The 55,895-nt window shown below is 70.1% G+C and carries 56 protein-coding genes and 1 pseudogene (2 of these 57 running past the window's edge); 47 read left to right on the top strand and 10 right to left on the bottom strand.

Features of this window, described 5'->3' with window-relative positions; genetic code table 11:
• The 14 genes from ACW14X_RS05435 to ACW14X_RS05370 form a co-directional block, all read left to right on the top strand.
• Positions 1 to 745, top strand: the 3' portion of a protein-coding gene (locus ACW14X_RS05435; protein WP_457164959.1) for an ABC transporter permease. It extends 305 nt beyond the left edge of the window; the window shows 745 of its 1,050 coding nt (coding positions 306–1,050); the start codon falls outside the window, past its left edge; its stop codon occupies positions 743 to 745.
• A gap of 80 nt (positions 746 to 825) precedes the next feature.
• Entirely contained in the window at positions 826 to 1,863 is a 1,038-nt protein-coding gene (locus ACW14X_RS05430) for a substrate-binding domain-containing protein (protein ID WP_350719034.1), read from the top strand.
• Between the two features lie 82 nt (positions 1,864 to 1,945).
• Complete coding sequence (locus ACW14X_RS05425; protein WP_160024500.1) at positions 1,946 to 3,121, top strand: Gfo/Idh/MocA family protein; 1,176 nt, start codon at positions 1,946 to 1,948, stop codon at positions 3,119 to 3,121.
• Positions 3,122 to 3,186: 65 nt separating this feature from the next.
• Entirely contained in the window at positions 3,187 to 4,005 is an 819-nt protein-coding gene (locus tag ACW14X_RS05420; protein ID WP_457164958.1) for a ThuA domain-containing protein, read from the top strand.
• Positions 4,005 to 5,156, top strand: coding sequence for an inositol-3-phosphate synthase (locus tag ACW14X_RS05415; protein WP_457164957.1), 1,152 nt, complete (start codon positions 4,005 to 4,007; stop codon positions 5,154 to 5,156). Before ACW14X_RS05420 ends, ACW14X_RS05415 begins: the two co-directional genes overlap by 1 nt.
• The gene (locus ACW14X_RS05410) at positions 5,153 to 6,001 is read left to right on the top strand and encodes an SCO3242 family prenyltransferase (protein ID WP_457164956.1); all 849 of its coding nucleotides are present in this window, start codon (positions 5,153 to 5,155) and stop codon (positions 5,999 to 6,001) included. Before ACW14X_RS05415 ends, ACW14X_RS05410 begins: the two co-directional genes overlap by 4 nt.
• Complete coding sequence (locus ACW14X_RS05405; RefSeq protein ID WP_457164955.1) at positions 5,998 to 6,876, top strand: sugar phosphate isomerase/epimerase family protein; 879 nt, start codon at positions 5,998 to 6,000, stop codon at positions 6,874 to 6,876. The genes ACW14X_RS05410 and ACW14X_RS05405 overlap by 4 nt, the downstream gene beginning before the upstream one ends.
• The gene (locus ACW14X_RS05400; RefSeq protein ID WP_457164954.1) at positions 6,873 to 7,478 is read left to right on the top strand and encodes an EboA domain-containing protein; all 606 of its coding nucleotides are present in this window, start codon (positions 6,873 to 6,875) and stop codon (positions 7,476 to 7,478) included. Before ACW14X_RS05405 ends, ACW14X_RS05400 begins: the two co-directional genes overlap by 4 nt.
• Complete coding sequence (locus ACW14X_RS05395; protein WP_457164953.1) at positions 7,478 to 8,335, top strand: TatD family hydrolase; 858 nt, start codon at positions 7,478 to 7,480, stop codon at positions 8,333 to 8,335. Before ACW14X_RS05400 ends, ACW14X_RS05395 begins: the two co-directional genes overlap by 1 nt.
• Positions 8,332 to 9,516, top strand: a complete 1,185-nt coding sequence (eboE, locus tag ACW14X_RS05390; RefSeq protein ID WP_457164952.1) for a metabolite traffic protein EboE — start codon at positions 8,332 to 8,334, stop codon at positions 9,514 to 9,516. The genes ACW14X_RS05395 and eboE overlap by 4 nt, the downstream gene beginning before the upstream one ends.
• Positions 9,517 to 9,592: 76 nt before the next feature.
• Positions 9,593 to 10,966 (top strand): alkaline phosphatase family protein, encoded by a 1,374-nt coding sequence (locus tag ACW14X_RS05385; RefSeq protein WP_457164951.1) that lies wholly within the window; start codon positions 9,593 to 9,595, stop codon positions 10,964 to 10,966.
• 28 nt (positions 10,967 to 10,994) lie between these two features.
• Complete coding sequence (locus tag ACW14X_RS05380; protein ID WP_457164950.1) at positions 10,995 to 12,002, top strand: sugar phosphate isomerase/epimerase family protein; 1,008 nt, start codon at positions 10,995 to 10,997, stop codon at positions 12,000 to 12,002.
• A 40-nt stretch (positions 12,003 to 12,042) separates the two neighbouring features.
• The gene (locus tag ACW14X_RS05375; RefSeq protein ID WP_457164949.1) at positions 12,043 to 13,008 is read left to right on the top strand and encodes a sugar phosphate isomerase/epimerase family protein; all 966 of its coding nucleotides are present in this window, start codon (positions 12,043 to 12,045) and stop codon (positions 13,006 to 13,008) included.
• 188 nt (positions 13,009 to 13,196) lie between these two features.
• Positions 13,197 to 14,765 (top strand): glycosyltransferase family 2 protein, encoded by a 1,569-nt coding sequence (locus ACW14X_RS05370; RefSeq protein WP_457164948.1) that lies wholly within the window; start codon positions 13,197 to 13,199, stop codon positions 14,763 to 14,765.
• An 8-nt stretch (positions 14,766 to 14,773) separates the two neighbouring features.
• On the opposite strand, the gene ACW14X_RS05365 is transcribed toward ACW14X_RS05370, so the two are convergent.
• Positions 14,774 to 15,820: a class I SAM-dependent methyltransferase gene (locus ACW14X_RS05365; protein WP_457164947.1), complete on the bottom strand. Its 1,047-nt coding sequence runs from the start codon at positions 15,818 to 15,820 to the stop codon at positions 14,774 to 14,776.
• A 196-nt stretch (positions 15,821 to 16,016) separates the two neighbouring features.
• Here ACW14X_RS05365 and ACW14X_RS05360 point away from each other — a divergent pair, with 196 nt between their 5' ends.
• The 14 genes and pseudogenes from ACW14X_RS05360 to ACW14X_RS05295 all read left to right on the top strand — a co-directional run bounded on the left by ACW14X_RS05360 (position 16,017) and on the right by ACW14X_RS05295 (position 30,242).
• Entirely contained in the window at positions 16,017 to 16,355 is a 339-nt protein-coding gene (locus tag ACW14X_RS05360) for a P-II family nitrogen regulator (protein WP_141803747.1), read from the top strand.
• 49 nt (positions 16,356 to 16,404) lie between these two features.
• Positions 16,405 to 16,743, top strand: a complete 339-nt coding sequence (locus ACW14X_RS05355) for a P-II family nitrogen regulator (protein WP_008363338.1) — start codon at positions 16,405 to 16,407, stop codon at positions 16,741 to 16,743.
• Between the two features lie 20 nt (positions 16,744 to 16,763).
• Positions 16,764 to 18,977: a [protein-PII] uridylyltransferase gene (locus ACW14X_RS05350; RefSeq protein ID WP_457164946.1), complete on the top strand. Its 2,214-nt coding sequence runs from the start codon at positions 16,764 to 16,766 to the stop codon at positions 18,975 to 18,977.
• Between the two features lie 103 nt (positions 18,978 to 19,080).
• Entirely contained in the window at positions 19,081 to 20,643 is a 1,563-nt protein-coding gene (ffh, locus tag ACW14X_RS05345) for a signal recognition particle protein (RefSeq protein ID WP_457164945.1), read from the top strand.
• A gap of 13 nt (positions 20,644 to 20,656) precedes the next feature.
• Positions 20,657 to 21,019, top strand: a complete 363-nt coding sequence (locus ACW14X_RS05340; protein ID WP_457164944.1) for a hypothetical protein — start codon at positions 20,657 to 20,659, stop codon at positions 21,017 to 21,019.
• Positions 21,020 to 21,150: 131 nt separating this feature from the next.
• On the top strand, positions 21,151 to 23,148 hold the full coding sequence (locus ACW14X_RS05335) for a glycoside hydrolase family 3 protein (RefSeq protein WP_457164943.1): 1,998 nt from the start codon (positions 21,151 to 21,153) through the stop codon (positions 23,146 to 23,148).
• A gap of 78 nt (positions 23,149 to 23,226) precedes the next feature.
• Entirely contained in the window at positions 23,227 to 24,936 is a 1,710-nt protein-coding gene (locus ACW14X_RS05330) for an FHA domain-containing protein (protein ID WP_457164942.1), read from the top strand.
• Between the two features lie 14 nt (positions 24,937 to 24,950).
• The gene (locus ACW14X_RS05325) at positions 24,951 to 26,024 is read left to right on the top strand and encodes an amidohydrolase family protein (protein ID WP_457164941.1); all 1,074 of its coding nucleotides are present in this window, start codon (positions 24,951 to 24,953) and stop codon (positions 26,022 to 26,024) included.
• A gap of 164 nt (positions 26,025 to 26,188) precedes the next feature.
• Positions 26,189 to 26,671 (top strand): 30S ribosomal protein S16, encoded by a 483-nt coding sequence (gene rpsP / locus ACW14X_RS05320; protein ID WP_160024482.1) that lies wholly within the window; start codon positions 26,189 to 26,191, stop codon positions 26,669 to 26,671.
• Positions 26,672 to 26,676: 5 nt separating this feature from the next.
• Positions 26,677 to 26,919 (top strand): RNA-binding protein, encoded by a 243-nt coding sequence (locus ACW14X_RS05315; protein ID WP_008363327.1) that lies wholly within the window; start codon positions 26,677 to 26,679, stop codon positions 26,917 to 26,919.
• A 215-nt stretch (positions 26,920 to 27,134) separates the two neighbouring features.
• Positions 27,135 to 27,695, top strand: a complete 561-nt coding sequence (gene rimM, locus ACW14X_RS05310) for a ribosome maturation factor RimM (protein ID WP_457164940.1) — start codon at positions 27,135 to 27,137, stop codon at positions 27,693 to 27,695.
• A pseudogene (trmD, locus tag ACW14X_RS05305) lies at positions 27,692 to 28,360 on the top strand (tRNA (guanosine(37)-N1)-methyltransferase TrmD); the annotation flags it as partial. The gene rimM and the pseudogene trmD, both read left to right, overlap by 4 nt.
• A 102-nt stretch (positions 28,361 to 28,462) precedes the next feature.
• Positions 28,463 to 28,849 (top strand): GNAT family N-acetyltransferase, encoded by a 387-nt coding sequence (locus tag ACW14X_RS05300; protein WP_457166050.1) that lies wholly within the window; start codon positions 28,463 to 28,465, stop codon positions 28,847 to 28,849.
• A gap of 133 nt (positions 28,850 to 28,982) precedes the next feature.
• Entirely contained in the window at positions 28,983 to 30,242 is a 1,260-nt protein-coding gene (locus ACW14X_RS05295; RefSeq protein WP_350719068.1) for an ammonium transporter, read from the top strand.
• A gap of 74 nt (positions 30,243 to 30,316) precedes the next feature.
• Here ACW14X_RS05295 and ACW14X_RS05290 read toward each other — a convergent pair whose 3' ends face one another.
• Positions 30,317 to 31,528 carry a Fic family protein gene (locus ACW14X_RS05290; RefSeq protein ID WP_160024479.1) on the bottom strand — a complete coding sequence of 404 codons (1,212 nt, stop codon included), beginning with the start codon at positions 31,526 to 31,528 and terminating at the stop codon, positions 30,317 to 30,319.
• Positions 31,529 to 31,806: 278 nt separating this feature from the next.
• On the opposite strand from ACW14X_RS05290, the gene rplS reads away from it, so the two are divergent.
• From rplS to ACW14X_RS05250, 8 genes are all read left to right on the top strand, one after another.
• The gene (rplS, locus tag ACW14X_RS05285) at positions 31,807 to 32,157 is read left to right on the top strand and encodes a 50S ribosomal protein L19 (protein ID WP_091050100.1); all 351 of its coding nucleotides are present in this window, start codon (positions 31,807 to 31,809) and stop codon (positions 32,155 to 32,157) included.
• Between the two features lie 139 nt (positions 32,158 to 32,296).
• Positions 32,297 to 33,199, top strand: a complete 903-nt coding sequence (gene lepB, locus ACW14X_RS05280; RefSeq protein WP_160024478.1) for a signal peptidase I — start codon at positions 32,297 to 32,299, stop codon at positions 33,197 to 33,199.
• A complete protein-coding gene (locus ACW14X_RS05275) occupies positions 33,196 to 33,888 on the top strand; it encodes a ribonuclease HII (RefSeq protein ID WP_400469840.1) in 693 nt (230 codons plus the stop codon). The genes lepB and ACW14X_RS05275 overlap by 4 nt, the downstream gene beginning before the upstream one ends.
• 3 nt (positions 33,889 to 33,891) lie before the next feature.
• Positions 33,892 to 34,200 carry a DUF2469 domain-containing protein gene (locus ACW14X_RS05270; protein ID WP_045550889.1) on the top strand — a complete coding sequence of 103 codons (309 nt, stop codon included), beginning with the start codon at positions 33,892 to 33,894 and terminating at the stop codon, positions 34,198 to 34,200.
• Between the two features lie 139 nt (positions 34,201 to 34,339).
• A complete protein-coding gene (locus ACW14X_RS05265) occupies positions 34,340 to 34,705 on the top strand; it encodes a YraN family protein (RefSeq protein ID WP_457164939.1) in 366 nt (121 codons plus the stop codon).
• Positions 34,705 to 36,288 carry a YifB family Mg chelatase-like AAA ATPase gene (locus ACW14X_RS05260; RefSeq protein WP_457164938.1) on the top strand — a complete coding sequence of 528 codons (1,584 nt, stop codon included), beginning with the start codon at positions 34,705 to 34,707 and terminating at the stop codon, positions 36,286 to 36,288. The genes ACW14X_RS05265 and ACW14X_RS05260 overlap by 1 nt, the downstream gene beginning before the upstream one ends.
• A complete protein-coding gene (dprA, locus tag ACW14X_RS05255; protein ID WP_160024475.1) occupies positions 36,285 to 37,457 on the top strand; it encodes a DNA-processing protein DprA in 1,173 nt (390 codons plus the stop codon). The genes ACW14X_RS05260 and dprA overlap by 4 nt, the downstream gene beginning before the upstream one ends.
• Positions 37,458 to 37,486: 29 nt before the next feature.
• Positions 37,487 to 38,449, top strand: coding sequence for a tyrosine recombinase XerC (locus tag ACW14X_RS05250; RefSeq protein ID WP_457164937.1), 963 nt, complete (start codon positions 37,487 to 37,489; stop codon positions 38,447 to 38,449).
• 130 nt (positions 38,450 to 38,579) lie between these two features.
• Here ACW14X_RS05250 and ACW14X_RS05245 read toward each other — a convergent pair whose 3' ends face one another.
• Positions 38,580 to 39,203: a M23 family metallopeptidase gene (locus ACW14X_RS05245; RefSeq protein WP_160024473.1), complete on the bottom strand. Its 624-nt coding sequence runs from the start codon at positions 39,201 to 39,203 to the stop codon at positions 38,580 to 38,582.
• A 422-nt stretch (positions 39,204 to 39,625) separates the two neighbouring features.
• On the opposite strand from ACW14X_RS05245, the gene rpsB reads away from it, so the two are divergent.
• The 8 genes from rpsB (at position 39,626) to rlmN (ending at position 46,173) form a co-directional block, all read left to right on the top strand.
• Positions 39,626 to 40,525: a 30S ribosomal protein S2 gene (rpsB, locus tag ACW14X_RS05240; protein ID WP_201451067.1), complete on the top strand. Its 900-nt coding sequence runs from the start codon at positions 39,626 to 39,628 to the stop codon at positions 40,523 to 40,525.
• 48 nt (positions 40,526 to 40,573) lie between these two features.
• Positions 40,574 to 41,383, top strand: coding sequence for a translation elongation factor Ts (gene tsf / locus ACW14X_RS05235; protein WP_160024472.1), 810 nt, complete (start codon positions 40,574 to 40,576; stop codon positions 41,381 to 41,383).
• A gap of 168 nt (positions 41,384 to 41,551) precedes the next feature.
• On the top strand, positions 41,552 to 42,265 hold the full coding sequence (gene pyrH, locus ACW14X_RS05230; protein WP_457164936.1) for a UMP kinase: 714 nt from the start codon (positions 41,552 to 41,554) through the stop codon (positions 42,263 to 42,265).
• Between the two features lie 62 nt (positions 42,266 to 42,327).
• Positions 42,328 to 42,882, top strand: a complete 555-nt coding sequence (frr, locus tag ACW14X_RS05225; protein WP_201451342.1) for a ribosome recycling factor — start codon at positions 42,328 to 42,330, stop codon at positions 42,880 to 42,882.
• 144 nt (positions 42,883 to 43,026) lie between these two features.
• Positions 43,027 to 43,935 carry a phosphatidate cytidylyltransferase gene (locus ACW14X_RS05220; RefSeq protein WP_160024469.1) on the top strand — a complete coding sequence of 303 codons (909 nt, stop codon included), beginning with the start codon at positions 43,027 to 43,029 and terminating at the stop codon, positions 43,933 to 43,935.
• Positions 43,936 to 44,454: a histidine phosphatase family protein gene (locus ACW14X_RS05215; RefSeq protein ID WP_457164935.1), complete on the top strand. Its 519-nt coding sequence runs from the start codon at positions 43,936 to 43,938 to the stop codon at positions 44,452 to 44,454.
• A gap of 80 nt (positions 44,455 to 44,534) precedes the next feature.
• Positions 44,535 to 44,933 carry a hypothetical protein gene (locus ACW14X_RS05210; RefSeq protein WP_457164934.1) on the top strand — a complete coding sequence of 133 codons (399 nt, stop codon included), beginning with the start codon at positions 44,535 to 44,537 and terminating at the stop codon, positions 44,931 to 44,933.
• A 121-nt stretch (positions 44,934 to 45,054) separates the two neighbouring features.
• Positions 45,055 to 46,173 carry a 23S rRNA (adenine(2503)-C(2))-methyltransferase RlmN gene (gene rlmN, locus ACW14X_RS05205; protein WP_457166049.1) on the top strand — a complete coding sequence of 373 codons (1,119 nt, stop codon included), beginning with the start codon at positions 45,055 to 45,057 and terminating at the stop codon, positions 46,171 to 46,173.
• 4 nt (positions 46,174 to 46,177) lie between these two features.
• Here rlmN and ACW14X_RS05200 read toward each other — a convergent pair whose 3' ends face one another.
• Positions 46,178 to 46,612, bottom strand: coding sequence for a hypothetical protein (locus ACW14X_RS05200; RefSeq protein ID WP_457164933.1), 435 nt, complete (start codon positions 46,610 to 46,612; stop codon positions 46,178 to 46,180).
• 187 nt (positions 46,613 to 46,799) lie between these two features.
• On the opposite strand from ACW14X_RS05200, the gene ACW14X_RS05195 reads away from it, so the two are divergent.
• A complete protein-coding gene (locus ACW14X_RS05195; RefSeq protein ID WP_350840709.1) occupies positions 46,800 to 47,960 on the top strand; it encodes a glycosyltransferase family 4 protein in 1,161 nt (386 codons plus the stop codon).
• Here the strand turns inward: ACW14X_RS05195 and ACW14X_RS05190 are convergent.
• Entirely contained in the window at positions 47,935 to 49,047 is a 1,113-nt protein-coding gene (locus ACW14X_RS05190; RefSeq protein ID WP_457164932.1) for an LOG family protein, read from the bottom strand. The two genes, ACW14X_RS05195 and ACW14X_RS05190, sit on opposite strands and share 26 nt — an antisense overlap.
• An 18-nt stretch (positions 49,048 to 49,065) precedes the next feature.
• Positions 49,066 to 49,944, bottom strand: coding sequence for an oxidoreductase (locus ACW14X_RS05185; RefSeq protein WP_457164931.1), 879 nt, complete (start codon positions 49,942 to 49,944; stop codon positions 49,066 to 49,068).
• A gap of 71 nt (positions 49,945 to 50,015) precedes the next feature.
• Between ACW14X_RS05185 and ACW14X_RS05180 the strand changes: the two genes are divergently transcribed.
• On the top strand, positions 50,016 to 50,609 hold the full coding sequence (locus ACW14X_RS05180; RefSeq protein ID WP_457164930.1) for a TetR/AcrR family transcriptional regulator: 594 nt from the start codon (positions 50,016 to 50,018) through the stop codon (positions 50,607 to 50,609).
• Between the two features lie 3 nt (positions 50,610 to 50,612).
• Here the strand turns inward: ACW14X_RS05180 and ACW14X_RS05175 are convergent, their stop codons facing one another.
• The 4 genes from ACW14X_RS05175 to ACW14X_RS05160 all read right to left on the bottom strand — a co-directional run bounded on the left by ACW14X_RS05175 (position 50,613) and on the right by ACW14X_RS05160 (position 54,943).
• On the bottom strand, positions 50,613 to 51,485 hold the full coding sequence (locus ACW14X_RS05175) for a serine protein kinase RIO (RefSeq protein WP_457164929.1): 873 nt from the start codon (positions 51,483 to 51,485) through the stop codon (positions 50,613 to 50,615).
• 159 nt (positions 51,486 to 51,644) lie between these two features.
• Entirely contained in the window at positions 51,645 to 52,955 is a 1,311-nt protein-coding gene (locus ACW14X_RS05170; protein ID WP_457164928.1) for a hypothetical protein, read from the bottom strand.
• Between the two features lie 58 nt (positions 52,956 to 53,013).
• Complete coding sequence (locus ACW14X_RS05165; protein WP_457164927.1) at positions 53,014 to 54,390, bottom strand: NAD(P)/FAD-dependent oxidoreductase; 1,377 nt, start codon at positions 54,388 to 54,390, stop codon at positions 53,014 to 53,016.
• Positions 54,391 to 54,469: 79 nt separating this feature from the next.
• A complete protein-coding gene (locus ACW14X_RS05160) occupies positions 54,470 to 54,943 on the bottom strand; it encodes an Lrp/AsnC family transcriptional regulator (RefSeq protein ID WP_008363265.1) in 474 nt (157 codons plus the stop codon).
• A gap of 124 nt (positions 54,944 to 55,067) precedes the next feature.
• Between ACW14X_RS05160 and ACW14X_RS05155 the strand changes: the two genes are divergently transcribed.
• On the top strand, positions 55,068 to 55,895 hold the 5' portion of the coding sequence (locus tag ACW14X_RS05155) for an NAD(P)/FAD-dependent oxidoreductase (RefSeq protein ID WP_457164926.1). It continues 561 nt past the right edge of the window; the window shows 828 of its 1,389 coding nt (coding positions 1–828); it begins with the start codon at positions 55,068 to 55,070; its stop codon lies off the right edge, out of view.

Here is a 55,895-nt window from a genome sequence, read left to right as displayed (position 1 = left end):
GGTCGCGCTCTCCTCGGTCTGGTGCACGACGCTGTCCACGCAGGCGATGGCCAACGACTACCACTGGATCTTCATCGTCACCACGGCGCTCCTGGTCGGCGCGGGCGCCGGTCTGATCAACGGCCTGCTGGTGGCGTACGGCGGAGTGGTGCCGTTCATCGCCACCCTCGCGATGATGGCCAGCGCCCGCGGTCTGGCCGAGATCATCTCGGCGCGCAAGACCCAGATCCTGAGCGTGCCCGGCTTCACCGACGCGTTCTCCCGCGACATCCTCGGGATCTCGGTCCTGGTCTGGATCTTCGTCATCGTGGCCGTGATCGGCTGGGTCGTGCTCAACCGCACCACCTTCGGTCGGCGCACCCTGGCCATCGGCGGCAACCCGGAGGCCTCGCGCCTGGCCGGCATCAACGTACGCCGCCACACCGTGCTCCTCTACGTCCTCGTCGGTGTCTGCTGCGGCATCGCCGCGATCATGCTGGTCAGCCGCACCACGACCGGCAGCGCCACCCACGGCCAGCTCTACGAGCTCGACGCCATCGCCGCGGTCGTCATCGGCGGCACCCTGCTCGCCGGCGGGCGCGGCACCATCGTCGGCACCGTCTTCGGGGTGCTGATCTTCACGACCCTCACCAACGTGTTCGTGATCAACAACCTCTCGATCTCCGCTCAGGCCTTCACCAAGGGCCTGATCATCATCGCCGCCGTGCTGCTGCAGAAGCGGTTCGCTCGACAGCCAGGCTCATGACCGCCCGACACCACCCAGCCAGCCGTCCACGGCTCTCGGACCAATCCCTTCTCCACCTCGCACGATCTAGGAGCACTTCCATGAAACTGAAGTCCACAGCAAGAATCGTCGTCGCCGGTCTCTCGGTGCTCGCCCTCTCGGCGTGCATCAGCAACACCCCCGAGAAGTCCGAGAACGTCGGTGGCACCTCCAACGCCAAGGCCGGCTCCAACGACGAGAAGGGCGACACGGTCGTCATCGGCTTCTCGGCGCCCGCCGCCGACCACGGCTGGATGGGTGCGATCAGCGAGCAGGCCAAGTCCGCCGCCGAGGCGTACGAGGACGTCGACCTGCGCCTGGCGGAGGGCACCAACGACGTCAGCCTGCAGATCAGCCAGGTCGAGACCTTCATCAACGACAAGGTCGACGCCATCGTGCTGCTGCCCTTCGACGGCGCCGCGATGACGCCGGTGGCCCTCAAGGCGATGGAGGCCGGCATCCCGGTCATCAACGTCGACCGTGAGTTCAACGACCCCAACGCCGCCCGGGTCACCGTGCTCGGTGACAACTACGGCATGGGTGTCTCGGCCGGTGAGTACGTCTGCGAGCAGGCCGGCGGCAAGACGGACGCCGTCGTCGCCGAGATCGCCGGCATCGACTCGCTGCCCCTGACCCAGGACCGCAGCAAGGGCTTCAAGGACGCGCTGGCCAAGTGCGACCTCGACGTCGACAACCGGGTCGCCGCCGACTTCACCGTCGAGGGCGGCGAGAAGGCGGCCTCCAACCTGCTCCAGGCCGCGCCGAAGATCGACTTCCTGTGGAACCACGACGACGACCAGGGCGTCGGCGTCCTCGCCGCGATCAACAACGCCGGTCGCGACGAGTTCACGATGGTCGGCGGCGCCGGCTCGGCCAACGCGATGCGCGAGATCGAGTCGGACAAGGGCGTCCTCAAGGCGACGGTCATCTACCCCTCCACCCAGGCCGCTGACGGCATCAAGCTCGCCCGGCTCCTGGCCCAGGACAAGGCCATGTCCGACCTGGTTGAGGTGACCGTGCCGCGCACCATCCAGCTGGACGCGCCGGTCGTCACCAAGGAGAACGTGGACGAGTTCCTGCCCACGGCCTTCGAGTCCTGATCGAGCCCGACCCAGTCAGACCGCAAGATCGCTCCGCGCTCGGGCGCGGAGCGACACCACCGAAACACAGGATCGAGTTCCGATGACCGAGCAGAACGCCACGCTCGGGGTGGGGATGATCGGCTATGCCTTCATGGGCGCCGTCCACTCCCACGCCTGGCGCAGTGCCCACCGCTTCTTCGACCTTCCCCTGACCCCGCGGATGCAGGTTCTCTGCGGCCGTGACGCGACTCGCGTGGCGGAGGCCGCCACCCGGTTCGGCTGGGAGGAGAGCGTCACCGACTGGCGTGACGTGATCGCCCGCGACGACGTCGACCTGGTCGACGTGTGCACGCCCGGCGACACCCACGCGGAGATAGCGATCGCCGCGCTCGAGGCCGGCAAGCACGTGCTCTGCGAGAAGCCGCTGGCCAACAGCGTGGCCGAGGCCGAGCGGATGGCCGCGGCCGCCGCGGTGGCCGCCGAACGTGGAGTGCGGGCGATGGTGGGGTTCACCTACCGCCGGGTGCCGGCCATCGCGCTGGCCCGGAAGCTGGTCGCCGACGGTCGTCTCGGGGAGCTCCACCACGTACGTGCGCAGTATCTCCAGGACTGGCTGGCCGACCCCGAGACCCCGCTGAGCTGGCGCCTCGACAAGACCAAGGCCGGCTCGGGTGCGCTCGGCGACATCGGCGCCCACGTCATCGACCTGACCCAGCACATCACCGGTGACCGGATCCTGGAGGTCTCCGGGATGCTGGAGACGTTCGTCAAGGAGCGCCCGGTGGCGGAGACCTCGTCCGGGCTCTCGGCCACTGCCGGCACCGAGCGCGGGCCGGTCACCGTCGACGACGCCGCGGTGTTCCTGGCGCGGTTCGCCGGGGGAGCGGTCGGCTCGTTCGAGGCCACCCGCTTCGCCACCGGCCGTAAGAACGCGATCCGGATCGAGATCAACGGGTCGAAGGGCAGCCTGGCCTTCGACTTCGAGGACATGAACGTCCTGCACTTCCACGACGCGACCCTGCCGGCCGCCGAGGGCGGCTTCCGCCGGATCGTCGTCACCGAGCCCGAGCACCCGTGGGTGGCCGGCTGGTGGCCCCCGGGCCACGGCCTCGGCTACGAGCACGGCTTCACCCACCAGGTCGTCGACCTCGTCCGGGCGCTCGGCGAGGGCGCCGAGCCGACGCCGACGTTCGCCGACGGACTCCAGGTGCAGCGCGTTCTCGCCGCGGTGGAGACCAGCTCCGACACCAGGACCTGGCAGGAGATCCCCACCTGATCCACCCGGGGCCGCTCGGCCGATTCCAGCCTGTTCAGACCGTTGAGCACAGAAGGGATACGCACATGAAGCACGGATCGAGAAGGTTCCGGACGCTGATCGCGGGAGTCGGGCTGGTGGCGGTGGCCGCCTTCGCCCCGGGCCTGTCACCGGCGCCGGCCGCGAGCGCGGACCGCTCCGAGGTGAGCGAGGGGGCCGGGACGTACGACGTCCTGGTGTTCTCCAAGACCGCCGGTTTCCGGCACGGCTCCATCCCTGACGGCATCGCGGCGATCGAGAAGCTGGGGGCCGAGAACGGCTTCACGGTGACCGCCACCGAGGACGCGGCGGTGTTCAACGACACCGACCTGGCGGCGTACGAGGCGGTGCTGTGGCTCTCCACGACCGGAGACGTGCTCGACGCCGGTCAGCAGGCCGCGTTCGAGCGCTACATCCAGGACGGTGGTGGCTATGTGGGCGTGCACGCTGCCTCCGACACCGAGTACGACTGGCCCTGGTACGGCGGCCTCGTCGGTGCCTACTTCGCCGGCCACCCCGCCCAGCAGACCGCGACGGTGAAGGTGCACGCGCACAACACCGCGGCGACGGCCGAGCTGCCGAAGCGGTGGACGCGCTGGGACGAGTGGTACAGCTTCCGCGACCGTCCGGCCGACTCGATCCGGGTCCTCGCCGACCTCGACGAGACCAGCTACAACCCGGGCCGCTTCGCCATGGGCGACCCGCACCCGATCGCCTGGTGCCACCGCTACGACGGCGGCCGGGCCTTCTACACCGGCATGGGCCACACCTCGGAGTCGTTCACCGAGCCGGAGTTCCTCTCCCACGTGCTCGGCGGCATCAAGATGGTCGCCGGTGTCGCGCCGTTCCGCTGCGAGGCGAACTGATGAGCAGAGTCGGTGTGTGGCTGGTCGGTGCCTGCGGCTCGGTGGGCGTCACGACGACCGTCGGCGCGCTGGCCGTCCGGGCCGGGCTCGCCGGGCGGGTCGGACTGGTCGCCGAGCAGCCGGAGATCGCCGCCGCCGGGCTGCCCTCCTTGGACGACCTGGTGATCGGTGGGCACGACCTGCGGGCGGACCCGTTGCTGAAGCGGGCCGAGCGGCTCGCCGCGGGCGGGGTCGTTCCCGCCGGGATCCTGCCGGCGATCGCCGGTGAGCTGGAGGAGGTCGAGAGGCGGCTGCGTACGGGCTACGACCCGGCGGGCGCCGAGCCGCAAGGTGTCGCGGTCGAGCGGCTGACCGCCGACCTCGTCGCCTTCCGCGAGGAGCACGGACTCGAGCGGGTGGTCGTGATCGACGTGGCGAGCACCGAGCCGCCGGCCGAGGTCGTGGACGGCGGACCGCTCGCCGACCCCGACGCCCTCGACGCGGCGCTGGCCGCGGGGGAGTCCCCGCTGCCGGCCAGCTCCGTCTACGTCCTGGCCGCCTACCGGGCGGGCTGCCCGGTGGTCTCGTTCACGCCCAGTCCCGGGCCGCGGCTGCCGGTGCTCGTCACCCTCGCCGAGCGGGCCGGGCTCCCGTGGGCGGGATCGGACGGGAAGACCGGGGAGACGCTGCTGAAGTCGGCGCTGGCACCGATGTTCTCGACGCGTGCGCTGCAGGTCAACGCCTGGGCCTCCTACAACATGCTCGGTGGCGGTGACGGCGCCACGCTCGCCGACCCCGCCAACGCGCAGAGCAAGCTCGTCACCAAGGCCCAGGGGCTGGAGGCGATGCTCGGTCACCCGGTGCAGGGGCCGATGCACATCGACTACGTCCCCGACCACGGCGACTGGAAGACCGCCATCGACCACGTCTCGTTCGAGGGGTTCCTCGGGGTGCGGATGTCGCTGCAGTTCACCTGGAGCGGCTGCGACTCCGCGCTGGCCGCGCCCCTGGTGCTCGACCTCGCCCGGCTCGTCCTGCGCGCGCAGGAGGCGGGGGAGAGCGGACCCCTTCCGTTCGGGTTCTTCTTCAAGGACCCGGCCGGCTCCACCGAGCATCGGCTCGGTGCGCAGTGGGAAGAGCTGGTCGCGTGGTGCGCTCGGCTGGGCGCATGACATCTCGCGCCCGAGCCTTCGCCGAGCTGGTCCGGCTGCCGGCGGCCCTCACCGTGCCGGGTGACACCCTGGCCGGTGCCGCCGCGGCCGGTCCGCTGCGGGCCCGGGCGGTCGCGATGCCGGCCGCCTCGGTGGCGCTCTACTGGGCCGGGATGGCGCTCAACGACTGGGCCGACCGGGACCTCGACGCCGTCGAGCGCCCCGAGCGGCCGATCCCGTCGGGCCGGGTCAGCCCGCGGCAGGCGCTCGGGGTGGCCGTCGGGCTGACCGCGGCGGGTGTCGGGCTGGCCGGGCTCGCCGGCGGGCGTCCGGCCGCGGTGACGGCGGCCGCCCTGGCCGGGACGGTGTGGGCCTACGACACCGTCCTCAAGGACACCTCGGCCGGACCGGTCTCGATGGCCGCGGCCCGTGGCCTCGACGTGCTCCTCGGCGCGAGCGCGAGCGGGCGTACGCGCGCCGGGCTGGTGCCGGCCGGCCTGCTCGCCGCCCACACCGCCGGGGTCACCCTGCTCAGCCGGGGCGAGGTCCACGGCAGCCGTCCCGTCACCGCGACCCTCGCCGGGGCGGTCACGGTCGCGACCGCGGCCGCGGCGGCCGGCCACGGGCGGGCGGCGCTGCCCGTCGCCCTCGCCGCGACGTACGCACGCAGCGTCGGCTCCGCGCAGCTGGCCGCGGTCTCCTCGCCGGATGCCGGTACGGTCCGGCGCGCCACGGGCGCCGGGATCCGCGGGATGATCCCGCTCCAGGCCGCGCTCATCGCCCGCCGCTCGCCGCTGGCCGCGGTCGCACTGCTGGCCGCCGGCCCGATCGTCAAGGCCGCCTCGAAGGTGGTGTCACCGACATGAGCACGACGGGCACGCTGCGGTTCGGCTACGGCACCAACGGCATGCACAGCCACCGGCTCGAGGACGCGCTGAGCCTCCTGGCCGCGCTGGGCTACGACGGGGTCGCGCTGACCCTCGACCACCTGCACCTGGACCCCTTCCGGCCGAACCTGGCGGGCCGGGTCGCCCAGGTCGGCCGTCGGCTGGACGAGCTCGGCCTGTCGGTCGTGATCGAGACCGGGGCTCGCTACATCCTCGACCCTCTTCGCAAGCACTACCCGACCCTGCTCCACCCAGGACCGGACGCGAGCCGTCGGGTCGACTATCTGCACCGGGCGGTCGAGGTGGCCGCCGACCTCGGCGCCGAGGCGGTGTCGTTCTGGTCGGGCACCTTGCCGGACGGCGTGGACGATGACCGGGCCTGGGGACGCCTGTGCGACGGGGTGTGGCGGGTCCTCGACCTCGCCACCCGTCGCGGCGTCGTGTGCGCCGTCGAGCCCGAGCCCGGGCACTTCGTCGACACCCTCGACTCCGTGATCGAGCTGCGCCGGCGGCTCGACGACCCGGAGCTGCTGCGGGTCACCCTCGACCTCGGTCATGTGGTGTGCAACGAGCCGCGGGGGATGGCCGAGACCATCCGCCTCGCCGGTCCGCTGCTGGCCAACGTGCAGGTCGACGACATGGTCGAGGGCGTCCACGAGCACCTGGAGCTGGGCACCGGCGAGGTCGACTTCGCCGTCGCGCTCGGCACCCTGGTCGAGATCGGCTACACCGGACTCGCCGCGCTCGAGCTGCCCCGCCAGTCCCACGCCGCCCCGGTCGTCGCCGAGCGCTCCCTCGCGTTCCTGCGGGAGACCCTCGAGGACCTGCCCCGATCCGAAGAGGTGGGCGCATGAACGAGAAGCTGCTCGCCGAGTGGTGCGCCGAGATCGAGACCGACCCCACCCGGATCAGGACCCGCTTCCCGGCCGCGGCCAGGGAGATCGGCCGCACTCCGGGCACCTCGCCCGAGCCGGGCGCGGAGCGGGTCGAGGACGACGTACGCCTGCGGCTGCTGCTGGCGCTCGGCCGTGGCCTGGCCGGTGACCCCGACGCGTTGAGCGCCGAGGTGCACGACCTCTACCGCTTCGGCGACGCCGACGAGCGGCGGGCGGTCCTGCTCGGCCTCGGCCACCTCGACGGGGCGATCGGCGACCGTGCCGTCGACCTGCTCCACGACGCGCTGCGCACCAACGACCCCCGCCTGGTGGCAGCCGCGCTGGGGACGTACGCCGCTCGTCTCGATCCCGCCGCGTGGCGCCAGGCCGTCCTCAAGTGCCTCTTCGTCGGCGTACCTCTTCGTCTGGTGGCCGGCATCGACGGACCCACAGGATCCGACGACGAGCTGCGCCGGATGGTCGCTGACTATGCCGCCGAGCGACGCGCGGCCGGCCGCGAGGTGCCAACCGATGCCCTCTCCTTCCTGCCCGCCCCCACCCAGACCGCTCGGGAGTCCTGATGCGCATCTTCGACCCGCACATCCACATGACCTCGCGTACGACCGACGACTACGAGGCGATGTACGCCGCCGGCGTCCGTGCCCTCGTGGAGCCGGCCTTCTGGCTCGGCCAGCCGCGGACCAGCGTCGACTCGTTCGTCGACTACTTCGACGCGCTGGTCGGCTGGGAGCGGTTCCGGGCCTCGCAGTTCGGCATCGCCCACCACTGCACGATCGCGCTCAACCCGAAGGAGGCCAACGACCCGCGCTGCACTCCGGTGCTCGACCTGCTGCCGCGCTACCTCGCCAAGGACGGGGTCGTCGCGGTCGGCGAGATCGGCTTCGACTCGATGACCGAGGACGAGGAGAAGGCGTTCAGCCGCCAGCTGGAGCTGGCCCGCGAGTTCGCGCTGCCCGCGATGGTGCACACGCCCCACCGCGACAAGTTGGCCGGGACCCGCCGCACCCTCGACCTCGTCGAGGCGGCCGGGATGGAGCCCGGGATGGTCGTCGTCGACCACCTCAACGAGATGACCGTCGACGTCGTCGACGAGGCGGGCGCCTGGATGGGCTTCTCGATCTATCCCGACACCAAGATGGACCCCGACCGGATGGTCGCGATCTTGCAGCGCCGTGGTCTCGACCGGGTGCTGGTCAACTCCGCCGCCGACTGGGGGAAGAGCGACCCGCTGCGCACCCGGGCGACCGGCGAGGCGATGCTGGCGGCCGGCTTCACCGAGGACGACGTCGACCGGGTGCTGTGGCGCAACCCGGTGGAGTTCTTCGGCCAGAGCGGACGGCTGCTCCTCGACGTACCTGCTGCTGACCAGGGCGCGACCTTCGCCGGCAACTCGCTGCTGCGAGGTGAGCGGGCATGAGGTTCCGGCACCGCGACGGCACAGTCGTCCACCTCGGCTACTGCAGCAACGTGCACCCCGCCGAGGACGTCGACGGCATCCTCGACCAGCTCCGCCGCTACGCCGGCGAGGTACGCGCCCGGCTCGGCGTGCAGCGGCTCGGCCTCGGCCTGTGGCTGCCCGCCGCGACCGCGCACGAGCTCGCTGGCGACCCGGCCACCCTCGACCGGTTGCGCGCCGGACTGGACCGCCACGGCCTGGAGGTCGTCACCCTCAACGCCTTCCCGTACGCCGGGTTCCATGCCCCGGTCGTGAAGCGCGACGTCTACTCCCCGGACTGGTCGACCCGGCGCCGCCTCGACTACACCCTCGACTGCGCCCGGGTGCTGGCGGCGCTGCTGCCCGACGATGCCGTACGCGGCAGCATCTCGACCCTCCCGCTCGGCTGGCGCACCCCGTGGTTCACCGACCGCGACCGGGCGGCGCGCGAGCTGATCGGCGAGCTCGCCGACGGCCTGGCGGGCATCGAGGCCGAGCACGGCCGGCTGATCCGGGTCGGGTTCGAGCCGGAGCCCGGCTGTGTCGTGGAGACGACCCGGGACGCGGTCACCCGGCTCGCCGGACTGGCCCCCGACCACCTCGGGATCTGCGTCGACACCTGCCACCTCGCCACCCAGTTCGAGGACGCCACCGAGGCGCTCGACCGGCTGCGGGTGGCCGGGCTGCCGGTCGTCAAGGTCCAGGTCTCCGCGGCCCTGCACGCCGACGACCCGAGCGACCCGGCGACCCGGGAGGCACTGGCCTCCTACGCCGAGGACCGCTTCCTGCACCAGACCCGAGAGCCGCGCGGGGCACGGGTGGACAGCCGCGACGACCTGCCCGAGGCGCTCGCCGGCCATCGTCCGCTGCCGGCCGAGCATCCGTGGCGGGTGCACTTCCACGTACCTCTCCACGCCGACCCGGCCCCGCCGCTGCGCAGCACCCGCGACCACCTCGCGGGCACGCTCGACGCGCTCCTCGGCGGCCCGGTGGCGCACACCGACCACCTCGAGGTCGAGACCTACACCTGGGGAGTCCTGCCTGAGCAGGTCCGCCCCGACGGCGACGCCGGCCTGGTCGCGGGCATCGCGGCCGAGCTCGCCTGGACACGCGACCGGCTCCTCGAGGCCGGACTGGAACAGCTGCAGGAGGCATCGGCATGAGCGAGCGCCAGCGAGCGACCATAGGCCTCAGGCCGCCGCGTCCGTACTCTTTGCCCTTTTCGACGGAGGCGGCGGCATGAGCGAGGGTACGAACGACAAGCTGCTGGTCATCGACGTGGTCGGGATGACCCCCGAGCTGCTCCGGCACATGCCGCGGGTGCGGCAGGTGGGGGAGTCGGGGTTCACCGCCGAGCTGGGCACGGTGCTACCCGCGGTCACCTGCTCGGTCCAGTCGACCTTCCTGACCGGCACGCTGCCGCGCGACCACGGCATCGTCGGCAACGGCTGGTACTTCCGCGACCTCGGCGAGGTGCTCCTGTGGCGCCAGCACAACGCGCTGGTGCAGGGCGAGAAGCTCTGGGACGTCGTACGCCGCCGGCGCCCCGGCGCGAAGGTCGCCAACATCTGCTGGTGGTACGCCATGGGCGCCGACGTCGACACGACCGTCACGCCGCGCCCGGCCTACCACGCCGACGGCAAGAAGTCGCCGGACTGCTGGACCTGGCCGCCCGAGCTCCACGACACTCTCACCTCGGAGCTGGGGCCGTTCCCGCTGTTCACCTACTGGGGTCCCACGGCCTCGATCAAGAGCTCGGCATGGATCGTCGCGGCCGCCCGCAAGGTCATGCCCGACCACGACCTCACCCTCGTCTACGTCCCGCATCTCGACTACGACCTGCAGCGCTTCGGCCCCGACAGCCCGCAGGCGGTCCAGGCAGCCCGCGACGTCGACGTCACCCTGGCGCCGCTGCTCGACGACGCCGAGGCCGCAGGCGTACGCGTCGTGCTGCTGAGCGAGTACGGCATCACCCGCGCCACCCGCCCGGTCGACGTCAACCGGCTGCTACGCCGCGAGGGCCTCCTGCACGTCCACCACAACGCCACCGGCGAGCTGCTCGACCCGTGGACGTCGCGTGCCTTCGCGGTCGCCGACCACCAGATCGCCCACGTCTACATCAAGGATCCCGCAGATCTGGACCGCGTGCGCGACCTGCTGCAGGGTCTCGACGGCGTGGCCGAGGTCCTCGACCGCGCCGGCCAGGCGGCGTACGGACTCGACCACGAGCGCGCCGGCGAGCTCGTCCTGGTTGCCGAGCCGGATGCCTGGTTCACCTACTACTACTGGCTCGACGACGCGAACGCGCCCGACTTCGCCCGCGGCGTCGAGATCCACAAGAAGCCCGGCTACGACCCCGCCGAGCTGTTCCTCGACCCCGAGGACCGCTGGGTCAAGCTGCGTGCCGCCACCACGCTGGCCCGCAAGACGGCCGGGCTGCGCTACGCCATGAGCGTGGTGCCGCTCGACCCCGCCCCGGTCTCCGGCAGCCACGGCCGGCTTCCCGACGACCCCGAGCACGGCCCGGTGCTCGTCTGCTCCGACGCCTCCGTCAAGCGCGATCGGTTCGAGGCCACCGAGGTCCGCGACCTGCTCGCATCCCTGCTCCCCTGAACCGCTCCCCTGAGGAAGGACAAACACCATGACCCGACCGATCACGCTCTTCACCGGCCAGTGGGCCGATCTGCCGTTCGAGGAGGTCTGCCGCCTCGCCTCCGAGTGGGGCTACGACGGCCTCGAGATCGCCTGCTGGGGCGACCACCTCGACGTCTGGCAGGCCGCCGAGGACGAGACGTACGTCCAGGCGAAGCTGGACCTGCTGGCCAAGCACAACCTCAAGGTCTTCACGATCTCCAACCACCTCAAGGGCCAGGCGGTCTGCGACGATCCGATCGACCAGCGCCACAAAGACATCCTGCCCGCGAAGATCTGGGGCGACGGCGACCCCGAGGGCGTACGTCAGCGGGCGGCCGAAGAGATGAAGATGACCGCCCGGGCGGCGAAGAACCTCGGGGTCAAGACGGTCGTCGGCTTCACCGGCTCCTCCATCTGGAAGTACGTCGCGATGTTCCCGCCCGTCTCCCAGGAGGCGATCGAGGCCGGTTATAAGGACTTCGCCGACCGATGGAACCCGATCCTCGACGTCTTCGACGAGTGCGGTGTGCGGTTCGCTCACGAGGTCCACCCCTCCGAGATCGCCTACGACTACTGGTCCACCGTCGCGACGCTGGAGGCGATCGGCCACCGGGAGGCCTTCGGGCTCAACTGGGACCCCAGCCACATGGTGTGGCAGCAGGTCGACCCGGTCGGGTTCCTGTGGGACTTCCGCGACCGGATCTACCACGTGGACTGCAAGGACACGAAGATGCAGACCGGCAACGGCCGCAACGCCCGGCTCGGGTCCCACCTCTCCTGGGCCGACCCGCGCCGCGGCTGGGACTTCGTCTCCACCGGCCACGGCGACGTCCCGTGGGAGCAGTGCTTCCGGATGCTCAACTCCATCGGCTACGACGGCCCCATCTCGGTCGAATGGGAGGACGCCGGCATGGACCGCCTCGTCGGTGCCCCCGAGGCGCTCGAGTTCGTCCGCCGGCTCGCCTTCGACGCCCCCGACGCCTCCTTCGATTCCGCCTTCAGCACCACCGACTGACTCGACCCCCGAGAGTTCGACAACCCGAGAGGAAACCCCCATGTGTTACGGATTCGATGGTGAGGGCGCGCTGCGCCGCTCGCTGGAGGAGCGCGGCCTGAGCCGTCGCTCCATGTTCAAGGGCGCCCTGGGCGCCGTCGCCGGCGGTGCCGCACTGGCGGCCGTGCCGGGTCTGCTCTCGCCGGCCGGCGCTGCCGTGGCGGCCAAACGCGGCGGGTGCCGGGTGCCTCCGGGCCGGATCAGCATCCAGCTGTGGACCGTCCGCGACGCGCTGTGGGGCGACCCGGGCTTCGACGCGACGCTGACCTCGATCGCCGAGATGGGCTACCCGCGGGTGGAGCAGGCGCTGGGCTACTTCGACAAGACCGCGGCCGAGCTGCGCGCCTTCTACGACGGCCTCGGCATCCGCGCCTCCTCGTCCCACGACGGCATCAGCGCGACCCCCGCCGAGCTGCAGACCAAGCTCGAGAACGCCGCGACCCTCGGCCAGCGCTACATGGTGGTGCCCTACCTCGCCTCCAACTCGCTCTCGGACTGGCAGACCTGGGCGGAGCAGATGAACGTCGAGGCCGCAGCCGCGAAGCGCTACGGGATCGCCTACGGCTACCACAACCACGCCCACGAGTTCACCACCGATCTCGGCGGCGGGGTGACCCCGTGGGACGTCCTCACCACCGAGCTCGACCCAGCTCTGGTGCACCTCGAGATCGACATCTACTGGGCCGTCACCGGCGGGGTCAACCAGGGCCTGTCCAACGACGACGCCGTCGACTTCGCGATCGACACCATCAAGTCGGGCCCGCAGCGGGTGCGGCAGTACCACGTCAAGGACCGCAACCCCACCACCGGCGACCACGTCGACCTCGGCACCGGCTTCATCGACTTCGCCAAGGTCTTCGCGGCCCACGAGGTCGAGGAGTACATCGTCGAGAACGACACTCCGGAGATCAGCCCGCTCCACACCGCGGAGGTCGGCTACTCCTACCTGCGTGGCCTGCGCTACTGACGTACGCCTCTGGAGTACGCCACACCTGGCTCGGCAGCCGCCCCCGACCCTCCCTGCGGGGCGGCTGCCGTCTCCTCCCGGACACTCGGTGAACCCTCCGAGAAGTCGGGATGACGACCGTCCTCAAACGGTCGGGTGCCCCGTGTCGGGTGCTGCGAACCCTCGGCGAGGGTCATAGGCTGAAGACCATGCCATCGCCCCGGGTATCGCTGATCACCGCTGTCTACAACCCGCCCGCCGATGCCTTCGAGGACACGATCGCGTCGGTCCTCGGCCAGACCCATGAGGACTGGGAGTGGGTTCTCAGCGACGACTGCTCACCCGCGCCCTGGGTGCTGCCGCGGCTGCGCGAGCTGGCCGCGAAGGAGCCGCGGGTGCGGATCGTGGAGCGTGCCGAGAACGGTGGCATCGTGGCCGCCTCGAACTCGTCGCTGGCCGAGGCGACCGGTGAGCTGATCGCCCTGCTCGACCACGACGACGTGCTCGAGCCGAACGCGCTGGAGAAGATGGTCCGCGCCTACGACCGGTTCGAGGACCTCGACTACGCCTACAGCGACCAGGACCTGATGAGCGACGCCGGCGAGCTCCGCGACGCCTACTACAAGCCCGACTGGTCCCCGGAGCGGCTGCGCCACCACAACTACTGCACCCACTTCTCGGTGTTCCGCCGCTCGGTCGTGGAGGAGGTCGGCGGCTTCCAGGAGGGCTTCGACGGCTCCCAGGACCACGACCTCGTCCTCCGGGTCAGCGAGCGCGCGCGGCGCATCGTCCACGTCCCCGGCGCGCTCTACCACTGGCGTATGGTGCCGGGCTCCGCCGCCGCGGACAACCAGGCCAAGCCGTACGCCTGGGACGCCGGCGTACGAGCCGTCCAGGCCCACCTCGACCGGCTCGGGATCCGGGCCACGGCCTCGCGGGGCGTCTCACCCGGGCTCTACCGCGTCGAGCGGGAGCCCGACCTGGACACCCCGGTCAGCGTCATCATCCCGACGATCGGCACCAGTGCGATCGTGTGGGGCGAGAAGCGCGCGATGGTCGTCGAGACCGTACGCTCCGTGGTCGCTTCCACCCAGCACCGCAACGTCGAGTTCGTGATCGTCTACGACACCCCGACCCCGGCCCCGGTGCTGGAGGCGCTGCGGGCGATCGAGGGTGCCGACATCAAGCTCGTCGAGTTCACCGAGAAGTTCAGCTTCAGCGCCAAGTGCAACGTCGGTGCCGCCCACGCCACCGGTGACGTCCTGATCTTCCTCAACGACGACATGGAGGCCTACTCCGAGGGCGTCATCGAGAACCTGATCGCGCCGCTGCGCGAGCCGGACGTCGGCATGACCGGCCCGAAGCTCCTCTTCGAGGACTACCGCATCCAGCACGCCGGCCTGGTCTACGGCAGCGGCACCATCACCCACGCCTACTACCGCGCGCGCCCCGAGGAACGCGGCAACCACGGCGAGCTGCACATCAACCGGGAGACCTCCGCGCTGACCGGCGCCTGCGTCGCGATGCGGCGCGAGGTCTTCTTCGACGCCGGTGGCTTCAGCGAACGGCTCCCGGTCAACTACAACGACGTCGACCTGTGCCTCAAGGTGCGTCGCTCACTGGGCCTGCGCCTGGTCTGGCTCCACGACGTCACCCTCTTCCACTTCGAGTCCGTCAGCCGCGACAACGCGGTCCACGACTGGGAGAAGGACTTCATCAACAACCGCTGGGGCAACTACGAGTACGTACGCGAGGCGTACTCCAACGGCGTCCGCTGACCTGGCGGTCAGCCCTGGGCTGCTCGGCGGAGGCGGCGTACGACTCGTCGGCCGAAGTTCCGCACCGGGTGGCGGGTGGCGTAGGTCAGGTCGGCCTCGAGGCCGGCTACCTTGCCGCGCAGCCGCTCGATGCGCTCGCGGCGGCGCCGGTTGACCTCGCGGGCCTCGCGCAGCTGCTTGGACAGGGTGCCGACCCGGGCCTGGGCCGAGTTGGCGGAGGCCTGGATGCCGAGGATGTGGTCGCGGGTGGCCAGCCGGGAGCGGGTGACCTCCTCGAACCTCTGGGTGTGTGCGTCGCGGAGCCGGACCTCGTCGGCCGGGGCGGCCTGGACGAGCTCGGGAGCGGCCGGTGCGACCTCGCCGTCGGCGAGCGGCCGGGCGGCGAGCTGGAACTGGTAGACCAGCGCGTCGGGCTGCAGGCGCACCCATTCCACGGCCACCTCGGGGAGCAGGCCGGGGTCGACGGAGACCTCGACGTTGAGCGGGTCGGCCGTGGTGCCGCGCAGGTCCTCGACCGCGTAGCCCGCCTCGGTGAAGAGCTGCAGCAGCCCCTCGCGTGAGTAGAACTTGATGTGGGTGCGGTCCAGGAGACCGGTGTCGGTGGTCTGCCAGCGGCCCTGGAGCAGGGCGAGACGGACCGAGCCGTGGGTGACGTTGGGGATCGAGATGACCACCTGGCCGCCGGGGGCGAGCAGGTCACGGGCCTGCTCGAGCGCCGCCCGCGGGTCGACGAGGTGCTCGAGGACGTCGGCGAAGATCACCACGTCGAAGGAGCCGGGCTCGACGATCTTGGTCAGCGGGGTCGCGTCGAGGTCGGCGACGACCACCCGCTCCAGGACCTTCTCGGCCAGGCTCGCCGCCTCTGGGTCGATCTCGATGCCGGTGACGGTGCAGCCGCGCTCGGTGAGGATCCGGCCGATCTCACCGGTCCAGCAGCCGACGTCGAGGACCCGCTTCCCACTGCCCGCCGAGACGGCGGACTCAGCCAGGTCGATGACCTGCACATGGCTGGTGTTGCGGTGATCGAGGTCGATCTCGACGGCGTAGTGCGACATGCGACGAGGGTAGCGACCTTTGGTGGCGCCGCGCGGGTCCGGCACGGGTGATTTACAGGCTGTTTCGACGCTTCGGCGACGTACGGCGAAATGGTCTGTTACACAGTGGAAACAGATGCTTCGGGGTGTCGAAACGTCCCCGGGCGAAGGTGGCGGCGAAGATGACAGGATCAAGGACCTCTGGAGGCGCCCTCTCGTGAAGCTCGTGACCGCAGTGATCAAGCCCCATAAGTGGGAGGACGTGCGCGAGGCCCTCGAGGCCTTCGGCGTGACCGGCATGACCGTCTCCGAAGTCTCCGGCTACGGCCGGCAGAAGGGTCACACCGAGGTCTACCGCGGCGCCGAGTACGACATCGCCCTGGTGCCGAAGATCCGCATCGAGATCGTCGTGGAGGACGAGGATGCCGCGGACGTCGTCGGGATCGTCGTGAAGACCGCACAGACCGGACGGATCGGCGACGGGAAGGTCTGGCTCAGCCCGATCGAGTCCGTCGTCCGTGTTCGGACCGGTGCACGTGATGCCGAGGCGCTCTGACTAGGCTTCGTCCGAGTGCCGGTCCATCGAATCCCACCGGAGGAGAGAAATGAAGCTCGTCACCGCAGTGATCAAACCCCACAAGTGGGAGGACGTTCGCGTCGCCCTCGAAGCTGTCGGTGTCACCGGCATGACTGTCTCCGAGGTCTCCGGCTACGGCCGGCAGAAGGGTCACACCGAGGTCTACCGCGGCGCTGAGTACGACGTGGCCCTGGTGCCGAAGATCCGCATCGAGATCGCCGTGCCCGACGAGGAGGTCGAGTCGGTGGTCAGCGCCATCGAGACCTCGGCGAAGACCGAGCGCATCGGTGACGGCAAGGTCTGGGTCTCCCCGCTGGAGACCATCGTGCGGGTCCGCACCGGCGACCGCGACGACGCCGCGATCTGAATCCATGAAGGAGGTTGCGCGTGACCGCTGAGGGCCGGGCGGCGCGCACAGCCGAGGCCGACGAGCAGTGCGCCAAGGCGTACGCCGCAGCGGGCGGCCCCGAGGTCGGGGTCGCCCTCGTCGCGGTCGGAGGATACGGGCGCGGGGAGCTCGCACCGTTCTCCGACTGGGACGTGGTCCTGGTGCACGACGACGCCGTCTCGCCGGGTTCGGTGGCCGAGCAGGTCTGGTATCCGCTCTGGGACACCGCGCCCAAGCTCGACCACTCGGTGCGGTCGTTCTCCGAGATGCTCTCGTCCTCGACGGGTGACCTCCGGGTCGCCCTCGGGCTGCTCGACATCCGGCACCTGGCCGGCGACCGCGGGCTGGTGCTGCGGCTGCGTACGACGATGCTGGCGCACTGGCGCAAGCACGCCCGGGCCCTGCTGCCCGAGCTGAGGACGATGAGCGTGGAGCGACACCGGCGTGCCGGTGAGCTCGCGCACGCCTCGGTGCCGGATCTCAAGGAGATGTACGGCGGGCTGCGGGACGCGGTCGTGATCAAGGCGATCGTGGCGACCTGGCTGGTCGACGTGCCCGCGGTCGACCTGGAGAAGTCGCGCCGCGCCCTGCTCGACGTCCGTGATCTCGTGCAGGAGATCGGCGGGCGGGCCACCGACAGGGTCGTGCCGGAGATGTGGGACCAGCTCGCCGAGCGGCTCGAGCTGGCCGACGCCCGCACGGCACAGGCCCACGTACGCACCATCGGCCGCCGCCTCACCCATCTCTCCCGTCTGGCCTGGCGGCGGGTCGACGGCGTCCTGGAACGCTCGCGGCCCGGAGCGCCGCGCCGCCCGCGGCTCGCGCCGCTGGGCAACGGACTGGCGCTCGCCTCGGGCGAGGTGGTGCTGGTACCGGGCGCCCGTCCGTCGCGCGATCCGCTGATGCTGCTGCGCGCCTCGGCACTCGCCGCCGAGCACGGGGTCGCGCTGGCGCCGCCGACCGCTGCGCGTCTGGCCCGGGACACCCCGGCGCTGGCCGAGCCGTGGCCGGAGGAGGCGCGGCATCTCTTCGTACGGCTCCTGGGTGCCGGACGCGGGCTGCTCGCGGTCTGGGAGACGCTGGAGGAGACCGGCGCGGTCTCCCGGATCCTGCCCGAGTGGGAGCGGATCCGGCTCCTCCCGCACGCCTCGATCATCCACCGTTTCACCGTCGACCGGCACACCATCGAGACCTGCATCGAGGCGGTCGCGCTGCTGCCGCGCGTGGCCAGACCCGATGTGCTGCTGGTCGCGGCGCTGCTCCACGACATCGGCAAGGGGTCGCTGACCGAGCACAGCGTCGCGGGGGAGCCGATCGCCCGCCGGATCGCCTCCCGGATGGGCTTTCCGGAGGAGGAGGTCGACCTGATCTCGCAGCTGGTGCGCTGGCACCTGCTGCTCTCCACGACCGCGACCACCCGTGACCCGGACGACCCGGCGACCGTCGACCTGGTGGTGGACACGATGGGCGATGCCGAGGCGCTCGCCCTGCTCACCGCGCTCACCGAGGCCGACGCCCGGGCGACCAGCACCCAGGCATGGAGCACCTGGCGGGCCCGCCTCATCCTCGACCTCGCCCGCCGGGCCGCGCGGGTCCTCGACACCGGCGTCGCCGCGGGGGAGCGGCCGCAGGCCGCGGTGGAGATCCCCGAGAGCGTACGTTCGGGCTCGACCTCCTTCCGCGCCGAGCCGCTCGCCGACGGCGCCCGGGTGTGGGTGATCGCGCCCGACCGGCTCGGCCTGCTCGCCGACGTGGCCGCGACCTTCGCGGTCGCGCGGCTGCCGGTCAGAGCGTGTCGTGCCTGGCAGCAGGGCGGTTTCGGGGTCAGCGTGTGGGACCTCGACGACTCCTATGTCGACGCCGCGGTGCTGCGCACACGCTTCTCCGCCATCACCGAGGGCCGCCTCGACCCGGCGACCCGGCTGGCCCCGAGCGCGGCCGCGCGGGGGAGCGAACCCTCGGTCGTCGTACGTCCCGAGGCATCCAGCAAGGCCACCGTCCTCGAGGTGCGCACCGTCGACCGTCCCGGGGTCGTCTACACCGTCGCCGTCGCGCTGGCGCGGATGGAGATCGCGGTCCGCTCCGCCCACATCTCCACCCTCGGCCCGCAGGCCGTCGACGTCTTCTACCTCCAGGAGGCCTCGGCTGGAGCCCTCGCCGAGCACCGGGCGGCCGAGGCGGCCCACGCGGTCCGCGCGGCCCTCGAATGCTGACCGAGGTATCTCGGTCAGCATCCCGTACGCGCCCGCCGGATATCACGCCACGTACAACAGTTCGTTAGGCTTGGCAGGACAACCACTCTGCTGAAGGACCGCCTTGTTCGCCACGCTCTCCGACCGGCTCGCCACGACGTTCAAGAACATTCGGGGCAAGGGCCGCCTCACCGATGCCGACATCGACGCCACCGCTCGCGAGATCCGCATCGCGCTGCTCGAGGCCGACGTCGCGCTGCCGGTGGTGCGCGAGTTCGTCGCCCGGGTCAAGGAGCGGGCCCGCGGCGAGGAGGTCAGCCAGGCGCTGAACCCCGCCCAGCAGATCGTCAAGATCGTCAACGACGAGCTGGTCACGATCCTGGGTGGCGAGACCCGCCGGCTCCGCTACGCCAAGACCGGCCCGACCGTCATCATGCTCGCGGGTCTGCAGGGTGCCGGTAAGACCACCCTGGCCGCGAAGCTCGCGCTGTGGCTGAAGGAGCAGGGCAAGGCCCCGCTGCTGGTGGCCGCCGACCTGCAGCGGCCCAACGCGGTCAACCAGCTCCAGGTCAACGGTGAGCGCGTCGGGGTCCCGGTCTACGCGCCCCAGCCCGGAAACGGTGTCGGCAACCCGGTCGACGTGGCCCGCGACGCCGTCGAGGAGGCCAAGCGCAAGCTCCACGACGTGGTCATCGTCGACACCGCCGGCCGCCTCGGCATCGACGAGGAGCTGATGAAGCAGGCCGCCGACATCAAGGCGGCGGTCAACCCCGACGAGGTCCTCTTCGTCGTCGACGCGATGATCGGTCAGGACGCGGTCAACACCGCGCAGGCCTTCCTCGACGGCGTCGGCTACGACGGCGTGGTCCTCACCAAGCTCGACGGTGACGCCCGCGGTGGTGCGGCGCTCTCCATCGTCCAGATCACCGGCAAGCCGGTCATGTTCGCCTCCAACGGCGAGAAGATGACCGACTTCGACCTGTTCCACCCCGACCGGATGGCCGGCCGCATCCTCGACATGGGCGACATGCTCACCCTGATCGAGCAGGCCGAGAAGACCTTCGACCAGGGGCAGGCCGAGAAGGACGCGGCCAAGCTCGCGACCGGCGAGTTCACGCTCGAGGACTTCCTCAAGCAGATGCAGCAGCTGCGCAAGCTCGGCTCGATGTCGAAGCTGATGGGCATGCTGCCGGGCATGGGCCAGTTCCGTGAGCAGCTCGACAACTTCGACGAGCGCGAGATCGACCGGATCCAGGCGATCATCCAGTCGATGACCCCGGCCGAGCGCGCCAACCCGAAGATCCTCGACGGCTCCCGCCGCGCCCGCATCGCGAAGGGATCGGGCCGCCAGGTCTCCGACGTCAACCAGCTCATCCAGCGCTTCACCGAGGCGTCGAAGATGATGAAGCAGCTCGCCTCCGGCGGCGGCATGCCCGGGATGCCCGGAGCGCCCGGTGCCGGCTTCGGCAAGCGCGCCGGCGCCAAGCAGGTGGCCCAGAAGAAGAAGGGCAAGGGCGCGCGCAAGTCCGGCAACCCGGCCAAGGCCGCCCAGCAGGCGAAGGCGGAGGCCGAGAAGAAGCCGGCCGCGGCCAACCCGTTCGGCACGCCGGGCGGCGAGGAGATCGACTACGAGAAGGCCGCCGCCGAGCTCAACCTGCCCTCGGACTTCTCCAAGTTCCTCAAGTAAGAGGCCCCTCCAGGTGAGCACGGTGCTCGTCGTCGACGGCGCCAACGTCGTCGGCGCCCGCCCGGACGGCTGGTGGAAGGACCGCGCCGGCGCGGCGCGCCGGCTGCACGAGGCGCTGCTCGTCGCCGATCTCCCGCAGGACCGGATCGTCCTGGTCCTGGAGGGACAGGCCAAGGGCGGCGTACGTCCGGGCAGGGACGCCCACGTGCACACGGTCCACGCGCCCAAGGACGGTGACGCCGCGATCGTCGGTGTCGTCCGGGAGGCGCTGGAGAAGGGTGACCGGGTGACGCTGGTGACCGCCGACCGGATGCTCCAGGCTCGTTGTGGCGGTGCCACGGCCCTGGGACCGTCCTGGTTGCTTGACCAGATCTGAGGAAATTCACGGGGTTACGCGTGCGTAGCCATTGACCGCTGTTGTGATCGCCGTCACGCTGGGAGCGCTCTCACGAGCCGCGGCACCCCAACGCCGAGGTGCCGACAGATCACTCTCAGGAGGCCTGTCCCGTGCGATCACACAGACAGCGCGGCGCGATCGGCGGAGCCTCGGCTCTCGCCGGCCTGCTCTGCGCCACGCTCCTCGTAGCCCCAGCGTCCACCGCAGCGTCACCCACCGTGTCCACCGATGCGCTCACGCGCTCGGACCACGCCCTGCCCTACAAGAACCCACGCCTCGCCACCAAGACCCGCGTCGCCGATCTGCTCGCCCGGATGACGCTGGCCGAGAAGGTCGGTCAGATGGCCCAGGCCGAGCGAGCCGACGTCGCCGCGAACCCCGGCCAGATCGCCGAGCTCGGGCTCGGCAGCGTACTCTCCGGCGGCGGCTCGACCCCTGCCGAGAACACCCCGGAGGCCTGGGCCGACACGGTCGACGCCTTCCAGGAGCAGGCGCTCTCGACGCGGCTGGGGATCCCGCTGCTCTACGGCGTCGATGCGGTCCACGGTCACGGCAACCTCAACGGCGCGACCGTGTTCCCGCACAACATCGGCCTCGGCGCGACCCGTGACCCGAAGCTCGCCGAGCGGATCGGGCACATCACCGCGGAGGAGACTCGCGCCTCCGGGCCGCAGTGGAACTTCGCCCCGTGCATCTGCGTCGCCCGCGACGACCGGTGGGGGAGGACGTACGAGTCCTTCGGGGAGAACCCGAAGCTCGCCGCCCAGATGGCGCAGATGATCGAGGGGCTCCAGGGCGACAAGGGTGAGCTCGACGACCCCGACCGCGTCCTGGCCACCGCCAAGCACTTCGCCGGCGACGGCTTCACGACCTTCGGCACCGGCGAGGGCGACTACACCATCGACCAGGGCATCACCCAGGCCTCGCGCGCCGAGTTCGAGAAGCTGGCGCTCTCGCCGTACGTCACCGCCGTCAAGAAGCACGACGTCGGCTCGGTGATGCCGTCCTTCTCCAGCGTCGACTGGACCGAGGACGGTCTCGGCAACCCGCTCAAGATGCACGCCCACGAGGAGCTCGTCACCGGCTGGCTCAAGGAGAAGCAGGGCTTCGACGGCCTGGTGATCTCCGACTGGAGGGCGATCCACCAGATCCCGGGGACGTACGCCGAGCAGGTCGCCATCTCCGTCAACGCCGGCGTCGACATGTTCATGGAACCGTTCTCCGGTGACACCGTCGGCTACCCGCAGTTCATCGAGACGCTGACCGCCGTGGTCGAGGACGGCACCGTCCCGATGGCCCGCATCGACGACGCGGTCTCCCGGATCCTCGCCGCCAAGTTCGACCTCGGCCTCTTCGAGAAGCCGTTCACCGACCGGCGCAACATCGACGAGATCGGCAGCGCCGCCCACCGTCGCGTGGCACGCGAGGCGGTCGCGAAGTCGCAGGTCCTGCTCCGGAACAGGCACACACTGCCGCTCTCCGGCAGGGACGACGTCTACGTCGCAGGCAGCAAGGCCGACAGCATCGGTGACCAGGCCGGCGGCTGGACGATCACCTGGCAGGGCAACTCGACCCACCAGATCCCCGGCGACACGATCCTCGACGGCATCGAGTCCGCGGCCCGCGGCGAGGTCACCCACTCGCCCGACGCCTCCGCACCGGTCCCGGCCGGGGCGCACGGTGTCGTGGTCGTCGGCGAGCACCCGTACGCCGAGGGCTTCGGTGACATCGGCGGCCCCCGCTGGGGCTACGACCCCGGCGAGGGCGGCGTGCAGCGGCCCGCGCTGACGATGCACCTCAGCGACGCGGACACCGCGGCGATCGAGACGGTCTGCGCGGCCGCCGCGACCTGCACGGTGCTCGTCGTCTCGGGGCGACCGATGATCATCCCGCCGGAGCTGCTCGGGCAGATCGACGCCCTGGTCGCCTCCTGGCTCCCGGGCAGCGAGGGCAAGGGCGTCGCCGACGTGCTCTTCGGCAAGCGTCCGTTCACCGGGAAGCTCCCGGTGACCTGGCCCCGCTCGATCGACCAGGAGCCGATCAACATCGGGGATTCCGACTATGACCCGCTGTTTGCCTACGGACACGGCCTGAAGACTCACCGATAGCGAAAAGGCCCGGTCCGAGTTCTGCGAATCCTCGATTCGCGACGCTTGGATCGGGCCATTTCGGTGCATGATTCGTGCATGCAGACGCTACGCGTAGACGTATCGGGACGTGCGCTCAGCTTCCCGCCCGACAAGATCGTCCGAATAGGGCGTTCGATTGATGCCGACGTGGTGCTCTCGTCCTCCTCGGTCTCCCGCGCTCACGCGGAGCTGCGCCCGGACCCGTCCGGGTGGAAGCTGGTCGACGTCGGCTCCGCCGGAGGGACGTACGTCTCCGGCAGCCGCGTCACGGAGGTGCCGTTGACCGGGGCGACCGAGATCCAGCTCGGCCCGGCGGGACCGGGCTCGACGATCACGGTCACCCTCGACGACGCGTCGGTCGCGGCGGGTGCTCCGCGTGCCCAGGCGCCGGCACCGCCGCCTCCGCCGGCGGGTTTTGCGGGGTCGGGTGCCACCGCGGCCCCGCCCTCGGGAGTGCCCGCAGCGGCCCCGGCGGCGTTCAATCATCAGCCGCCCGCGCCCCCGACGCCCCCGGGGCCCGACGACATCTCCGAGATGACGATCGCGCCCGGGATGGCGCGGCCGGCCGCTCCCGGACAGCCGCCGACCGCGCCGACAGGACCCGACCTGCTGCTGGTCGCCGAGGGCAAGGAGCACCGCTTTCGCCACCCGGTGACCGTGACCATCGGCCGCGCGGCCGACAACTCGGTCGTGCTGGAGGACCAGGGCGTCTCGCGCCAGCACGCCCGGCTCGTGGCCACCCCCGGCGGCTGGACCTTCGAGAACGGCTCCCAGACCGGGTCGTTCCTCAAGGGGAAGCCGCTGGTCAGGGAGGAGATCGACGAGGAGACCGAGATCCGCCTCGGCCACCCGGTCGCGGGCGAGATCCTCAAGGTCATCCCGATCTACGCCGCCGAGGTCGAGGTCGCCCGGGCCGCGGCCAAGCGCCGCAACAAGCTGCTGCTGTGGGGCGGGATCGGCGCCGCGGCCGCGGTCGTGGTCATCGGACTGGTGGTCGCGATGTTCGTCGTTCCCGGCGGCGAGTCGGCCGCTCAGGACACCGGCCTGACCAAGGAAGAGCTCAACAGCGCGCAGCGGGCCGCCGTATGGATCACCTACGCGCCGACCGAAGACACCATCGCGATGGGATCCGGGTCGATCGTCACCGAGGACGGCAAGATCCTCACCAACGCCCACGTCGCCGACCCGGCGAAGATCCCGGAGTACGCCGCGAAGGGCGAGGTCTCGCCCGAGGTCGTCAACATCCACCTCACGAACCCGGCCGAGGGCTACAAGGTCGGCGAGCCCGACTACATCGCCAAGGTCATCGAGTCCGACGGCGAGGTCGACAGCGCGGTCGTGCAGATCATCGCCGACGGCGAGGGCAACCCGGTGAACCCTTCCTCGCTGGACCTGCCGACGATCTCGCTCGGCGACTCCAACGCGGTCGACCGCGGTGACTTCATCGCCACGATCGGCTTCCCGATGCTGCCGAAGGAGAGCTTCGCGGACAAGGAGGGCGTGCTCTTCCAGCCGCCGACCGTCGCGGAGGGCAACGTGGCGACGATCCTCTCCTTCGAGGGCGAGGAGCGGGCCGTCTTCGACGTCACCGCTCGGATCTCCAGCGGCAACTCCGGTGGCGCCGCGGTCAACGACGACGGTGAGCTCGTCGGCGTACCGACCTCCATCGGGTGGGACGAGAGCAACGTCGTCACCGGCCAGGTCATCCCGCTCGCCCAGCACTTCCCGATCCTCGAGGCCGCCGGCGTGAAGGTGCCGGGCAACTAGGTAACCTGCGTCACATGACTGCTCTGCGCTTCTCCGGCCCGGTCCTTCCCGATGGAGAGGTGCGGGACCTCTACGTCCTCGACGGCCGCATCACCTACGAGCGGCCGTCGGGGGCGGAGACCGGCGCATCGGGCTGGATCGTCCCGGGTCTCGTCGACGCCCACTGCCACATCGGGCTCGGTCCCGACGGCGCCGTCGACCAGGAGACCGCCGAGGCCCAGGCGATCGCCGATCGCGACGCCGGCGCGCTGCTGCTGCGCGACGCCGGCTCCGCCGCCGACACCCGCTGGGTGCAGTCCCGCGAGGACCTGCCCCGGCTGATCCGCGCCGGCCGCCACATCGGACGTACGAAGCGCTACATGCGCAACTACGCCGACGAGGTCGAGCCCGACGGTCTGGCCGAGGCCGTCGAGCGGCAGGCGCGCTCCGGTGACGGCTGGGTCAAGCTCGTCGGCGACTGGATCGACCGGGCCGAGGGAGACCTGAAGCCGTCCTTCCCGGCGGAGTCGTTCGCCGAGGCGATCAAGGTGGCCCACGACAACGACGCGCGGGTCACGGCGCACTGCTTCGGCCACGAGGTCCTGCCCGGCCTGATCGAGGCCGGGATCGACTGCATCGAGCACGGCACCGGCCTGACCCCGGACCTCGTCGAGGCGATGGCCGAGCAGGGCACCGCGCTGGTCCCCACCGTCGCCCAGCTGGAGATCTTCCCCGACCTGGCCGCCGCCGCTGCGCCCAAGTTCCCGACGTACGCCGCCACCATGGAGGACCTCTACGCGCGCCGTCGCGAGACGATCATGAGCGCCTACGAGGCAGGGGTCGCGCTCTACGCGGGCTCCGACGGCGCGGGAGACCAACTGCACGGCGTACTCCCGACCGAAGTGCTCGCCATGCACCGGCTCGGTCTTCCGGCCGACGTCGTGCTCGGCGCCGCCTCCTGGCGCGGCCGGGAGTGGCTCGCCCACAACCCCGGGCTCGCGGAGGGTGATCCCGCCGACTTCGTCGTCTACGACAGCAACCCCCTCGACGACCTCACCGTCCTCGCTCGGCCGGCCGCCGTCGTACTCCGAGGGAAGGTCTACGCCTGAGATTTCGCCGCTCCCGGCCACCTCTGGCAAACTGAGTTGCGTGTCCTGTGCGCAGGGACCCTCTCACCCAGCGCAACAGTGCCCGCCGAAGTTGCCTGACGGGTGTCCCCACACCGACACGGGCCTCTTCACCCATATTCGATTCCAAAGGAATACCACCAACAGTGGCTGTCAAGATCCGCTTGAAGCGCCTGGGCAAGATCCGGGTTCCGCAGTACCGCATCGTCATCGTCGACTCGCGCAAGAAGCGCGACGGCGCTGTCATCGAGGAGATCGGTCTCTACCGTCCCAAGGAGGAGCCGAGCTTCATCCAGGTCGACTCCGAGCGCGCCCAGTACTGGCTCGGCGTCGGCGCCCAGCCGACCCCGGCTCTCGAGGCGATCCTCAAGGTGACCGGCGACTGGCAGAAGTTCAAGGGCCTCCCGGGCGCCGAGGGCACCCTCCGTGTCGCCCCGCCGAAGCCCGACAAGCTCGAGCTCTTCAACAAGGCACTCGCCGAGGCTCACGCCTCCGCCGGCGCCGAGGCCGTGACGAAGAAGTCCGCCAAGAAGGCTGAGGAGCCCAAGGCCGAGGAGCCCAAGGCTGAGGAGCCGAAGGCCGAGGAGCCCAAGGCCGAGGAGACCCCGGCCGCCGAGGCCGAGGCCTGAGCAGCATGCTCGCCGAAGCTCTCGAACACCTCGTCCGAGGAGTCGTCGACAACCCGGACGAGGTGAGCGTGCGCGACAAGCAGCTTCGTCGCGGCTCCGTCCTCGAGGTTCGGGTCCACCCCGACGACCTCGGCAAGGTGATCGGCCGCGGCGGCCGCACCGCCACCGCGTTCCGTACGGTCATCTCAGCGCTGGCCGGCAAGGGCGGCGCGCGGATCGACTTCGTCGATGTCGACGGCGGTCGCTGAGCACCGGCTGCACCAACTCACGACAGGCGCCATCCCCGTTGCGGGGTGGCGCCTGTTGCTCATTTCGGGAGCCGGGCGCCGTGTAACACGTCGTTCGTAGTACTACTCGCCCTGTTGGAACGACCGGATAGTGCTACGAACAACGTGTTACAGCGAGCCGGCGGACCCACGTTGAGGAGTTCGGCCCGACGTACGCGACCCTCTAGGCTCACCTCGTGGAGTTGATCGAGGTGCTGGTCGGACGGATCGGCAAGCCGCATGGCATCCGGGGGTTCGTGACCATCGAGGTACGCACCGACGAGCCCGACCGGCGGTTCGCCGAGGGCACGGTGCTGCGGGCGCAGCCGCCGAAGGGATCGGCGTACGCCGTCAAGCAGTTGACCGTGGAGGGCGCCCGTTGGCATGGGCAGGTGCTCCAGGTCGCCTTCGAGGAGATCACCGACCGCAACGAGGCCGAGGCGGCCCGCGGGACATTGCTCTTCGCCGACGTCCCGGCCGAGGAGACTCCCGAGGATCCCGACGAGTACTACGACCATCAGCTCGTCGGTCTGACCGCCTTCGACGAGGAGGGCCGCGAGCTGGGCACGGTGAAGGCGCTGGTCCACGGGGGAGCCCAGGACCTGCTGACGATCCGTACCCCGGACCGTCGCGACGCACTGGTGCCGTTCGTGAAGGCGCTGGTGCCGGTCGTCGACCTGGCCGAGAAGAAGGTCGTCATCGCCGACCGCCCCGGCCTGGTCACGCCCTTCGCCGAGGACGAGGACGACGCCAGGTGAGGCTCGACTACCTCACCATCTTCCCCGACTACCTCGCGCCGCTCCGGCTGAGCCTGCCGGGCAAGGCGATCGAGTCGGGGCTGCTGGAGATGCACGTCCACGACGTACGCGACTGGACCCGCGACCGCCACCGCACCGTCGACGACACGCCTTATGGCGGCGGCGCCGGGATGGTGATGAAGCCGGAGCCGTTCGGCGAGGCCTTCGACGAGCTGGCGATCGACGGCGCGACCGTGATCGTGACGACGCCCAGCGGTGAGCCTTTCACCCAGGCTCTGGCTCGCGACCTGTCGACCCGGGAGAGGCTGGTCTTCCTGCTCGGCCGCTACGAGGGCATCGACCAGCGCGTGCTCGACCACGCCGCCACCCGCGCCGAGGTCCGCGAGATCTCCCTGGGCGACTACGTGCTCAACGGGGGAGAGGTCGCCGCCATGGCGATCACCGAGGCCGTCGTACGCCTGCTCCCCGGGTTCATGGGCAACGCCGAGTCGCTCGTGGAGGAGTCCCACGAGGACGGCCTGCTGGAGTACCCGGTCTACACCAAGCCCGCCTCCTGGCGTGACCTCGAGGTTCCGAAGGTGCTGCTCAGCGGCGACCACAAGCGCATCGCGCAGTGGCGCCACGACCAGGCGGTCGCCCGGACCGCCGCACGCCGCCCCGACCTGCTCCACGCCTCCCAGGCAGCCACGGAGTGGGAGATCGTGCCCGCCGTACGCGCCGATGTCCCCGAGCTGCACACGCTGCAGCTCGCCTGCTGGGTGCAGGAGATGCACGACAACCCCGGCGTCGAGATCCCGCCGCTGCACGAGTCGCTCGAGGACACCGCGCGTGCGCTGGAGACGCACGACGTCTACGTGGTCCGCTCCGCGGGGCGGCTGGTCGCCTCGGTCCGGGCCCGGCTCGAGGGCGACGTGTGGGAGATCGGACGGCTGATGACCGCCCCGGACCTCCAGGGGCGAGGCCTCGGGCGTCAGTTGCTGGACCATATCCAGGCCGTGGCCCCGGCGACCGCCACGACGTACTCCCTCTTCACCGGAGCCAAGAGCGAGCGGAACCAGAGGATCTACAAGAAGGCGGGTTTCCGGCTGCGCCGTGACCTCGACGCGCCGCCAGGAGCTGTGATCCTCACCAAACCCAGGCGAGCAAGTAGATAACAAGTCACATACATCAGTGGCCTGTTACGTGTCTGTAACATAAAGAGTTTGTTACCGAAACGAGGGCTCGACAGGATCCGGCGAAACGTGTGCTCGGCTCACGCGATCCGAACCCCGACCCTATGAGGTACGAATGACTACCGATCTTGCATGGCAGCTGCTGTGTACGGCACTCGTGCTCTTCATGACTCCTGGTCTTGCCTTCTTCTACGGCGGCCTCGTGAAGTCGAAGAGTGTCGTGTCGATGATGATGTTGAGCTTCGGCTCTCTCGGCCTGATCACCCTGCTGTGGGTGCTCTACGGCTTCAGCGGCATCGGAACCATCTCCGAGTCCGGCATCACGAACTTCTTCGGCAACCCGTTCCAGGACTTCGGTCTGACCAGCGCCTTCAGCGACCTGGTCACCGAGTTCGACGACGGTACGCCGGTCGAGGAGTCGACCAACTTCTTCGGCGGCCTCGCCTTCGGCGGCTCGTTCGCCATCATCACCGTGGCGCTGATCTCGGGTTCGATCGCCGACCGGGCGAAGTTCTGGCCGTGGCTGCTCTTCGCGGGCATCTGGGCGACCGTCGTCTACTTCCCGGGCCAGGCCTGGGTGTGGGCCCTCAACGCCGACGGCGACTACATCGGCTGGATCGGCAAGTGGGGCGCTCTCGACTGGGCCGGTGGCACGATCGTCCACCAGGCCGCCGGTGCCGCCGCGCTCGCGCTGGCGCTCGTCCTCGGTCAGCGCAAGGTCGGCTTCTCCAAGGAGGAGACGGCTGCTCACAACGTACCGCTGGTCCTGATCGGCACCGCGATCCTCTGGTTCGGCTGGTTCGGCTTCAACACCGGCGTCCCGGGCACCACCCAGGGCCAGACCACCCTGATCTTCCTCAACACCCTGATCGCCCCGGCCGCGGGTCTCATCGGCTGGATCATTGTGGAGAAGTTCAAGGACGGTAAGTCCACCGCCGTCGGCGCCGCCTCCGGTGTCGTCGCCGGTCTGGTCGCGATCACCCCGGCGTGTGCCCACATCGCGCCGATCTGGGCGATCCTCCTCGGCCTCCTCGTCGGCGTCGTCTGCTGCCTCGCCGTCGAGCTGAAGTGGAAGCTCGGCTTCGACGACACCCTCGACGTCGTCGGCATCCACCTGGTCGCCGGTTTCATCGGCTGCATCTACCTCGGCTTCTTCGCCCAGGTCGGCGGCACCGGCCTCTTCTTCGGCGGCGGCTTCGACCAGCTCATCAAGCAGCTCGGCTCCTCGCTCGCCGTGATCGCCTTCGCGTTCATCGTCGCCTACGTGGTCGGCATGGCGATCGAGAAGACCATCGGTTTCCGCGCCAAGGAGGAGGACGAGGTCGCCGGTATCGACCTCGCCATCCACGAGCCCGGTTACCAAGAGGTCGGCTGACCTCTTCAGGTTCCACGAGGCCCGTCCCGGTTCGCCGGGGCGGGCCTCGCGGCCTACCGGCCGGATGAACAGCCTCAGCGCGGTCCGTACGGAAGCTGCCTGGCCTGGTGCTGGATGCGGGCGCTGAGGTCCTCGACCTCGGCCAGGACCGCCGGTGCGACCCACACGGGGGAGCGGCGGGTGCGCTTGGCGCGGGTGAGGATCCCGGCCTGCTCCAGACCGTCGATCGTCTCGGTGGGGTCCTCGATCCCGAGGTTCTTGGTGACCAGCTCGGCGTTGAGGATGGGCTCCTCGGTGAGCAGGTCGAGAAGACGGTACGCAGCGGACCCGGGCCGTGGCTCACCGGCCGCCTCGCCCCAGCCGCGCCGGATGCTCTCCAGCGTCTCTGCCGTCTTCCACGACTCGGTCGTCGCGATGGTCGTCGAGGCGGCGAGCATGGCGATGATCGTGGACGCGGTGCCGGCCCGGTAGTCGTTGAGGGCGGCGAAGTAGCGGTCGCGGTGCGCGACGAGCGCCGAGGCGATCGGGACGGCCAGGTGGCGCGAGGCGCGGCGCCGGCGGAGCACGGCGTGGATGAGGGCACGCCCGATCCGGCCGTTGCCGTCGATGAAGGGGTGGATCGACTCGAACTGGGCGTGCACGATCGCGGCCTGGGCGATGGGGGAGAGGTCGTCGCGGTTGGCGAAGGCGACCAGGTCCTCGATGTAGTCGATGACCGTCTCCGGTGGCGGTGGTACGTGGAGGGTGTCGCGGGGCGCGTAGTCGGAGCCGCCGACCCAGTTCTGCACGACGCGGAACCTGCCGGCGTTGGCCGCCTCGTCGGGATGGCGTGCGAACAGGTCCCGGTGGGCGCGCAGGATCGCGTCGGAGGTGATCTTGCGGGTCGTGTCGGCCTCGCTGATCAGCCGCTGCATCGCCTGGGTCGCGGATGCCATCGAGGTCGCCGAGGAGTTGGCACCGATGCCGAGCAGGGCTCGGCCGTAGTCGGCCAGGCTGGCCTCGACGTGCTCGATCTTGGAGGAGTCGATCGCCTCGGTGCGCAGCTGCAGGTGGTTGAGTCCGTCCATCGTCCGGCCGTGGACCAGGTCGAGATGGCGCAGCGCGCCCGCGCTGGCGGTCGTCATCGCCGCCACCGGCCGCTCCAGCGCCAGGTCGAGGTCGGCGATGTGCGGCGGCAGCGCCACCGTGACCTCACGCAGCAGCCGGTCCACGCGCGGGCCGCGCGGGATCCGCTGCTTGTAGGGGAGCGTCACGTAGGTGTGCGGTGGCCAGTCGGTGTCGGTCACGGTGGCATCCTTGCATGCGGCGCCAGTGCGCGGCGTGCGTCTCCGTGCTCCGCTCGGCCGTCGCGATTCCCGACGGCCCGCGCCGCTGTGGCAGACTTGTGGGCCGGTCCAGTCGGCCGAAGCACGCTCCGAAGATGACACCCGGAGGTGTCGCGACGGGCTCCTGCCACAGGGGGAACCGTACGCCGCCGGCCAGCGTGGCTGGACCACCGCCAAAGATCGCCCTGACCAGGGCATGGATGACCGCGATCGGCCTGTGGCGAGCGTGAGGAGAAATGATGAGCAACGTACTCGCTGAGGTCGGCAACGCCTCCAAGCGCGACGACCTGCCGGAGTTCCGCGCCGGTGACACCGTCAAGGTTCACGTCAAGGTCGTCGAGGGCAACCGGTCCCGCGTCCAGGTCTTCCAGGGCGTCGTGATCCGCGTCCACGGTTCCGGCATCGGCCGCACCTTCACCGTCCGCAAGGTCTCCTTCGGCGTGGGTGTCGAGCGCACCTTCCCGCTGCACTCCCCGATCTTCGAGCAGATCGAGGTCGTCACCCGCGGTGACGTCCGTCGCGCGAAGCTCTACTACCTGCGCAACCTGCGCGGCAAGAAGGCGAAGATCAAGGAGCGCCGCGAGGCGTGAGCCGGCTGGGGCTTGATCGGCGGAGCGCAGCGACGCCCGATCTGCCCCAGACCGAGGCGAGAGCCTCGGAGGTCTGAGGGTTTCCTGAGCATTGCGAGTCGATGAGGCTCGTTGTGGAGGGAGTCTCTAGACTCACCGCGTGACTTCGAACGACCGCGATCCTTCCGTCGGCGTCGGGCCCCAGGCCCGCTGGGACGGGCCCGAGATGGGGGGATCGCGGTCGTTCTCGTCTTCTCCTCAGGCCCCGCGCTGGGCCTCTGAGCAGCCGGGCCCGGCCAACGGCCCGCGCCGCGAGGAGGAGCACAAGCCCCGCCTGTCGGCCTGGCAGGAGGGCATCGTCCTGGTCGTGCTGGCCATCTTGGTCGCGATCGTCGTGAAGGCCCTGTTCGTGCAGGCCTTCTACATCCCCTCGGAGTCCATGGAGCCTGGGCTCCAGGGCGGACCGTCGGTGGCGACCGACGACCGGGTCCTGGTGGAGAAGCCGTCCTACTGGCTGTCGGGCACGCCGCAGCGCGGCGATGTCGTGGTCTTCTCCGACCCCGGCTCCTGGCTCGGCGTCGACGAGTCGGCCGGCCCCAGCAATCTCTTCGGCAAGGCGCTCGCGGTCATCGGTCTCTACCCCGAGGGCGGCCACCTGGTGAAGCGTGTCATCGGGGTGCCCGGCGACGTCATCGAGTGCTGCGACAAGCAGGGCCGGCTGATCGTCAATGGCGTCCCGATCGACGAGCCGTACGCCCGCCCCTCCGAGACCAAGTGCGGCCGCCCCAACAAGGAGGGCGAGTGCTTCGGGCCGATGCCCGGCAACCGCCACTGGGAGGCCGGTCCGGTGCCCGAGGGTTCGCTGTTCGTGATGGGCGACAACCGGGCCAACTCGGCCGACTCGACCGTCCACATGTGCACGGCCAACGAGACCGACTGCGCGCTGGTGCCCTGGGTGCCGGAGGACAACGTGGTCGGCAAGGTCGTAGCCTTGGGATGGCCGTTGGACCGGGCGAAGTGGATCCACCGGCCCGAGAGCTTCGAGGACGTGCCGTCACAGTGAGCAGTGCGCCAACCCTGCGCGTCGAGCGGTCGATGCTGCGCGACGGCGTCACCCATCTCGGTGCCGTCGACGAGGTGGGGCGCGGCGCGCTCTGCGGGCCGGTCTCGATCGGGATCGTGGTGATCTCCGCGGCGACCCGCACGGCACCCCAGGGCGTACGCGACTCCAAGCTGCTCACTCCCGAGGCTCGCGAGATGCTCGCGCCGAAGGTGCGCCGCTGGGCCGTCGACTCGGCTGTCGGGCACGCGCTGGCCTCCGAGATCGACGAGGTCGGGATCATGGCCGCGATGCGGCTGGCCGGTCAGCGAGCGTTGAGTGCCCTGGACGTACGTCCGGACGCGCTGCTGCTCGACGGCAACCACAACTACCTGACCCCGCCCGTGCAGGAGGGCCTCTTCGGAGAGGTCTCCCAGATGGTGGAGGAGGTCGAGGTGCCGCCGGTGACGACGATGATCAAGGCCGACATGAAGTGCGCCGCCGTCGCCGCCGCCTCGATCCTGGCGAAGACCTCGCGCGACGCGCTGATGGTCGCGCTCCACGACGAGTACCCCGACTACGCCTGGGCCGACAACAAGGGCTACTCCGCCCCCGCTCACATCGCCGCGCTGGAGCGCCTCGGGCCCTCGGCATATCACCGTCGCTCGTGGAGTCTTCCCGGCTCGTCGCCTGTGTTGGCCTTAGAGTCTTAAACCATGAGCGCGGAGGATCTCGAGAAGTACGAGACCGAGATGGAGCTGACCCTCTACCGCGAGTATCGCGACGTGGTCGGCATCTTCAAGTACGTCGTCGAGACCGACCGCCGCTTCTACCTGTGCAACCAGGTCGACGTGCGAGCGCGTACGGACTCGGGAGACGTCTACTTCGAGGTGTCGATGAACGACGTCTGGGTGTGGGACATGTACCGGCCGGCCCGGTTCGCCAAGGCGGTCAAGGTGCTGACCTTCAAGGACGTCAACGTGGAGACTCTCAACCCGACCGACATCGATCAGCCGCTGGACTGACGCCCGGCTGATCTCGGGCCAGTTACCGTCCACAGGGCGATCTCGATCCGGGGTTATCCCCAGGCGCCCCGGAACCAGCCCGGATTGTCGGTGCTCGCGATGAGTCTGGACCTCGAAGCCGAAGGGCAGGAGGTCCATGATGAGTTCAACGGCGCCGGCGCGGATCGCGCTGGGAAACTACGGCGAATCGGTCGCCGAGAGGCATTTGGTCGAGGCGGGCATGACCGTGCTCGACCGCAACTGGCGATGTGCCGATGGGGAGATCGACCTGGTCCTGCGCGAGGGCGACACCCTCGTCGTCTGCGAGGTGAAGACCCGCAGCCATGACGGGTGCGGCACCCCGCACGAGGCGGTCGACAAGTCCAAGCTCGACCGGCTGAAGCGGTTGGCGATCGCCTGGCTGGAGCAGCACGACGTGCGAGCGCCGGGGATCCGCATCGATCTCGTCGCGGTGATGCACGCGCCTCGCGGGTCGGCGCTGGTCGAGCACGTCAGGGGCCTGTGATGGGATACGCGCGAGCTCATGGCGTCGCCCTTCGGGGCGCGGTCGGCCACTTGGTCGACGTGCAGGCCGATGTCTCGCCCGGCCTGGTGGGAGTAACGCTGGTCGGTCGTGCCGACAGCGTGCTGGCCGAGGGGCGCGACCGGGTCCGGATGGCGATCATCAACTCAGACCTCGAGTGGCCCGCGACCAAGCGGATCACGGTGCTGCTCTCGCCGGCCGACCTGCCCAAGGGCGGGTCACACTACGACCTCGCGATGGCCTTGGCGATCCTCGCGGCCGGTGGCGAGCTCGAGACGATCGGGCTGGAACGCACCGTGTTCATCGGAGAGCTGGCGCTCGACGGCGGGCTGCGGCCGACCTCCGGTGTGCTCCCGATGGTGCTCGCCGCCTCCCACGCCGGGATCGCTCGGGTGGTGGTACCGGAGCCGCAGGTGGCCGAGGGGCGGATGGTGCCAGGGATGGAGGTCCTCGGGTTCCGGTCGCTGGGCCAGGTCGTCGCCGAGCTGCGCGGCGAGCCGGTGCCCGACGCGCCGCCGGTCGCGACCGGCACCGGCGGCAGCCTGCTCGGCTGGCGGGGTGACCGCAGGCTCGACGACATGGACATGTCCGACCTTCGCGGCATGCCCGAGACGCGCTACGCGGTCGAGGTCGCGGCAGCCGGTGGACACCACCTGCTGCTCAAGGGACCGAAGGGCTGCGGCAAGACCTCGATCGCCGAGCGGATCCCGACGATCCTGCCCGATCTCTCGCGCGAGGAGTCGCTGGAGGTGATGGCGGTGCAGTCGCTGGCCGGGGTGCTCGACGTCGACCGAGGTCTCCTGACCAGGCCGCCGTTCGCGGCTCCTCACCACGATGCCTCCAAACCCGGCATCGTCGGCGGCGGCACCGGCCGGGTCCGCCCGGGCCAGGTCTCGCTGTCCCACGCCGGCGTCCTCTTCCTCGACGAGTTCCCGTTGTTCAAGAGCGATGTGATCGAGTGCCTGCGCGAGCCGCTGGAGAGCGGTGACATCACGGTGTCGCGAGGCGAGGAGTCGGTGACGCTCCCGGCGCGCGCCCTGGTCGTGCTCGCCGCCAATCCGTGCCCGTGCGGCAACTTCGACGCCTCGATCACCAAGGACGGCTGCATCTGCAGGTCCAACGAGCGCCAGTCCTACGAGCGAAAGGTCTCTGGACCGATCACGGACCGTATCGACATCATCCGCACGTTGCGGCCGATGTCCGAGCAGAACCATGACCCGTGGGGCTCGGAGACCAGCGCCGACATCCGCGAACGGGTCACGGCGGCCAGGCGCCGCCAACGTGAGCGCTACGCCGACTTCGGGTGGCGGTTGAACGGGCAGGCCAGCGGGATCGCGCTGCGCGACAACTGGCCGCTGCCGCCATCGGCCGAGGCGCTCATCGACTCACGCATCTTCTCCGGCTCTCTGACGCGTCGCGGCGCGGTGCGTGTGCATCGCCTCGCGTGGACGGTGGCCGACCTCGCCGGCGTCGACTGGCCGGGCGTCACCGAGACCGAGACGGCGCTCGCGCTGCGCAACGGCGGCTCGCTCACGGTCTCGGCGTTCGAGGGGAGGTCGGCATGACCGCGGCGCCCGTCGCACCGACATTCACCGATCTCGAGCGCGAGCGCCTGGCCCGGATCGCGCTGACCCAGCTGATCGAGCCCGGCACCCCGCTGCTCGACACCTGCATGGTGGGATCGACCGCCACCGAGGTCTACCGACGCTTCGCCGAGGAGGACCCCGACCTCGGCGACGATGGCCTCGAAGCCAGGCTGCGGCTGGCCCAGATCCACCCCGACCGCGACCTGGAGCGGGCTGCCAACGCCGGGTTCCGCTACGTCATCCCCGGCGACGAGGAGTGGCCCACCCAGGTGGAGCGGCTCGCCGGTCAGGAGCCTCTTCAGTACCGCACCGGCACCCCGCTCGGCCTGTGGGTGCGGGGGCCGCTCCTGCTCAGCGATCTCGACCGGTCGGTCGCGATCGTCGGGTCCCGGGACGCGACGGCCTACGGAGCCGACGCCGCGGCGCGGATCGCTGCGGACCTCGCGGTCAACGACTTCGTGACGGTCTCCGGGGCAGCGGTCGGCATCGACTCGGCCGCACACCGGGGCGCGCTCACCGGCCCACCGGGGAGCACCGTCGCGGTGCTCGCCGGTGGCGTCGACGTTCCTTACCCGCTGCGCAACCGGCGCCTGATCGACGCGATCGCCGAGAGCGGGGCGGTGATCTCGGAGATCGCGCCCGGTTTCCCCGTGACGCGCTATCGATTCCTCTCCCGCAACCGGATCATCGCCGCCCTTGCCCGGGGCACCGTGGTGGTCGAGGCGGCAGCGCGCAGCGGCTCCCTCAACACCTCCCACTGGGCCTACAGCATCAACACACCCGTGATGGCGGTGCCCGGTCAGGTGGGCGCGATGACCTCGGTCGGCACCCACGAGCTCGTGCGCAGCGGCAAAGGCGTCCTGGTGACCGACGGGCTCGACGTACGCGAGCTCGTCGGCGATATCGGCGAGGTCCTCCCCGAGGAACCCCGTGGCCCCGTACGCCGCCGCGACTCGCTCACCTCCGTCGAGAAGCAGGTCCTCGATGCGGTCCCGGTGAGCAGCCCCTCGTCGCAGCTCACCATCGCGAGGTCGGCATGCCTGCATCCGAAGACGGCCGGCACTGCGCTGTCGCGACTCGAGGCGCTCGGTCTCGTCGAGCGGTTCCCCGACGGGTGGCAGCTGGCACCGGGCGCGGCTCGCACCTGAGGCCCGAGCAAACACCTATCCTGGCTCGGGTGAGAGCTGAACCCGAGCCGGACCCGGAAGGCGGGTCCGCTGAAGCGGAGCTCCCCGAGGTCTACGCCGCGCTGCTCGGGGACTATGAGCGACACCTCAGCGCCGAACGCGGGCTCTCCGACCACACGGTCCGGGCCTACCTGGGCGACATCCGCAGCCTGCTCGATCACGCCGGCCGCATGGGCCGCATCGAGCCTGAGGCGATCGACCTGCGCACGCTGCGCAGCTGGCTGGCCAAGCAGCAGACGACCGGCCACTCACGTACGACACTGGCCCGGAGGGCCACCGCGGCCCGGGTCTTCTGCGGATGGTTGGTCCGGACCGACCGGGCGCAGGTAGATGCCGGTGCCGCGCTCGGCTCGCCCAAGGCCCACCGGACGCTTCCGCCCGTACTGCGCCCCGACGAGGTCGAGTCTCTCATCGCCGCCGCCATCACAGCGGCCGAGGACGGCACGCCGGTCGGGATGCGCGACATCGCCGTGCTGGAGATGCTCTATGCGACCGGGGCCCGCGTCGGCGAGCTCGTCGGCCTCGACCTGGACGATGTCGACTACGAACGCCGCGTCATCCGGGTGCTCGGCAAGGGACGCAAGGAGCGGATGGTGCCATTCGGCGGCCCCGCGGTGCGGGCGCTCGACCGTTGGGTCGTCCGTGGCCGCCCGCAGCTGGTCACCGAGTCCTCCGGTCCGGCTCTCTTTCTCGGGGCCCGCGGCGGCCGGCTCGACCAGCGAGCCGTACGCACCCTCGTCCACCGCCGCCTCGCCGACGTCCCCGGCGCCCCCGACCTCGGCCCCCATGGACTGCGCCACAGCACCGCCACCCACCTCCTCGAGGGTGGCGCCGATCTGCGCTCGGTCCAAGAGCTCCTCGGTCACGCCAGCCTGGCCACCACCCAGATCTACACCCACGTCAGCAGCGACCGGCTCCGCAAGGCCTACCGTCAGGCCCACCCCCGTGCCTGACCCGTCGAGACGTCACCCGCGTCAGCCGAGTGTGTAGCTGTGGCGGGCCGAGAAGTGAGTTGTGGGCGACGAAAGTCGAGTTTCGTCGCCCACAACTACTGTTTCGGTCCGCCACAACTGCGGATTCGGCCTACCGGACGGGGTCGCCGCGCCAGAGGGGGAGGAGCCGGACCGGCTGCGGTGCGTCGACGAGCAGGAGCGGGTCGAGGTAGACGTCGTCCGCGTTTCGGATCCAGCCCCAGTGCAGGCAGGCGGCGGGGAAGCAGTGGGAGCCGGCGATGCCGAGTCGGCCCAACGGCGCTCCGGCCGCGACCGGATCGCCGACGGCCACAGTGGCCACGACCGGCTCATAGGTGGTCCGCGTGGCCCCGTGGTCGACGCTCACGACCCCCTTGCCGGCAATTACTCCGACGAACGCGACCGTCCCGGCCATTGCGGCGCGGACGACCGCGCCCGGCGACCCGGCCAGGTCCACGCCGCGATGCCCCACACCCCACGGAGCATCTGGCGGGTCGAAACGACGCACGACCTCCGGCTGCGGCGCCAGCGGCCATTCGCCTCGGGGGACCTCGTCGGCTTCTCCGACCGGGCTCGGACCCTCGTCGTGACCCACTGCCCCACCCAGCGAGGCGCCGGACGGCGCCACCTCGGCACGTGGCGTTCCGAGCGCTGGGCCTGCCAGGGCGATGAGGACGACGAGGAACAGGGCCGCGACGAGGGCGCGGGCCCGGTCGGAGAGGCGGTTCGAGGTCATGACGAGCAGACAACCCCGGATCGGGGACCCGCACAACGAGCGGCGTACGTCCTGTGGATAACCCCGTCCCGAGACAGCCCTGTGGACACTGATCGGCCCGCGCCGGTGCTGGTCACGGAGGATTGGCCCGAGACGCCGGTCGGCGGCTAGTCTTGGACCGGCAGCCCCCTGTGGGCTGACTTCGCACGCCAGCAGACCGCGACGGTGTCTCGCTCCGAGACGCCGGTCGCCCGCGGGCGCGGCCCTCAGTCCCGAGCGTAGTGCTCAGGTCGGACCGCGTGCAGGCGTCAGGGCCCATCAGCACTGATGGGCGCGAAACTGAAAACCGACCGGCTCGCGCCAACACCCGCCCGACCTCGAGAAACGCAAGGTCGAGCCACCAGCGGTGCACACGCGGGCCACCACCTAGGAGAAAAAACATCATGGCAGTCGTGACCATGCGCCAGCTCCTCGAGAGCGGCGTCCACTTCGGACACCAGACCCGTCGCTGGAACCCGAAGATGAAGCGGTTCATCCTCACCGACCGCAACGGCATCTACATCATCGACCTGCAGCAGTCGCTGGCCTACATCGACCGCAGCTACGCCTTCATCAAGGAGACCGTGGCCAAGGGCGGCACGATCATGTTCGTGGGCACCAAGAAGCAGGCCCAGGAGGCCATCGCCGAGCAGGCGACGCGCGTCGGGATGCCCTACGTCAACCAGCGCTGGCTGGGCGGCATGCTCACCAACTTCCAGACCGTGCACCAGCGGATCAACCGCCTCAAGGAGCTCGACGAGGTCAACTTCGACGACGTCGCCGGCTCGGGCCGCACGAAGAAGGAGCTCCTGCAGATGAAGCGGGAGCGCGACAAGCTCGAGAAGACCCTGGGCGGCATCCGCGAGATGGGTCGCACCCCGTCCGCCGTCTGGATCGTCGACACCAAGAAGGAGCACCTCGCTGTCGAGGAGGCTCGCAAGCTCAGGATCCCGATCGTCGGCATCCTGGACACCAACTGCGACCCCGACGAGGTCGACTTCCCGATCCCGGGCAACGACGACGCCATCCGCGCGGTCGGCCTGCTGACCCGCGTGGTCGCCGACGCCGTCGCCGAGGGCCTCATCGCCCGCTCCGGTGGCAAGACCGAGGGCACCGAGGGCGCCACCGCCGAGGAGCCGCTGGCCGAGTGGGAGCGCGAGCTCCTGGCGACCCCGGCTGCCGAGGAGACGAAGGCCGAGGAGACCCCGGCCGCCGAGGCCCCCGCCGCCGAGGCTGCTGAGACCACCGAGGCTCCGGCCGAGGAGACCCCCGCCGAGACCCCCGAGGCCCCGGCCGAGGCCTGAGTCTCATCGTCCACCCAAAGCCACTTAACAAGTCAGAGGAAGACACGCATGGCTTACACCGCTGCCGACGTCAAGAAGCTCCGTGAGCTGACCCAGGCCGGCATGATGGACTGCAAGAAGGCGCTCGACGAGGCTGACGGCGACTTCGACAAGGCTGTCGAGATCCTTCGCGTCAAGGGCACGGCCAAGGCCGCCGCCCGCGCCGCGGAGCGCACCACCTCGGCCGGCCTCGTCGCCGCGTCCGGCAACGCTCTGGTCAGCCTCCTCTCGGAGACCGACTTCGTCGCCAAGAACGAGAGCTTCGTCGCTGCTGCCCAGCAGATCGCCGAGGCCGCCGACGCCAACAAGGTCAACGACCTCGAGGCCCTCAAGGCCATCTCGCTCGGCGACAAGACCGTCGGCGAGACCGTCGAGGAGCTCGCCCGCACCATCGGCGAGAAGATCGAGCTCGGCCAGGTCGCCTACTTCGAGGGTGAGACCACGGTCTACCTGCACAAGAAGGCCTCCGACCTGCCGCCGAGCCTCGGCGTCCTGGTCGCCTACGAGGGTGACGAGGCGGCCGCGAAGCAGGCCGCCCAGCAGGCTGCCGCGCTCAAGGCGCAGTACCTCACCTCCGACGAGGTGCCGGCCGACGTGGTCGACGCCGAGAAGGACGTCCTCACCAAGAAGACGCTCGAGGAGGGCAAGCCCGAGGCTGCCGTCGCCAAGATCGTCGAGGGTCGGATCAAGGCGTTCTTCAAGGAGATCGTCCTGCTCGACCAGGAGTCGGTCTTCGAGTCGAAGAAGTCCGTCAAGCAGGTCCTCGACGCCGCCAACACGCAGGTGAAGCAGTTCGCCCGCTTCGACGTCGGCGCCTGAACCGAGCCTGACTCCGCGCCAACGGCGCGCGATCAGTTAGGTTGAGCAGCAACGTACGACGAAAGGGGCCGGTCCGATGAACCGAATGGTGATCATCGGACCGGCCCTTTCGTACGCCACCCCTACATGCACCACCCCGCACGACGTCGCCCCAGGAAAGGCCACGGCATGACCCGCTACCAGCGCATCCTGATCAAGCTGTCCGGAGAGAACTTCGGCGGTGGCGAGGTCGGTGTCGACCCCATCGTGGTCGCCTCGATCGCCAAGGAGATCTCCGCTGTCGCGGCCTCCGGCGTGCAGGTCGCGATCGTCGTCGGCGGTGGCAACTTCTTCCGCGGCGCCGAGCTCCAGCTGGCCGGCATGGACCGGTCGCGCGCCGACTACATGGGCATGCTCGGCACCGTCATGAACTGCCTCGCGCTGCAGGACTTCCTCGAGAAGGAGGGTGTCGACACCCGCGTGCAGACCGCGATCACGATGGGCCAGGTCGCCGAGCCCTACATCCCGCGCAAGGCCATGCGTCACCTCGAGAAGGGCCGCGTCGTGATCTTCGGCGCCGGCTCCGGCATGCCCTACTTCTCCACCGACACCGTCGCGGCTCAGCGTGCCCTCGAGGTCCACGCCGAGGTGGTTCTGATGGCCAAGAACGGCGTCGACGGGATCTACACCGCCGACCCGAAGAAGGACCCGTCGGCGACGAAGTACGATGAGATCACCTTCGGTGAGGCCCTGCAGAAGCAGCTCAAGATCGCCGACGCCACCGCGTTCGCCCTCTGCATGGAGAACAAGATGCCGATCGTCGTCTACGGTGCCGAGGACGAGGGGGCGGTCTACCGGATCGTCCAGGGTGAGAAGATCGGTACGCTCGTCACCGCTGGCTGAGCGGCACGAGCCCACACGCCACCCACACCACAACACTTACGAGCGCACAGGAGCATCCGGTGATCAACGACATCCTCAACGAGGCCGACAGCAAGATGGTGAAGTCGGTGGACTCCACGCGTGAGGACTTCGCCACGATTCGTGCTGGCCGGGCCACCCCGCAGATGTTCAGCAAGATCCTCGTCGACTACTACGGCACCCCGACGCCGATCCAGCAGCTCGCCTCGTTCACCAGCCCCGAGCCGCGGATCATCAACATCGCCCCGTTCGACATCGGCGCGATGGCCAACGTCGAGAAGGCGATCCGCGACTCCGACCTCGGCGTCAACCCGTCCAACGACGGCAAGATCCTGCGTGCGGTCTTCCCGGAGCTGACCGAGGAGCGCCGCAAGGAATACATCAAGCTCGCCAAGGAGAAGGCCGAGCAGGGTCGCGTCTCCGTGCGTCAGGTGCGCCAGAAGGCCAAGCAGGGTCTCGAGAAGCTCGAGAAGGACGGCGAAGCCAGCAAGGACGACGTCACCGGTGCCGAGAAGCGCCTCGACAGCCTCACCAAGAAGCACACCGACGCGATCGACGAGCTGCTCAAGTCCAAGGAAGCCGAGCTGCTCGAGGTTTGAGCCTGTGACCCCGCGAGGAACGAGCGGGGTCACAACGCGAAAAGATCGAGCGAGCGCACGCCTGAGCTTGCGAAGGCGTGACCGCGTGTCGAGATCCAGTGAGTTTCCCGACACGGCTCCACCGCCGACAACACCCACGGATGAATGGCTGAATCTCAAGTGACCCAGACGCCGCCGTCTCCTTCTTCCCCGGCCCCCGAGCCGCCGAAGAAGGACTACGGCCGCGCCGGCCGCAACCTGCCCGCGGCGATCGGCTCTGCTGTCGTCCTCCTGGTCGCCATCGCGCTGAGCCTGATGTTCGTGAAGACGGCGTTCATGCTGATCGTCGTCGGCTGTGTCGTCGCCGCGGTGTGGGAGCTCCACCGAGGCCTGATGGCCAAGGACATGGACGTCCCCGAGCAACCGCTGATGATCGGCGGCACGGTGATGGTCCTGGTCGCCTACTTCCTGGGCTCCGACGCGCTGGTGACGGCCACCGCGGTGACCGCTCTGGTGATCATGCTGTGGGTGCTGCGGCGTGGGGTCGAGGGCTACGTACGCACCTCGGCCGCGGCCGTCCTCACCCTGTTCTACCTGCCGTTCCTGGGCTCGTTCGTCGCGCTCATGCTCGGCGAGGGCGGCGGCTGGACCTCGGGCGGCCTCTCCGACGACGGCGTACGCGGCATCATCGTCTGGGTGCTGCTCACGATCATGTCCGACATCGGCGGCTACGTGGCCGGGGTCCTCTTCGGCAAGCACCCGATGGCGCCGGTGATCTCCCCGAAGAAGTCGTGGGAGGGCTTCGCCGGATCGGTGGTCTTCACCGTCGCCACCGGCGTCGGCCTGGTCGTATGGCTGCTTGACGGCGCCTGGTGGGTCGGTGTCGCGCTCGGCGTGGTCGCCTGCGTGATGGCCGTCCTCGGCGATCTGGTCGAGTCGGTCATCAAGCGCGACCTCGGTGTCAAGGACATGAGCCAGATCATCCCCGGCCATGGCGGCCTCATGGACCGTCTCGACTCGCTCCTGGCGACCGTCGCCCCGGTCTGGCTGATCCTCCACTACGCCGTCTTCTGAGTGGGCTCGGCCCCGATGCTCTTCCTCGTACGCCACGGACGACCCATCCAGGTGCGCGGCGTCGCCGCGGAGCACTGGGAGCTCGACCCGGCCGGGTTCGATGACGTCTGGGCTCTGCGTGACCGGCTGCCGGCCGGCGCCGCGTGGTACTCCTCGCCCGAGCCCAAGGCGCAGCAGACCGCCCAGCTCCTCACCGACGGCGATGTCGGTGTGGTCGATGCCCTCCGTGAGCACCGCCGCGGCGAGGCCTGGGTCGATGACTTCCAGGCCACGGTCGAGCGGGCGTTCGCGGAGCCGACGGTCCCGGCGTACGACGGCTGGGAGCCGCTCGAGGAGTGCCGCGCCCGCGTGACGAAGGCCGTCACCGGGATCCTCTCGGCCCACGCGGGTGAGGACGCCGTGCTCATCGGTCACGGCACCGCCTGGACCGTCCTGGTGAGCGAGCTGACCGGCACGCCGCCAGATCTCGCCCGGTGGCGAGACCTCGGCTTCCCGGACCTGATCACCGTCGACGCCTGATTCGTCCGCAACCATCGCGAGTTCGTCGCGGCAGCGATTCTTTACCCAAGGATCGCGGTGTTCGGCGCTACGGTTGAAGAGTGACCCAGCGTCCCGCGGACCTCGACGTGGACCCCGATCCAGACGTCGAGGCCGATCCCGGCCCGGAGGAGGAGTCCTCGGGGTCCGGTGGCCTGTGGGCCTGGCTGCACGACTCGCACCCGACCGTTGCGGCCCTGGTCGGCTTCTACATCGGCCTGGCGTACGCGATCCTCGTACCCGGCACCTGGGGCGCACTGCTGACGTGGGTCGTCGGGCAGGAGCGGGCCGAGGAGCTGTTCCCGTGGGTGGCGCTGACCCTGCTGGTGCCCCTGGCCCTGCTCATCCCGCGCAAGACCCGACGCCTGGCCGAGTTCGTCTGGCTCGGGATCATCCTCACCGTGCTGGTGGTGGTCGGTGTCGGCTCGCTGGTTTTCTGGATCCTGCTGAAGACCGGCTGAGCGAGCGGGCGGGATCCAGGTTTAGCCGTACGCCGCACCCCGATGGGACAATGGATGCGTGACCGAGCCCGACCCTGCGAACGTACCGGCCCCGCACAGCCCTGAGGCCGAGGCAGCCGCGATGGAGGGGCGCCGCCTGCCCCTGGTGATGGCTCCGCCCAAGGGCCGCGGGAAGCCGCCGCGCCACCTGGCCGACCTCGACCTGGCCGGCCGCCAGGACGCGGCGAAGGAGGCCGGGCTTCCGGGGTTCCGGGCCAAGCAGCTCTCGGTGCACTACTTCGAGCGGCTGGTCGACGATCCCGAGAAGATGACCGACCTTCCCGCCGGCCAGCGCCAGGAGCTGGTCAACACCTTCCTGCCCGACCTGATGACGCCGATCCGTCAGCAGGAGGCCGACAAGGGCACCACCGTCAAGACGCTGTGGAAGCTCTTCGACGGTGCTCTCGTCGAGTCGGTGCTGATGCGCTACACCGACCGCGCCACGGTCTGCATCTCCTCCCAGGCCGGCTGCGGCATGGCCTGCCCCTTCTGTGCGACCGGCCAGGGCGGTCTCGAGCGCAACATGTCGACGGCCGAGATCGTCCACCAGGTCGTCGTCGCCGCTCGGCAGATGGCCAGCGGCGAGATCCCGGGCGGCCCCGGCCGCCTCTCCAACGTGGTCTTCATGGGCATGGGGGAGCCGATGGCCAACTACAAGGCGCTGATGGGCGCGGTCCGCCGCCTCACCTCGCCGGCGCCCGAGGGCCTGGGTCTCTCGGCCCGCCACGTGACCGTCTCCACCGTCGGCCTCGTACCCCGGATCAAGCAGCTCACCGAGGAGGGCATCCCGGTCACCCTCGCCCTCTCGCTGCACGCACCCGACGACGAGCTGCGCAACGAGCTCGTCCCGATCAACACCCGCTTCTCGGTCGCCGAGACCGTCGACGCCGCCTGGAACTACGCGCGCGTGACGAAGCGCCGAGTCTCCATCGAGTACGCGATGATGCGCGGCATCAACGACCAGGCCTGGCGCGCCGACCTGCTCGCCGACGTCCTCAACTCCTACGGCGACTGGGGCTGGGTCCACGTCAACCTGATCCCGCTCAACCCGACCCCGGGCTCCAAGTGGACCGCGAGCGACCCGGAGGACGAGCGCGAGTTCGTACGCCGCCTCGAGGCCAAGGGCATCTCCACCACCGTCCGCGACACCCGCGGCCGTGAGATCGACGGCGCCTGCGGCCAGCTGGCCGCCGCGGAGTAGTGGCTCACGCCCCTGGGGCGGGCCGGCGCTCGTGACCGGGTCGGCCTTGGGTGCGGCGGACGTCCTTCATCTCCGACTCGTAGAGGTGCCGCTTGCCCTCGACGAGAGTGTCGCGGGCCTCCTTCTCCAGCCGCTTGAACGTGGCGTAGTAGCCGTCGTCGTACTCCTCGACGATCTGAAATGTCCACCGGCCGTTGAGGACGTTGAGTCCCACGAGCTCGCGCTCGAACGTGTCCGCCAGCTCGGTGTGGCCGGCTTCGCGCAGCTGCTGGACACCCTGGCCGAGGGTGAGGTCGGCGGTGCCGGTGATGCGGTGCATCGCGTACAGATGACCGCGGGCGATCTCGATCGCTTCGAGTGCCTCGCTGATGGAGCCGAGCGCCTCGACGGTGAGGTCGTCGACGCCTTCGGGCCGGATGTGCTCCTCATCGGTGGTCATGTCGTGATCGTGGCAAACGGAGCGAGCGGGCGGCAAGCCCTGGATCTCTGAGAGTCACACGGCGTTTTCGCTGATGACACCGCCCGGACTACCTGTCGTCCGGCACGTAGTTCTGGCCACGGGAGGTTCACCGACCCGTCAACCAAGTCGGGGGTCACGTTGCCGGACGGCGCTCACGATCAGGAACATGAGCATCAGCCTCGATCGGGTCCCGCTGGTCGCCGCCAACTCAGAGCCGCTCCGTGTCCTCATCGTCACGGAGTCGTTCCTGCCCCAGGTCAACGGCGTGACGAACTCCGTGCGCCGCGTGCTGGAGCATCTTGCGATCGACGGCCACACCGTCGAGGTCGTGGCTCCCACCGGGCCCACCGAGTACGCCGGGTTCCCGGTGACCCGCACCCGGGGCGCGACGTTCTGGGTCTACAAGGACTTCCGCGTCGGCCTGGAGACGCGGCGCAAGCTGCGCGCGGTGATGCGCCGGTTCAGCCCCGACGTCATCCACGTCGCCTCACCGGCGCTGCTCGGGCGGCAGGCGGTGCTGGTGGCCAAGGAGCTCGGCATCCCGAGCGTGGCGATCTACCAGACCGACCTGGTCGGCTTCTGGGACAAGTACAAGGCAGTCGGCGGCCCGCAGGCCGCGGCGATGCTCACCCGTCAGGCGCACTCGGCCGCCGACCGCACCCTGGCACCGAGCTCGTCGGCCCTCACCCAGCTCGAGGGTCTCGGCGTACAGCGCACCGGGCTGTGGCCGCGAGGTGTCGACGTCGAGCTGTTCCACCCGAGTCGCATCGACCACGACCTGCGCGCCCGGCTCGCGCCCAACGGGGAGACCATCGTCGGGTACGTCGGCCGCCTCGCCCAGGAGAAGGAGCTGCACCTGCTGGCTCCGCTGGCGCACAACCCGGCGTACAAGGTCGTGCTCGTCGGTGGCGGCCCGCAGGAGCGCGAGCTGCGCCACCTGCTCCCGAACGCGACCTTCTTGGGCGTGCTGCAGGGCGAGGAGCTCGGGGCTGCGTACGCCTCCCTCGACGTGTTCGCGCACACCGGCTCCCACGAGACGTTCTGCCAGGCGGTCCAGGAGGCGCTCGCGTCCGGGGTCCCGGTCGTGGCGCCACGCTCGGGCGGGCCGCTGGACCTGGTCGCCGACGGCGTCACCGGGTTCTTCTACGAGCCCGGCAGCCGCGACGACCTCGGCTCCCACGTCGCGCTGCTGCACAACGACCCGCAGCTGCGGCTGCGGATGGGGCGCGAGGCCCGCAAGAGCGTCGCGCACAAGTCCTGGGGCGCGGTGAACGCAGCCCTGGTCGACCACTACCGCGACGTCATCCGGGCGCGCCGGCCGCGATGACGTCGAGGACCTCCTCGTCGGTGTCGACGAGGTGGATGTGGCCCTCCATCGCGCGGCCACGGGCGAGGGCCTGCAGGAGCGGCCAGACCGGCAGCTCCTCGGTCCAGTAGCTGCGCCCGACCAGCACCATCGGCGCGACCGCGCTCGCGTCGGCGTAGTAGTTCTCGCAGGCGTCCTGGAAGACCTCCTGCACGGTGCCGCCGGCACCGGGCAGGAAGACGATTCCGCCGTCGCAGACCTCCAGCAGCACCGCCTCGCGGGTGGCGTTGCGGAAGTACTTCGCGATCGCCCCGGCGAACACGTTGGGCGGCTCGTGCCCGTAGTGCCAGGTCGGGATCCCCAGCGACCTTCCGGGCTTGCCCTCGACCTGGTTCCGTACGTCCAGAGCGACCTGTGCCCATGACCGGATCGAGGGCCGGAACGACGGCACTGCGGCCAGCGCCGCGAGCGCATCGTCGAGCATGGTCTTCGGCGCTCCGGCGAGGAAGGCGCCCAGGTTGGCGGCCTCCATCGCTCCCGGGCCGCCGCCGGTGGCGACCACATGACGGCTCGCCAGGTGCTGGGCGAGGCGGGCCGCGGTCGCGTAGCCCTCCTCGCCCCGCCGCAGCGCGTGCCCGCCCATCATCCCGATGATCCGCGTGCCCTCGTCGCGTCGCGCCCGCACCCATGCCTCGAGCGCGGCGTCGATCGCGTGATCGTGGAGGGTGATCGCGAGCTCGTCGTCGGCGTCGAGCGGCTGCTGCAGCCAGGCGTACGCCCTTGCATCCAGGCTCCGCGCATAGACCGGGTCGTCGTAGAGCTCCTCGGGGGTGTAGAGCCGGGATCGGTAGACGTCGACGGGTGCCTCGGGGATCACCGGCATCACCAGCGCGCCCTCGTCCTCGGCGTAGTCGCCGTCCCCGGGTGCGAAGGTGCACCCGAGGAACGTGGCTCCGGCCAGCTCGGTCTCGCGCAGGGTCTCCGAACGCGAGCTCAGGTCCAGCGACCGCAGCCGCCACCCCTTCAGACTGCCGGCTCCAGCCGCCAAGTGCCCGTCGAGCTCGTCCACCGACTCGATGTCGACATGCCGTCCCCGGTGATGCTTCATACCGAGAAACCTACCGACTCACAGTGGCCAGGAGACTCCGGTCAGGCGCTCGGACTCGGTCCACAGCTTGCGGGCGAGCTCGGGGTCGGAGGCGACCGCGGTGCGGCCGACGAGGGTCGGGCTGCCGCGGTACTCGCCGAAGCCGTCCGGGCCGACGTAGCTTCCCGACGGAAGGTCCTGGCTGGCTGCGTACAGGGTCGGAAGTGCGCCCGCCTCCGCGGACTGCGCGACGACCCGGTTGCCGATCGCCATGAGGGCGTGCTTGACCGGGTTGCCGGTGTGGCTCTGCAGGTTGGTCGCCGCGTAGCCCGGGTGGGCGGCGTACGCCCGGAGCCCGGTGCCCTCCAGGCGCCGCTGGAGCTCGAGGGTGAAGAGCAGGTTGGAGATCTTCGACTGTCCGTACGCCCGCTCGGTCTGGTAGTCGCGCCGCTCCCAGTTGAGGTCGTCGAGGTCGAAGCCGCCCCAGCGGTGGGCCGTGGAGGCGACCGTCACGACGCGGTCGGTGATGTGGGGGAGCAGCAGGTTGGTGAGCGCGAAGTGTCCCAGGTGGTTGGTGGCGAACTGGCTCTCGTAGCCGTCGGTCGTGAGGCGCTTGGGCACCATCATGATCCCGGCGTTGTTGATGAGTACGTCGATCTCACCCTCCCACTCGTCGGCGAAGTGCCGCACCGAGCTGAGGTCGGCGAGGTCGAGTGCGCGCACTTCGGCGCTGCCGTCGATCGTGGCGGCCACTTCCTCGCCGGCGGCGACGTTGCGTACGGCCAGGACGACGCGGGCGCCCTTCGCGCCCAGCTGGGTGGCGACGACGCGGCCGAGGCCGCTGGTCGCGCCGGTGACGATGACGGTGCGGCCCTCGAAGGACGGCAGCCGTTCGGAAGTCCACTTCTGTTCGGTCATGGAACCAATCTAGGCGGTGCCAAGAATCTTGACAATGTCTAAATCGGTGAAATCTCGATAGGGTGTGCCTGATGACCGAGACGATGACCCGCTACCACCACGGCGACCTGCGTGCCGCGGTGCTCCGCCGTGCGGAGGAGGTGCTGCGCGAGTCGGGCACCGACGCGCTCTCGCTGCGCGGCATCGCCCGCGACCTGGGCGTGAGCCATGCTGCGCCGAGCGCTCACTTCCGCGACAAGAACGCGCTCTTCGACGCACTCGCGGTCGCCGGGTTCCGGCGGCTGGGCGAGGTCATGGACGCCGCGTTGGCCACCCGCGGCTCGCTCACCGACGACCTGGTGGCCTTCGCCTCGGCCTACCTCGACTTCGCCACCGACAACCCGGCACTGCTCTCGGTGATGTTCGCGCGCAAGCACAGCGAGACCTCCGGCGCCGAGATCGCCGAGGCCGTCGCCGCCGCCTTCGCCCACCCCACCGCCCTGCTCACCGAGGGTCAGGCCCGTGGTGAGGTCGTCGACGGTGACCCCGAGGTCATCGGGATCACCGTCCTGGCCGCGATCCAGGGCCTCGCCACCTTCGTCGGCTCCGGTTTCGTGACGCCCGAGCAGTCGCAGGGGATGCTGGAGGACGTCGTCGCCACCCTGATGCGCGGCCTGGCCCGGTAGCTCTCAGAAGGCGTGGGCCATCAGGTCGGCGTAGACCTCCTGCTCGTCGACCTCCAGGCCTCGGGCCTGAAACCACTTCGCGACGTTGGTGATGTCGCGGAGCAGGAAGTCGAAGCCGAGCGGGTTGCCGACCAGGTCGATGATCTGGGGGAGATCGATGATCACGAGCCGGTCCTGCTGGGCCAGGATGTTGTACGGCGAGAGGTCACCGTGGACCAGACCGGCCTGCACCATCGTGGCCAGCGCGTCGACGAGCCCGTCCCACCACATCTCCAGGACGTGGTGCTCCGGCCGGGTCTGGGCGAGCCGCGGCGCCGTCTCGAGCTCGCCGTTGCCGTCGTCGACCGCGATCCACTCCATCAGGATCTCGGTCCCGTCGATCTGCACCGGATAGGGGACCGGGAGGCCGAGGTTCCAGCAGCGTACGAGCGCGTTCCACTCGGCGTTGGCCCATTCGGCCTTGGCGACCTCGCGGCCGAAGGTCGAGTTCTTCTTCAGCGCGCGCTCGTCGCGGGAGCGCTTGACCGAACGGCCCTCGGTGTAGCTCGCTGCCCGGTGGAAGGTGCGATGGTCGGTGTCGCGGTAGCGTTTGGCGACCATCAGCGCCTCCTGCTCGGGGAAGAGCGGGTCGGCCCGTACGACCAGGAAGGCGTCGGCCTCCTTGCCGGTCTTGAGGATGCCGAGCTCGGTGTCGATGGCGCCCTGAGAGGTCACCACCCAGTCCGGGCGCGGCTCCGGTCCACGCGAGAGCGGCTCCACGGAGAGCCAGGTGGACCAGCGTTGTCCGTCGTCCAGGTCGTCGTACGCCTGGAAGTCGAAGACGAAATTCGAGTCGATCCCCTGGAGAGGATCAGCGGAGATGTTCTCCTGAGTCACTTCGGGTGCTCCTGATACGAGAGATGTGGTCTGTGGGCAGGCACAGGACAACGACAGTCATGGTCTGCTCCTCTCGATCAGGGGCGCCTCGTGGACGAGGACGCCGGTCGCGCTCCATGGTGGAGGACCGCGACCGGCGTACGCAACAGGTTTATCGGGCTAGGGCGAGACGAGCCACATGTCGTCGTTGCCGAGCATCAGGACCCGGCCGTCGTCGAGCCCGTAGGGAATGGACCCGTACGGAGCCGCCAGCCGTGCCGTCTCGTCGCCGGATCCGGAGTCGACGAAGGTGTGCGTGTAGGCGGGCAGCTTTCGGCCGATGGCGAGGCCGGCCAGTCCGGCCGGACCGTTGTCGGAGTGATCGATGACCGGCCCACTGACAGCTACGTCGGGGTAGAGCCGCTTCGATTCGACGGCTGCGCGCCGCGACCTGCTGTTCAGGTCCTGGCTCCACAGTCGCTTTCCGGTCGGCGAATATGCCACGAGCCGGTTGCTCTGGATGAGCACGACGGCGTCCGGGGTAGGCCTCAGCAGCTGCCGGTCGTCGGCCTCGGAGGCCGGATCGACCTCGACCTGAAATGCGGATGCGCGCCGACCCTCGAGATCGGCGGTGACGATGTCGTAGGCACCCTCGGAGTGGTTTGTCACGTAGATCCGGTCGGCGAAGACGTCGACGGTGGGAAAGCCGAGATCCGGGCAGGGCGTGGAACTCGTCCACGCTGTGGCCCCGGCCCTGACGGCGGTGAAGATGCAGGTCCCGTCCTTGCGGGACATCCCGACCAGGAGGTCACCGACCTGGGCCGCGACGTGATCGTCCATGACGGCGACCGGTGCTCCCCAGCGCTTGCCGTTCCGCACCTGGAAGGCCGAACGTGTCTCGGGATCGATGTCGACCGGAACCGTTGGGACTCGCTGGACGAGCCGACTGTCGTCGAGGGTCGTGACGCCGACGACGGCCGGGATGCCGAGATCGGGCGATTCTCGCGAGGTGCTGGACGTGATCGTTCCCGCGGCGTCGAAGTGCACCAGGGTGCATCCCTCGTCCTCGTCGCACCGAACAGCATCGAGCTCGCCGTCGGTGCTGATGGCGATCGGCATGTGCAGGTCGTCGAGAGCTTGGTGCCACACCTGGTCGCCGCTCCGGTTGTACATCGCGAGGCCATCGATGCTGACCACCGCCACGTCGCCGCTGTCGCCGACCCGGGCCCAGGCCCCGTCCTGGTAGTCCTCGGCGATCTCCCGCCCGCTGGACAGGTCGCGGATCGTGAGCACGTCGTCCTCGTAGGTATAGATCCGGTCGCGGACCACGACGGCCTCGTTGCCGCCGTCACTGATCTCGACGTGCCAGGCCACGTCGCCGGCGACCAGGTCGTGGGCTCGCCAGTGGGCGATCCCGACGATCAGACCGCAGACGGCGACGAGGACCGCCACCGAGATGAGCGTCTTCTTGGCGCCCGACGACACTGCCATGACTTCCCCCGAGATCCTGGATGCGACAGCGGCAGCGTAGCCGTTCCGGTCCGGAGGGTCAGTGACCTCCGACCAGCGGAGCGACGGCCCGGGCTACCAGCGATCCCTTGCCGGTGGCCGTCTCCTCCGCGTCGGCCATGGTCATCGCGCGCAGGCCGGCGTTGACGCCGAGCCAGCGCAGCGGCTCCGGCTCCCAGCGTGGTGAGACGTGACCGACCCAGGGGAGGGCGGTGAGATCGGACTCGGTGCCGAGGACCAGGTCGCGCAGCGTACGGCCGGCGAGGTTGGTGGTCGCGACGCCGTCGCCGACGTAGCCGCCGGCGTGCGCGAGGCCGCTGGCGGGGTCGTAGCCGACCGAGGCGTGCCAGTCGCGCGGGATGCCGAGGACCCCGCCCCACCTGTGGTTGATCTTGTGGCCGCGTACGGCCGGGAACAGCTCGACCAGGGTCTCCTGCAGGCGACGGTGGGTGCGGAGGTCGGAGGAGTCCGCGTGGGTGATCTTCGACCCGAAGGAGTACGGAGCGCCCCGCCCGCCGAACACGAGCCGGTCGTCCGCGGTGCGCTGCCCGTAGATCAGCAGGTGCCGACCGTCGGAGAAGGTCTCGCGCTCCTCCAGGCCGATGCTCGACCAGACCAGGTCGGAGAGCGGCTCGGTGGCGATGATGAGGGAGCGCACCGGGATGACCTCGCGCTCGAGGCCGGCCAGCGTCGGGGTGTAGCCCTCGGTGGCGCGTACGACGACGTCGGCGGTGACCGCATCGCGCTCCGTCCGCACGAGGTGCGGCTCGATCGCGGTGACCCGGGTCTGCTCGTAGATCGTGACGCCGCGGGCCTCGACGGCGCGGGCCAGGCCGCGGACCAGCTTGGCGGGGTGGAGCGCGGCGCAGTCGGGGGTGTAGGTGGCACCGAGGGTGCCGGTCGCGGCGAGGCGCTTCTCGGCGGCGGCCTGGTCCAGTAGCGAGATCTCGGCGTCACCGAGCCCCCAGGAGCGGGCGTGCTCGACCTCGTCGCGGGCGCGCTCGAGCTGGGCGGCGGTACGGGCCACGACGACGGTGCCACCCTTGGCGATATCTGCTTCGATGCCCTCCGCCCCGGCGACCCGGATGACCTCGTCTACGGTCGCCCGCATCGCCCGGTCCTGGGCGAGAGCGGCCTCCCGGTTCGAGCCCGCCGCCACCTTGTCGAGCGAGGCGGGGAAGAGGGCCGAGCACCAGCCGCCGTTGCGGCCCGAGGCCCCGAAGCCGGCGACCTCGGCCTCGAGGATCGCGATCTCCAGGTCGGGCCGGGCCTCGGCCAGGTAGTAGGCCGTCCACAGGCCGGTGTAGCCGGCCCCGACGATCGCGACATCCACCTCGAGGTCGCCCATCAACGCCGGGCGAGGCTCCCAGGAGTCGCCTGCGGTCTCGTGCCACAGGCTGATGTCGGAGTAGGTCACCGGGCCACCTCCGTAGCGCAAGCGCCAGAATACGGATGTGGCCCGGTGAAAGACTCACGGGTCGCTCGCTGGAGCTCGCTCACCGGACGCCCCAGGCGTACGTCTGCTTGTGCAGGTGGAGGTACATGAACGTCTCGGTGCTCACCACGCCCTCGATGGCGCGGATCTTGCTGGAGACGAGGTTGAGAAGGGCCTCGTCGCTCTCGGCGACGACCTCCACGAGCAGGTCGTAGGAGCCGGCGGTGATGACGATGTAGTCGACCTCGTCGAGCTTGCCGAGCTCGTCGGCGATCCCCTCGATCGGTCCGGAGGTGCGTACGCCGATCATGGCCTGTCGCGCGAAGCCGAGCTCGAGCGGGTCGGTGACGGCGACGACCTGCATGACGCCGCTGTCGACGAGGCGCTGCACGCGCTGCCGCACCGCGGCCTCGCTCAGGCCGACCTCCTTGCCGATCGCGGCATAGCTACGCCGCCCGTCCTGCTGGAGCTGCTCGATGATCAGCTTGTTGACCTCGTCGAGGTGAGCGCCCCCGTTGCGCTTGCGAGTGGTCATGGCGCCCAGTCAACCTGTTTGCTGTGGCCAGATGCAACGAAATCCGTCGTGTGTAACGAACAATTTCCATGATTCCGTACATTGTGTGTGGCTGAAGGCCTCTGAAGTTGTCATAGTGGGCGTCGTGAATCATGTCTCGCTGACCGATGCGAAGCCCGCCGTCTACTGGCTGGACGACCCTGCGAAGCCAGCACCGCTGCCGCCTCTGCTCGGGGTGGAGTCGGCCGATCTGGTCGTCGTCGGAGGCGGATATTCGGGGCTGTGGACGGCACTGCTGGCCCGCGAGCGGTTTCCGTCGTGGTCGGTGGTGCTGCTGGAGGCCGGCCAGTGCGGGGACCAGGCATCGGGCCGCAACGGCGGCTTCGCCGAGGCGTCGTTGACACATGGCTTCTGGAACGGTCTGGAGCGCTGGCCCGACGAGCTCGCGACCCTGGACCGGCTCGGCCAGCAGAATCTCGACGAGATGGCGGCGACCATCCAGGACCACAGCATCGACTGCGACTGGCAGCTCACCGGTGCGCTGAACGTCGCCACCCGTCCGCACGAGGTCGACGACCTCGCCGAGTGGTCGACCGCGCTGACCGAGCACGGCATCAAGCACCGGCTGCTGGATGAGATCGGCGTACGGGACGAGCTCCGCTCGCCGACCTACCTCGGTGGCTTGGAGGTGGTCGGTGACACGGCCACGATCGAGCCGGCGCGGCTGGCGTGGGGTCTGCGGCAGGCTTGTCTGGACGCCGGTGTGGTGATCCACGAGGGGTCCGCGGTCACCGGTCTCGAGCGTGACGGTTCGGGGATGCGAGTCTCGACGATCGCGGGGTCGGTCCGGGCCGGGCGGGTGGCACTGGCCACCAACGCCTTCCCGCCGCTGCTGCGGCGGCTGCGGATGATGACCGTGCCGGTCTACGACTACGTACTCATGACCGAGCCGCTCTCCGCCGCGCAGATGGAC

Source organism: Nocardioides sp. YJ-D4 (assembly GCF_054031495.1).
Note: the sequence above shows the minus strand (reverse complement) of the source record. Positions and strands in the feature narration are given on the sequence as shown.

What these genes read in the sequence shown, in the direction of transcription:
- ACW14X_RS05430 (WP_350719034.1), top strand. Translation starts at nt 826, where the DNA reads ATGAAACTGAAGTCCACAGCAAGAATCGTCGTCGCCGGTCTCTCGGTG.
- ACW14X_RS05425 (WP_160024500.1), top strand. Translation starts at nt 1,946, where the DNA reads ATGACCGAGCAGAACGCCACGCTCGGGGTGGGGATGATCGGCTATGCC.
- ACW14X_RS05420 (WP_457164958.1), top strand. Translation starts at nt 3,187, where the DNA reads ATGAAGCACGGATCGAGAAGGTTCCGGACGCTGATCGCGGGAGTCGGG.
- ACW14X_RS05415 (WP_457164957.1), top strand. Translation starts at nt 4,005, where the DNA reads ATGAGCAGAGTCGGTGTGTGGCTGGTCGGTGCCTGCGGCTCGGTGGGC.
- ACW14X_RS05410 (WP_457164956.1), top strand. Translation starts at nt 5,153, where the DNA reads ATGACATCTCGCGCCCGAGCCTTCGCCGAGCTGGTCCGGCTGCCGGCG.
- ACW14X_RS05405 (WP_457164955.1), top strand. Translation starts at nt 5,998, where the DNA reads ATGAGCACGACGGGCACGCTGCGGTTCGGCTACGGCACCAACGGCATG.
- ACW14X_RS05400 (WP_457164954.1), top strand. Translation starts at nt 6,873, where the DNA reads ATGAACGAGAAGCTGCTCGCCGAGTGGTGCGCCGAGATCGAGACCGAC.
- ACW14X_RS05395 (WP_457164953.1), top strand. Translation starts at nt 7,478, where the DNA reads ATGCGCATCTTCGACCCGCACATCCACATGACCTCGCGTACGACCGAC.
- eboE (WP_457164952.1), top strand. Translation starts at nt 8,332, where the DNA reads ATGAGGTTCCGGCACCGCGACGGCACAGTCGTCCACCTCGGCTACTGC.
- ACW14X_RS05385 (WP_457164951.1), top strand. Translation starts at nt 9,593, where the DNA reads ATGAGCGAGGGTACGAACGACAAGCTGCTGGTCATCGACGTGGTCGGG.
- ACW14X_RS05380 (WP_457164950.1), top strand. Translation starts at nt 10,995, where the DNA reads ATGACCCGACCGATCACGCTCTTCACCGGCCAGTGGGCCGATCTGCCG.
- ACW14X_RS05375 (WP_457164949.1), top strand. Translation starts at nt 12,043, where the DNA reads ATGTGTTACGGATTCGATGGTGAGGGCGCGCTGCGCCGCTCGCTGGAG.
- ACW14X_RS05370 (WP_457164948.1), top strand. Translation starts at nt 13,197, where the DNA reads ATGCCATCGCCCCGGGTATCGCTGATCACCGCTGTCTACAACCCGCCC.
- ACW14X_RS05365 (WP_457164947.1), bottom strand. Translation starts at nt 15,820, where the DNA reads ATGTCGCACTACGCCGTCGAGATCGACCTCGATCACCGCAACACCAGC.
- ACW14X_RS05355 (WP_008363338.1), top strand. Translation starts at nt 16,405, where the DNA reads ATGAAGCTCGTCACCGCAGTGATCAAACCCCACAAGTGGGAGGACGTT.
- ACW14X_RS05330 (WP_457164942.1), top strand. Translation starts at nt 23,227, where the DNA reads ATGCAGACGCTACGCGTAGACGTATCGGGACGTGCGCTCAGCTTCCCG.
- ACW14X_RS05325 (WP_457164941.1), top strand. Translation starts at nt 24,951, where the DNA reads ATGACTGCTCTGCGCTTCTCCGGCCCGGTCCTTCCCGATGGAGAGGTG.
- ACW14X_RS05315 (WP_008363327.1), top strand. Translation starts at nt 26,677, where the DNA reads ATGCTCGCCGAAGCTCTCGAACACCTCGTCCGAGGAGTCGTCGACAAC.
- ACW14X_RS05300 (WP_457166050.1), top strand. Translation starts at nt 28,463, where the DNA reads ATGCACGACAACCCCGGCGTCGAGATCCCGCCGCTGCACGAGTCGCTC.
- ACW14X_RS05295 (WP_350719068.1), top strand. Translation starts at nt 28,983, where the DNA reads ATGACTACCGATCTTGCATGGCAGCTGCTGTGTACGGCACTCGTGCTC.
- rplS (WP_091050100.1), top strand. Translation starts at nt 31,807, where the DNA reads ATGAGCAACGTACTCGCTGAGGTCGGCAACGCCTCCAAGCGCGACGAC.
- ACW14X_RS05270 (WP_045550889.1), top strand. Translation starts at nt 33,892, where the DNA reads ATGAGCGCGGAGGATCTCGAGAAGTACGAGACCGAGATGGAGCTGACC.
- ACW14X_RS05265 (WP_457164939.1), top strand. Translation starts at nt 34,340, where the DNA reads ATGAGTTCAACGGCGCCGGCGCGGATCGCGCTGGGAAACTACGGCGAA.
- ACW14X_RS05260 (WP_457164938.1), top strand. Translation starts at nt 34,705, where the DNA reads ATGGGATACGCGCGAGCTCATGGCGTCGCCCTTCGGGGCGCGGTCGGC.
- dprA (WP_160024475.1), top strand. Translation starts at nt 36,285, where the DNA reads ATGACCGCGGCGCCCGTCGCACCGACATTCACCGATCTCGAGCGCGAG.
- ACW14X_RS05245 (WP_160024473.1), bottom strand. Translation starts at nt 39,203, where the DNA reads ATGACCTCGAACCGCCTCTCCGACCGGGCCCGCGCCCTCGTCGCGGCC.
- rpsB (WP_201451067.1), top strand. Translation starts at nt 39,626, where the DNA reads ATGGCAGTCGTGACCATGCGCCAGCTCCTCGAGAGCGGCGTCCACTTC.
- tsf (WP_160024472.1), top strand. Translation starts at nt 40,574, where the DNA reads ATGGCTTACACCGCTGCCGACGTCAAGAAGCTCCGTGAGCTGACCCAG.
- pyrH (WP_457164936.1), top strand. Translation starts at nt 41,552, where the DNA reads ATGACCCGCTACCAGCGCATCCTGATCAAGCTGTCCGGAGAGAACTTC.
- ACW14X_RS05220 (WP_160024469.1), top strand. Translation starts at nt 43,027, where the DNA reads ATGGCTGAATCTCAAGTGACCCAGACGCCGCCGTCTCCTTCTTCCCCG.
- rlmN (WP_457166049.1), top strand. Translation starts at nt 45,055, where the DNA reads ATGGAGGGGCGCCGCCTGCCCCTGGTGATGGCTCCGCCCAAGGGCCGC.
- ACW14X_RS05200 (WP_457164933.1), bottom strand. Translation starts at nt 46,612, where the DNA reads ATGACCACCGATGAGGAGCACATCCGGCCCGAAGGCGTCGACGACCTC.
- ACW14X_RS05195 (WP_350840709.1), top strand. Translation starts at nt 46,800, where the DNA reads ATGAGCATCAGCCTCGATCGGGTCCCGCTGGTCGCCGCCAACTCAGAG.
- ACW14X_RS05190 (WP_457164932.1), bottom strand. Translation starts at nt 49,047, where the DNA reads ATGAAGCATCACCGGGGACGGCATGTCGACATCGAGTCGGTGGACGAG.
- ACW14X_RS05185 (WP_457164931.1), bottom strand. Translation starts at nt 49,944, where the DNA reads ATGACCGAACAGAAGTGGACTTCCGAACGGCTGCCGTCCTTCGAGGGC.
- ACW14X_RS05180 (WP_457164930.1), top strand. Translation starts at nt 50,016, where the DNA reads ATGACCGAGACGATGACCCGCTACCACCACGGCGACCTGCGTGCCGCG.
- ACW14X_RS05170 (WP_457164928.1), bottom strand. Translation starts at nt 52,955, where the DNA reads ATGGCAGTGTCGTCGGGCGCCAAGAAGACGCTCATCTCGGTGGCGGTC.
- ACW14X_RS05160 (WP_008363265.1), bottom strand. Translation starts at nt 54,943, where the DNA reads ATGACCACTCGCAAGCGCAACGGGGGCGCTCACCTCGACGAGGTCAAC.